This is a genomic window from Candidatus Nanopelagicales bacterium (assembly GCA_028687755.1).
Taxonomy (GTDB): Bacteria; Actinomycetota; Actinomycetes; order S36-B12; family S36-B12; genus UBA11398.
Window position 1 is genome coordinate 115,344 of record JAQTZL010000004.1, and the last position, 55,985, is coordinate 171,328.

Genomic DNA, 55,985 nt, shown 5'->3' on the forward strand with positions numbered 1-55,985 from the left:
GCTCCTCTTACTGCGTATGGCCGCACCAAGCTTGCTGGTGAAGTTGCTGTTCAAACTGCGCTTCCCGATTCGCACTACATCGTGCGTACCGCTTGGCTCTACGGCATTAACGGCAATAACTTTGCTAAGACCATGTTGAAACTCATGGCTGAGCGCGACACGGTTTCTGTTGTTACTGATCAAGTTGGTCAACCAACCTACGCGCGCGATCTCGCGCATCAACTCATCGCACTCATTGATGCGCGCCCAACTGCAGGCACTTTCCATGGCACCAACAGCGGTGTTGCCTCGTGGTTTGAGTTTGCGCAAGCGGTGTTCGCTGGCGCTGGTGCTGATCCGGCACGCGTGCTTGAAACAGATTCGGGTTCCTTTGTTCGCCCCGCACCGCGCCCTGCGTATTCGGTGCTTGGGCACGACGCCTGGACTGCTGCTGGCTTGAGCCCGATGCGGGATTGGCGTGAGGCGCTGGATGCGGCCTTTAAAGATGGGCTGAGTGCCTAGTAGTTTCTAGGTGCACGGCTTCTGTTTTAGTCGCTCGTGCTGCACGCATAGCGTTGCTGAAGAAAGTAAACACGAGCGTCGCGATTGCGAGAATGAAAACCGCAATTCCTACATTTTGGTCAAGGCCTAATTCTGTTTTCCAGAACCCGTTCATGCGAATGAAGTAACTGAACTGAAAAATTTCTAATAACGCTACGAACGGCAAGAATGCATAGACAAGGTACTTGCTTCTTCTATCTCCCTGAATAACGAGCGCAACAAGCACGATGATCCAAGCGAGGTAGTACTGCGCATGTCCAACTTTGTAGGCGATTAGGCAGGCGAATAGACCTGTTGCGCTGGCTTCGAGCCACGTGAATCGGAATTTGTACGCGACTAAAAACATTGCTACTCCAACCAAAACCACGATCAGAGTGTTGTTGTTTGTGAGAAATTCAACGATGCGCGGGGTAATCAGCTCAGGATGATTCTTCAATGCGAATATTGGTGAAAGGTACGTGGCTTCTCGCGAAGCCCCAAATGTAAGGGAAAACAGAAAGTCACTGCCCCAAATCACCCAAGCAATGAATCCACCCATTGCTGTTGTTATTGCAGCCGAAATTGCTGGGCGCCAGTCGAATCGACGATTATTGAGACAAAAGAAAGGAATCAGCAATGCCGGGTAGTACTTCAAGAGCACGGCAATTCCAAGCATGACCCCGGCAAGAATCATCTGATTCCTGAATCTTGCCAGGATCGCGAAAGCAACAAATGCTGCAACTAATGTGTCGTTGTCACCAAACACTGAGGTGACGCTGATGACGAGAAAATTCAATGGAATCAGAACGAGGTAGAGCAGTGATTGACTCAAATCCGGACGAGTGAAATACAACCGTTTAACGAGCAAGAAATTTGCGATGAGGAAAACAACAAGCATCCCAAGTTTCGGCAGGAGTTGATGAATGGGAGCAAGGTACGCGAGAGCGTTGTATGCAGGTCCGTAGGTATTCGGAGGGAAGGTGTTGTTATGGGTCCAAGGATTTGTGCCCTCACGAACTAGATCCCAATGCATAAGGTAGTAGCCGTAGTCGTGCTGAATTCCAACTTTAAAAGCCAATCCCAGCATCGCAATTGACCAGATGAGAATCAAAGCGATCATGAGCGACTTATTTGTTAGCCACCTCAGCGGATTGTTTGCCACGACTTAAGCGTATTTCTGGCTCTAGAGTCGGCGAGGTAGTTGACGCAGGATTCGAATAGGAAGTCTTCCGGACATCGTTGGGACATGCGTTCCGGGCGATTCGAGGAGGGATTCAACCGCAATCCTTACGTCGTTCGGGTCCACCTCTGCATGCTCGTCAGCTTGGTCAATCGAGCCATGATCAATCCCGCACGCGGAAGCGAGGTTCGCAAAGATTTCATTAATCACAGGAGCAAGTGGTGGCTTAATTTCAAGCACGGCTGCACCCTTTGGGAGCCAGACGATATTGGAAAGCCCTGCACCATGCTGGGCCACGAGCACATCAGTCTCACCAAAAAGTCGGACCTGATCACAAGGCGACATCGCTGCTGAATCCACAAGAGTCACTTTGCCCAGATGGCTTAGCGATTCCGCGATGCGCTCAGTGTTTGGCATCGAGCGCCAGTTAGAGCCCGAAGCGTGGACTTCGGACTTGTCCGCGAGAAAGAAGTCAGGGCTGGGTCTCCGGTCGAGCACCGTAATGCGTTTTTCACCCAGATTCTGTGCTCGCGAATTGATACCTACGCGATTGAGAATCGTTGTAGAGAAAAGCTCGAGAGACTTTTTATGAAATCGCAGAGGGTCATCCCAACCGTGCAAGATTTGCATGTCTTGACGATGCGTAAGAGCGCGCTGCAGCATTACTCCTGGTGGCATGAATTCAAGATCAGTTTCTTCGCGCAGAAGGTCGAACCAAGGATTCATCGGTCCGCAGTCGCGAACTGTGAATTCCTGGGAACCAGTCTTTTCCTGCCACAGCACGAGTGGCATGAAGTAGCCGAAAAAGAAGTGGTAGTAATGCTCAACTGATCCGTTCCATTGAGCTGGAACAACCATCGTTCGCTTAATGCGCCAGCGCTTGCGAACCATATTTCCCCCTGCTGGAGCCTTAATCCGTGAAGGATTGAACTATATCTATTTGCGCGTTCCTTTCGCGCGCACCAAGAAGGCGTTGGCCCATGGATTAGTTCGGCTCTTAATGATTTTCACGGTCTGGACTTTTTCAATAGTCACTAAGTACCTTTGAATCATGATTGACCCTATAAACCAACCCCGATCAACTGATTTCCATGAAAGTCCGACCACATGACTCAACTATTTGATGTTCGTGTTTATCCGGAGGCCGAGATGTTCCTGATAGATGTGGATGGAGTCGGAATTTCTCAGACAGATTCGCTACAAGACGTCGAAACAACGGCGCTAGACCTCATTGAAATCATGTTAGAAATAAAACCAGATGATGTGGCACTGAATGTAATGCATGTTGCTCAATCTGAAAATTTCGTCAAGGCTGAAGAGACGATTGCCTTACTCGAAGCGCTGCCTGGCATCAATGTAATTTAACCGCGTGTTCAGCGAGATGCGAGGTTATTTGCAGTAGCTGCCATTCACCAAAAAGTGAATCTAATTGATCAACCGTGCTCTTGGACAGCTTGAACAGCTCCCAGAGATAAGTCGGTGCGTTCTCGGTACGGAGATGATTGCAGGAGGCGCCTGTGGAGTGGGGAATAAACGCGCCTGAGCGACTTAGACTGGGAATAGTCGCACGTTAATTTTGGTAGGGGTTTTCCGAATGCGTTTCTTCCGTATGGGTTCATTTGCTGTGGTCGGTTCACTTGCTGCAGCTCTGATCGGGTTCGCGCCATTGAGCCCTGCATCCGCAACTACCCAAACCTTTTCTTACCTAGGTGCTCCCCAGATTTATGTCGTTCCCGCTGGCGTTACCTCGATCACAGCCACCCTGCAAGGTGCCGCTGGTGGCACCGGAACAGCAGCGGGCGGACTTGGCGCGACCGTAACGGTCGATCTCAGCGTGAATCCTGGTGAAGTGTTGCAACTCAATGTTGGTGGACAAGGTAAGTCCTTCAATGGTGCTGGTGGTGGTGTTCTTGGCGGCGGTGCAACTGATATTCGTCGCCCAGCGTTCAACCCGCCAAGTCAAAACGCCTGCGCTTATGAATTGTCGTGCGCGGCAAACCTGCGAGTTGTTGTTGCAGGTGCCGGCGGCGGCGGAGGTAGTTCAGGTGTGGCGGGAGCATCTGGAGCTATCGGTGGCAACGGTGGTCAAACACCAACTGCTGGCATTGCAATCAACTTAGGGTCAATCAGTGGTTTCCCTGCAGGAAATGCAACCGGCGGCGGAGCCGCGACAGGCAGCAGTGGCGGCGCAGCAGGCACGGGAACTAACGCAACTTCAAGTGGCGCGGCAGGCGCTGGTGGCAGTGCTGTTGGCGGTGTAGGCGGATGGGTTGCAAACGCAACAGGTGGCGGCGGTGGCGGCGGCTACTTCGGTGGCGGTGGCGGTGGCACTAGTGAAAATGACAATGCACCTAAAGGTGTTGCCGGCGGTGGTGGCGGCGTTTCATGGGCCGGTGGAACAGGCGCGTCAAATGCATCATTCACCGATGGAAACGTCGCAGGTGATGGATCAATCGTGATTGACCCACCAAGTGCAATTACAAACGCAACGATTGCTTACACCGGTGCGCCGCAGTTCTACACAACACCTGCAGGTGTGACTGAAGTCGCCGTCCGCCTGTACGCCGGCGCTAGCGGCGCTGCGGGCGATGTTGTGTATGGCCGTTTGCCCGTCACGGCAAGTCAAACGTTGCAGTTCAATATTGGTGGCCAAGGCACTTCGTACAGTCCGTTCGCTCCAACGGCCCCGCTTACTGGTGGGTGGAATGGCGGAGGCGACGGCACTCTTGGTGATTACGGAAAGCAGGGCAGTGGTGGCGGCGGAGCATCAGACATCCGCACGTGCGCAAATCCATCACTGGGCTCACCTTGTGCGTTGACTGATCGAGTTGTTGTTTCTGGCGGTGGCGGCGGCAGCAGTGAAATCGGCTGGGGTCTGGGTGGCGGAACGGGCGGAGCTGCGGTAAACGGTGATGGTGGCAACGGCACGACGAGCCCAAATGGTGGCGGCGGAGGAACCTCGATTGCTGGTGGAGCCGGTGGCGGACTCGGTACAAGTGGAGTGCTTGGCGTTGGTGGAAGTGCAGGCTCCGCTCACTGGGCTGGCAGTGGAGCCGGTGGTGGAGGCTTCTACGGTGGCGGCGGTGGAAATGATGCCGGTGGTGGTGGCGGTTCGTCATTTGCGTCCGTCACTGGTTCTTCCGGTGCGAACGTGCTGGGTGTTTCGGGCGCAGCCTTCGCACATAGCCGGGGTGGTTCACTTGGAACTGGTATGGCAGTGGTTACTGCGATGCCGATCGGCGTGACAACTGGATCCTCGAGCGTCACAACTTCTTCCGTGAGCATTGCGGGAAGCGTGAATCCGCAGTTCCTTGCGTCGGTGCCAACTGTTTTCTATAGCGCAACGCAAAGCACCGTTACCAACGGCGGCGGATCAACTGCAGCACTGACGTCATCGAGTGGTGCGAGCACGCTCGCGGGAAATTCGACATCAACGGTGTCAGGATCAATCACTGGATTGAGTGCTGGAACGACGTATTACTACCGCGTATGCGCAAAGAGTGTTGCTGGAAACGGTTGTGGAACAACTGAATCGTTCACAACATTGCCAAACGGAACTGTGTTGCCTGTTGTGACAACGCCTACGGGAACGGCTACGTCTTCAACAATTATTGCAACCGCAACAGTGACGCCTGGTTCAAGTTCCACGCCAGTGCTATTCGAATGCGCGACCGATGCTGCATTTACTAACGTGGTTTCGACGGTGACAGGATCACCATCGCCAATCACTGGTTCTGCTCAAAGTATTTCTGGAATGTGTACTGGATTATCAGTGTCGACAACCTATTACGTGCGAGTTGTTGCCTCGATGGTTATTTCAAGCACTACCTACACCTACCCATCATCCGCACTTACGCTTGCAACTACGGCATATGTGCCACCAAGTAATGGTGGCGGTGGTTCAAGTACTTCAACGACATCTCCAACAATTGCTCCGTCGGCACCAGCATTGCCACCAATTGTTCCTCTGGTGCTTCCACAGGCACCTGCCACAGGTGGATCTACGTTGTTGGTCAATGGAGTTCTACAAACGGTTCGAGTGCAACCGATTGTGAGTAATACGGCGCTTGAGGTTTCTGGCCCCGGTTTCACGATGGTGCTTGAAGGAGCAGGTAGCAATGGTCAGCCGCTTGGTCTCACGCCAGATGGAGCACTGATTCTGGAATCAGATCGCTACGCCAAGACCACAGGCACAGGATTCATGGCACAAACTCCGGTGAAGCTGTTCCTGTTCTCGAACTCGGTGTATCTGGGCGATGTACTTACCAATTCATCTGGTGCGTTCAATGGCGCCGTGCAAATTCCATTAGGAATTCCAGCAGGTCGTCACACGCTCCAAGCTAATGGCTACACCACAGACGGGCAGATTCGTTCACTTTCATTAGGTGTAGTTGTTCAAGAGGCCGTTGCGCCAACTCAGCCGCTGCGATCGAAGAAACTCGTCGTGAGTTTCGCGCCGTTTTCGTCGGTGCTTTCCACTCAAGCGAAAACGCAAATTCGGCTAGCGTTGCCAAAGAGTGCGAAAACGGTGGTTGCGGGAACTGCAATTGGTTATGTGCAGTCATCAAAGAGCAACGGTAATGACTTGGCTTTATCGACCGCGCGTGCGAAATCAGTGAGTGCATACCTTGCCAAGTTGGGTGTGGCTGGAGTGGTGACCTATAAGGGAACGACTCAACCGGCGGGCGCCTCTGCTGCTGCTCGAAAAGTAACGGTCACCCTGCGCCATCGCTAGATGGTTGGCACGTCTTGCCTAGCTGACGCGCTTGATGTGGCTAGTGAAGATGAGTTGAGGGATTCATTGCACAAAATGCGACTGGATCTTTCATGAAAATAGGATATCCACAGGCTTCTGGGATCATTACCCATAAATATGGGTGCGGGTTATCCTTAGGCTATGAAGACGACCATTGAGTTGCCAGATGCGCTTCTGATGGAAGCAAAAAAGCTTGCAGTTGAGCAGGGTTGCACGCTCAAATCCGTGCTGGAGGTAGCCCTCCAACGCGAAATTGCCCGCCATGCGCAAGCCCAGGTTTGGGAACCCGATTACAGCCTGTGTTTTTCTGGGTCAGGTATGTCCAAGGTCGCTCAGGGCATGAGTTGGACTGAAATTCGCGAAGAGGCAATGGACCGGTCCACATGATTGCGATTGACACGAATCTTTGGGTTTATGCGCACCGTGCGGATATGGATCAGCATCTTGCAGCCAGGGATGCCATTTCGCGTGCGCTTACTGGTGTTGAGCAGGTCGCAATGTGTTGGCCAGTTGTCCATGAATTTTTGTCGGTCGTCACAAACAAGAAATTCTTCCCTGAACCCACGCCAATGGAACTCGCGTTGCGACAGGTCCACGGCTGGCTTTCTAGTCCGATTGCGACAACACTGCATGAAACTTCTCAGCACTTGTTAGTGCTTGAGGACATGTCATCCCAAACTGATATTTCAGGTGGGAAAATTCACGATGCACGCATTGCTGCAATCTGTATTGAAAATGAAGTCCGGGAAATTTGGACTGCAGATCGTGGTTTCGAAAAATTTGATGGAATCAGAGTTCGAAATCCACTGCTGTAAGCGCTATTTCGCGTGGTTGGCAACCGCTTCAAGTACTTCAGCTACACCAACGCCAGGCTCTTCATGCGTGATCGCATTGGCGTACCTGCGCACTTCGTCGCTGGCCGTGCCCATTGCAACGCCAAGGCCGGCCCATTCGAGCATGCGAATGTCGTTGTCACCATCGCCAATCGCAATCGTGCGGGTTGGGTTGAGATCAAGACGCGTGCATAGTTGTTTGAGCATGTAGGCCTTATTGAGATCTTTCGGACCAATATCAAGCCAAGCCACCTTGGCAACACCGAACTGCACTTCATGCAGGCCAAGGGCTTCGACGATATGGCCAAGGCCTTCTTCCAGATGTTCTTCGCTACGCACCACTAAGCGCGCTGCATCAAGTTCACGAATCAGTTCAAGAGGCATTTCACGGACAGCCATGCCAAGCGGGCCACCGCGGAATGCCACGTTGGTGTTGAGCACACCCCAGGCATCTTCAACGGAATAGATCGCACCGGGAAGCAGCGGAAGCATTTGATCGATGAAGTCTTTTGGTTTGAACGTGACGGCTTCGATCACGGTTTCTGGTTCAACGGTTGCCAAGATTGCACCGTTGGAACAGACCAACCAACCATCAAGCCGAGCAGCTCGCGCGATCGGGCTCGTGGTGCTTAATGAACGCCCCGTTGCCAGCACCACTTCAACACCGCGCTCTTGAACAGCCTTGATTGCTTCAATCACTCGATGACGAATCACGCCATCTTGAGGAACCAAGGTGCCATCGATGTCCAGCGCAATGAGTTGCGGATACTCAATGGTGTCGAGCGCAGCCGGATCAAAGTGGGTCATGATGCTGAACTCTCCATCGGGTAGTTGAACGAGTTATGCAGGAGCGGTGAACACAGTCTTTCCACCAAGGAACGGTTGCAAGGCCTTAGGGATACGCACGGACCCGTCAGCCTGCTGATGATTTTCAAGAATCGCAACGATGATGCGCGGCATTGCGCACAAGGTGCCATTCAAGGTGGCTAAAGGCTGAGTCTTGTCACCATCGCGCATACGAATCTTCAAGCGACGAGCTTGGAACTCGGTGGTGTTCGAGGTGCTGGTGATTTCGCGGTAGGTGCCCTGCGTAGGGATCCAGGCCTCGATATCGAACTTGCGTGCAGCACTTGATCCAAGATCGCCAGTGGCAACATCGACCACGCGGTAAGGAAGTTCAAGAGCATCAACGAAATCGCGTTCCCATTGCAGCAAACGCGCATGTTCTGCTTCAGCTTCATCAGGTGTGGTGAACACAAACATTTCGACCTTGTCGAACTGGTGAACGCGGATGATGCCCTTGGTGTCTTTGCCGTAGCTTCCAGCTTCACGGCGGAAGCAGCTGCTCCAGCCTGCGTAGCGAATTGGCAACTGGTTCACGTCAAGAATTTCATCAGAGTGATAGGCGGCGAGTGGAACTTCACTGGTGCCCACGAGATACATGTCATCTTCTTCAAGGCGATAGACATTTTCGGCAGCCTGACCAAGGAAGCCGGTGCCTTTCATTGCGGACGGCAACACGATTGCTGGCGTAATCATCGGAATAAAGCCGTTGGCGCTTGCTTGCTGCATTGCAAGGTTCAGCAGCGCGATCTCGAGCTGCGCACCGATGCCCTTGAGATAGAAAAAGCGTGAGCCTGAAACCTTTGCGCCGCGCACTGTGTCAATCGCGTCGAGGATTTCACCGATCTCAATGTGATCGCGTGCTTCAAAACCTTCGGCGGAAAAATCGCGAGGCGTGCCAACTTCTTCAACGAGTTTGAAATCTTCTTCGCCACCCACTGGTGAATCAAGATTCACCAGGTTGCTGATTTGCAGCCACAACTGATCAGCCTTTTCGCTGATTTCATTTGCTCGTGCGTCTGCTGCCTTCACATCATCAGCAAGCTTGCTGGCCTGAGCCATGAGCGCATCGACTTCGCCTTGAGCCTTGGCCTTCTCGGCCTCATCAGTGGCCTTCTTCAACGCACCTTGCAACGGGCCAATCTGCTTGCCAAGCACCTTTTGCTGGTTACGCAGTTCATCAAATTCCTGCATCGCTGCGCGCTTGGCAACATCGGCCTCAATGAGTTGATCAACCACTTCAACACTCTCGCCACGACGACGCTGGGATTCGCGAATGCGGTCAGGGTCAGTGCGCAAAATATTGGGATCAATCACAGCAAAACCTTAGTGCGCCGGGCTCCTTGCTTAAGGAGTCACTCCCTGAGCCAAGAATTCCTCAGCCAAGGCTCGGTCTCCCTCGATTTCCAACTCCGCCAGCGGCTTGCGACCCCACAAGAGCAGCAGGAGATCGGCAGCTTGGCCACGAATGACGATTCTTGGTCCGTCATTTTGAATGTTGGTGGTGAGTTCAAAGGTCGTGGTTTGGCCGTTGGGAGCCAACACGAGTGTCTGCGGCAACGGCGTGACATTGCCACGCTTGACCCGCATGGGAAAGAAGACCTCAACAATTTCGGCAAGTCCGTCGAGCGCGAGATCTTCTGGGATCCCATATTCCTGACCTTGGGATGAGTACGCGTCCCAAAGATGAATGGTCACCTCATGGGCCTGGCGTCGCGTCCAAAATTGCGCGATGCGCGGCTCTGGGCCAAATGACCAGGTTGGCCGCTGCGGATCAATCGTGCGCGATGCTTCGAGCAATTCATCTGCACCTTCAGTGAAGTAGGCAAGCAATTCATCGCGTTGCGTTGGTGCTTGTTGAAATTCCCCGCGCTCACCAGTGATCAGTGCGTGAGTGGACCAGCGTTGCGTGCCACACATGTGCCCAGCAAGTTCGGTCAATGACCAGCCAGGGCAGGAAGGAACAGCAGCATCAAGATCACCTGTTGCGATGAGTTGTGCGAATAGATCGGAATTTGTGCGTAACGCAGATTGAAAGGCTTCGAACGTCAGCATGCTTTTATCGTGGCACAGATAAGTCACAGATATGTCACAAACGGGCCACGATCCGGTAACGCATCTAGGTGAACGAGCGTTTCACTCCTACCTTGATAACCATGAAAAGGTATGACGTATCTTCCCCCGTAGTTTTCACAAGCGCGAGCGCATCAAGCAGCACGCCCCACATCCGCTTCACGTTGAAGCGCAGTGTGCTCGTACTCCTTGCGTTAGTCATTGGTGTGGCAACAAGTCTGGTCTCAATTCCCCGGGCACATGCCGCAACCACAATTTCCTTCACGGCCCTAAACGGAACAGTCGGCACCGCACAAGCACTCAGGGCAACTGTCACTGAATCAAACAACGCGTTACTTGCCGGATCAATTTCTTACTACACAACTCCGGGCACCTTGATTGGCGCAGCACCGATCTCAGCTGCTGGTGTTACTGAAGCAGTGAATTGGACCCCACTCAGTGCAGGCACTGTCGGTGTCTATGCGGTGTACTCATCCGCTGATGCATCACAAACAGCAACCTCATCTTCATCAACCGTCACGATCGGGAAAGTGCCGACAACCACAACACTCACGGCGCCACAGAACGTGAAGTTGTCAACAGTTGTTGAGTTTGTTGCAACAGTGAAGAGTTCTGGTACCTACATTCCCAAGGGATCTGTTTCTTTCCTTAAAGGTGATGGCTCGTTAATTGAAACCAAGGTGCTCAATGCTGCTGGCACAGCAACCTCGAGTATTCAGATGCCGGCTACTGCTCAAAACTTCACGATCAAAGCAACGTACGTTCCAGATGAGAATGCTGTGGCATCAAGTAGTGAAGTGAAAACAACCGTCGTGAGCGCTACCGGCTCAAATGTGACGCTCACCATGGCGGCAACGGGAACACCAGGTGTTGCCATTCCAATCAAGGCTGATGTCACGCCAACAACATCAACAGGCACCATGACGCTGTATCTGGGCACGACGGTGCTTGATGTGAAAACTCTCGTGAATGGATCGGCGTCGTTTAGTTGGACGCCAACAGCGACCGGCAGTTATGTGATCAAGGTGAACTATTCAGGAAGTTCAACAACATTGGCAGACTCTGCATCGCAAACAGTCGTGGTTGCCGCATTAGCTCAGGCCGATCGAATCAGCCTGACTCCAACAACTTCAACGTTGGCGTGGGTACCTAATGCTGGTTACGTCCTACGCAATGGATCGTCGGTCACGTTCAATGCAAAATCGAATTCAGGATTAATGGTGTCTCTTGCCTCAACCGGCACCTGTGCCGTGAGCGGTTACACCATTTCCGCTAAAGCTGGAACCGGTGTGTGCGTGGTTAATGCAGCAACACAAGGAAATGCGAACTACCTTCCGGCAACACAAACCAACACGATTGCGCTCGCCGCTGGATATCAAACGGTTGCCCCAAAGGCACCGGTTTCAGGCAGTCGCCTCGTACGCAATCGCTGGTACCGCTTGGCAGATCCTGGTTTGCTCACCAATGTTGGACGGCCAGTCACGTGGGTCAAAACATACGGAGGGTCGCGTTGCACCCTGAGTGTGAATGCTGCAGGCGCAGTGGTGTTCAAAATGCGTCGTGCCGGAACGTGCAAGGTTGCTGCACGCGCAGCGTCACTGCCAGGGATGTGGCTTGCGCTCAATAAGAGCTACACCTATCGCGGATAACAACGGGAGTAGCGCTGGTCAGTTACAGGTATTGACCAGCGCTTGGTCCGCCTTGACCAGCAGGGCCTGGCGGCAACTGTCCTTGCATCATCGCTTGGCGGCGCATCTCTTCGAATTGCGCCTTGGCCGTCATTTGCTGCGCATAAAGAGCAGCCTGAATGCCATGGAACAGACCTTCAAGCCACCCCACTAACTGTGCTTGCGCGATGCGAAGTTCAGCCTCACTTGGTGCAGGGCCTTCAAAAGGCGCATTCAAGCGATTGAGTTCTTCAATCAGTTCAGGAGCAAGCGCGCCTTCAAGTTCTTCAATCGACTGGCGATGAATTTCACTTAAGCGAACACGCGCTGCTTCATCAAGCGGAGCGCTTTTCACTTCATCAAGAAGTTGCTTGACCATCGAACCAATGCGCATCACCTTGGCAGGGGAGGCGACCATCTCGACAACTTCGTCGGACTCCTCGCGCTCAGTTGGCTCGACTTCACCAATGGGCGCACCGTCGGGGCCCACGATCGTGACTTTGTGGGGGGCGTTCTCGGTGCCTTCGAGATCCTGGGGTGAAGAAGTCATGGGGCCATGGTTGCACTGGTCGTACGCACACGAACAACCAGGGACGGCTTTTTCAACCACGAGTTTGTGCCATAAACAGTCAGCGCGCCTCACATTTATGTCAAATATATTTGACATAAATTGGGGTGTTGGCGTAATTTTGCTTCATGAATTTGGTGGAAATTGGCAATGGCCTACGTGAGGCCCGCCTTTCTGCTGGACTCTCGCAAGCCGATATTGCATCGATGGCTGGGGTATCCAGAGCGACGCTGAACGCACTAGAAAACGGTCGCGGAGACATCAGTTCATTGACGTTACTCAAGGTTGCTGACCTCTTGTCGGTTTCCATCTCGCTCACTCCACAGAAACCAACAGTTCGATCCTGGGCTACCTCTGCAATTGAAATGGCAGCGGCCTCTGCTTCGGTGAGTTATGCATCAGTACTTCCAAGTAAGCAGTTGGCGACCGCATTACTCACGGGAACTATCGACAATCAGTGGATGCCACATATCGCGCACTTTGTCGATGAGCAGTCGAACCAGATGATTATTCGAGTAGTACGTGACGTTGCTGCTTCAGCAAACATAGAACCCAAAAAGGTTTGGCGAAATGCCCGCAAACTTGCAGATGGAGTTGAGTCAGCAAATCCGCGATGGAAAAAGTCAGCATGAAAACCTCTCTGGCAGTCGAACCTTGGGAGAAACTTTTCGATCTCGCCGTAAGTCTTATTGATCAGGTGAGTCTTAATGCGAAGTTTGAGTGGTCATTCGGGGGCGGAACTGTATTGATGTTCAAACTGAACCATCGACGAAGCAAAGACATTGACATTTTCATTGCCGATCAACAACTTCTTGGCATGTTTTCCCCACGATTACACGACTATGCGCAAGCTCTCACCTCCTCGTACTCAGAGGACGCGCAAGCGATAAAACTTCAATTCCCCATGGGCGAAATTGATTTCATCGTCGCGGAACCACTTGTGCAAACTCCATTTGAAAAATCCGAAGTACGCGGCAGGCTTGTGCTGCTGGAGACTCCTGCTGAAATCATTGCTAAGAAGTTATGGCATAGAGGACACATCGCTACTGGCCGAGACTTGTTTGACCTCGCTGCAGTTGCAACCCACAATCCTGGGTTACTCGAAGATGCCAAAATTTCAATGCGGAAGAATGCAGACACGTTCTTACATCAATGTCGTGTACGTGAGCGAGTGATTCGAGCACAGTACGAAGCCATTGACACTCTCGATTTCCATTTGACTTATAACGAGAGCATGGAGATCGCCGATTCCGTTCTTACCCCACTAATTTCTAGTCAGTAGGGCTTGGCTTTGGCGTTGCTGAACTAGGTGGGGTAGCCGTTGAGGCCGGTGTTTGGGCAGGTATTTGAGTCGCCGTCGCGCTTGGTGTTGGAGTTGGCAGGCTCGTTGCAATCTGCGCGAGGGCCTGGAGCAGGTAGAAGTCGCCCCACACGTAACTGCCATCGCGAGCAAGGGCTGGAACATTCAAACTCTGCTGCAACAGGATGCCTGGGTTACGGGTGTTGGTGTTGAGCCAACCAGGGGTAGCCAGCGTTCCTAAGGTCAGGCGCGCATACGTGTTGTAGGTCTTTGCCGCATCAGCACTTGGTTCATTTCGTGCAAGGGTGAGTAAGCCACTTGCTGCGATTGCTGCAGCACTTGAATCACGTGGCGCTTTGTTGTTACTGACATCGAGATCCCATGCTGGAATGCAGCCGGGTGGCACGCGAGACATCCAGTAGTTCGCTGTTGCTTCCGCAGCTTTTAAGAATGCTGGATTCTTGGTGAGTTCATAGGCTTGCGCAAAACCATTGATCGCCCACGCCTGCCCGCGCGACCACGTGCTTGAGGTTCCTTCAAGACCTTGACCTGCAATCGGCCCGATCAGCATGCCGTTCTTTGGATTGAATGCCATGCGATGAAACGTCGAACCATTAGGGCGAATGAAATTATTGGCCAGCGTGAGCATGTGTTGCTCACCTTCATTGGCAAGGTAATTACCTTCCGCACCGAGCCACTGGCCAACTTGAATCATCATGGGGGCGTTCATTGCTGAATCGATAATCACGCCCCACTTGCCGTTGTAGTTCGCGGACTTAATTGCGTGCACCACATTGCTATAGCGGCGAGCAAGTGATTTTGCTGCAGTGATTTCAGCATTTAGGTATTCGCGCTTGAGTGCACTCGTTGGTTCAAGTTCATGCGCAAGGCCCATCGGCAAACCGATCATGAATCCGAGATCGTGCGTGCCTTTGTCGTTAGCGACTTTGATCAGAGCCTTGCTGTATTGATTAGCCCGTTTAAGCCAGCGATCGTCTTTGGTCTGCTGATACATCAACCACAACTCACCTGGATAAAAACCAGAAGTCCATGCTGATGGTCCGGTCTTTACGTAAGTGACTTGATTGGCGAGCGCACCAAAGGGGTAGCGCTTTTTACTGCCCCTTGCCGCTGCGGCAAGTTTGGTTGAAGCGACTTGGTAGACCGCATCAGCTTGAGGCTTGGTGATTTCACTCGTGACTGCTGGGCAGACAACGCTGGTGCCTGTGGTTGGCGCTGAGGTTGCCACTGTTGGAGTGGCGGTTGCGCTCGCCGTTGCTATGGGTGTTGCCGTGGAACTTGGTGTTGCCGAACTAGTGGCCGTTGGTGTCGCAACTGGATCTGCGCCATCAGCCGCTTTGGCTGTCGCCGCAATGAATCCTGTTGTTGCAAGAGTGAAGGAAACAGCAGTGATGGCAGCAAGCTTGCGCTTATTGCGTTTCGTATTCCTCATGCTCACTACTTGATCTCGCCATTCACTATGAGCACAACCTTGCCGGTGATTTCTCCGGCTTCAATCATGCGATGAGCCTCACCTGCTTGTTGAATTGGCAATTCCAGGTCAATAGATGGCTGCACTAATCCGGCTTCGATCCATGGCCAGATCGTGCGCTCGACGGCACGACAAATCAGATCCTTTTCGCTCACCGGGCGACTACGAAGGGCCATTGCGTGAATCGTGCCGTTCTTTTGGAGCAGTGCTTGCAAGTTGATCTCACCTTTGATGCCACCGAGCATGCCGATGATCGCGATGCGACCGTTGCGATTGAGAGCGTCAATATTCTTTTCGAGGTATTTGGCGCCGACCATGTCAAGAATGACATCGACTCCACCGATTTCATTTTTGATTACCTCTACAAAATCTTGAGTGTTGTAGTTGATAAGTAATTCAGCACCGAGTGCAGCACAAGCGTCAAGCTTCTTTTGACTGCCTGCGGTTACTGCAATGCGCACACCAGCGGCTTTGGCTAGCTGAATGGCATGCGTGCCAATACCTGAGCCACCACCGTGAATGAGCAGCCATTCGCCTTGCTTCAAGTTCGCAGTCATGAAGACGTTGCTCCACACTGTGCACGCAACCTCGGGCAATGCTGCAGCTTCGATCAAGCTGAGATTTCCGGGAACTGGCATCACCTGTTCAACCGGAACCGCAACCTTTTCGGCATATCCGCCGCCAGCGAGCAGCGCACACACCCGATCGCCGATCTGAAAGCGGGTGACGCCAACGCCAACTTCACTGATGAGCCCCGCGCACTCCAAGCCGATGATCTCGGTGGATCCAGCAGGCGGATTGTATTTTCCAATGCGCTGTAAGGTGTCAGCACGATTGACTGCTGTCGCGGCAATGGTGATGACGACTTCACCTGGTGCTGCTACTGGATCGGGAGCCTTGCTCCACACGAGAGTCTCGTAGCTACCAAAGCCATGTGGTTGAGTGATTGCGTGCACGAAGTGACTATGCCACTTGGGAAGGCTCTTGCCCCTCGTTGGTCTCGTCTTTCGCGCGAAGTTCTTTCAGCATCAAGCCACCAACAATCACCACACCAGCGATTGCAATGATGCCGGCTATCAAACTGCTGACAATGCCAAGCAACTTCAATGCTGTTGCGGCCAGAATCACCATCAGTAAATAACGCAAGAGGTGACCGTCGTACTTGGTGGAAAGTTTTGCGCCCATGATCACGCCGGGAATCTGGCCGATCAACAATGACACCACAACTGCGATGTCAATGACACCAAATCCTGCGTGCGCAATCGCACCAGCAATCAACATCGGAACTGCTTGCACCAAGTCGGTTCCCACAAGAACACTCGGGCGAAGCAGTGGGTAGAGCAGAAGCAACACAGTGACGATCAACGAACCTGAACCAACGCTGGTCATACCAACGATTAAGCCAACGGATGCGCCAAGAATGACGGTCGGAATGGGCTTCACTGGCATTTTGGTGCCGAGTAGTTCTTGTTGACCGTGCTTGGCTTTCAACCGCTTGGAGATATACGCCTTAGCAACCATGGCTGCCAGGGCGACAAGGAGCACTGCACCGATCCACACCTTGATGGTGTTCGCGGCATCTTCGCTTTGCAGTACGGAATTAAAGATCCAGGTGCCGATCAGTACCCCGGGAATCGAACCAAGGGAGAGCCAGCGCACCAAACCCCAGTGCACAGTCTTATTTCGAATGTGTACCCAGGAACCAAACGGTTTCATGATCGCGGCGGCCACTACGTCACTTGAAACTGCGGTTGCCGGATTAATACCGAAGATGAGGACGAGCATCGGGGTCACCAGAGCTGCGCCGCCCATACCGGTCAACCCCACGACGATGCCAGCAATCAGGCCACCCAGGGTCAGGGCAAAGTCAATGTCAGTCAGGCTCACGGCCCAAACAATACCAAGTGAATTGGTATAGAATGAAATCGGACCTGATACCTGCTCAGTGGGCCCGTCTTTTTACCCAGCCTTTGCCTGTTGCGGACGGGATCCACAAGTCAGATGGCCAGAATTCACCTATGAGCACGCCACCTGTCGGAAATGCCCGACTCCTGCCCGTTGGCCCCTCAGGGCAAGCACTGGATCTGCGCTCACTGGCAGCCCATGAGGCCCACTTTGGTCGACTTCCCTTGGTCCAAGGACCTCGCATTGGTAAGCCTGGGCCGTTGGTCCACGAAATAGAAACCTCAGGCTTACGAGGCCGTGGCGGTGGCTGGTTTCCCACGGCCCGAAAGATCCATGCGGTGGTGGAAAGCGCAGGAGCTCGCCGAGCTTGGTCATCTGGCCGCAAGCCTGTTGTCGTGGCCAACGCAATGGAAGGTGAACCCGCATCCAGCAAAGACGCAGTTCTCCTTCGGCATTGCCCTCATCTAGTTCTTGATGGCGTGAGTGCACTGGCGGCAACCATCGGTGCAACATCGGCATATATCGCTGTGCACCGCGGTTCCGCAGTTGTTGACGTCGTTTTGCGTGCACTTGCCGAACGCAATGATGCAGTGACCATCGAACTGGTTACCCCACCAGCTCGCTATGTCTCCAGCGAAGAAAGTGCACTCGCACACTGGATCGGTGAAGGCATGGGTACGCCTGTTTATGGAAAACGAACCTTTCAACGCGGAGTGAACGATCGACCTACCGAAGTGCAGAACGCAGAAACGATGGCGCACATTGGCTTGATTGCACGATATGGCGGCCAATGGTTCGCATCTGTTGGCGAGACTTCTGCACCTGGCACGTGCTTAGTTTCGGTGGGTGGAGCAGTGAACTCACCGGGAGTTATTGAAGTAACAGTTGGCACCCCAGTTGCTGAAATTATTAAGCGCTGCAATGGTTTTTCCGCTGAAGTCTCCGGCTTCCTTACCGGTGGCTATGGCGGTGGTTGGGCTGGTTATGACGCACTGATGAACGCATCGTGGTCACCTGATTCTGTTGCGGCTGCGGGCGGCGTCATTGGTGCGGGCATTCTTTGGGCCTTTGATGCACATGACTGCCCTGTTACCGCAATGGCTCGTGTAGCTCGATGGATGGCTGGCGAAAGTGCTGGCCAATGCGGTCCATGTCGTTTCGGTTTGCCTTCCCTTGCTGATGATCTAGATGTACTTTCCGCGCGCTCAGCATCGTCTGCGGATCTCCATCGGTTGACTTCACGGCTTCCACTGGTGCAACAGCGCGGTGGATGTAAGCACCCAGATGGAGTTGCGCGATTTATTACTTCGGGCTTGCAGGTCTTTCAAACAGAAGTTGCACATCACATTCACGGGCGATGCAGCGCTGATACCCATCACTCATCAGTGGTGACACCATTGCCGATTGTTGATCAACGAATCACACCCGTGGGCTTCCCCGGAAAGGATTTCAAATGAGCGAACTTCATGAAATCCGCCTGGATCCAACGTTGTGCGATGCGCATGGGTTTTGCGTGGAGCTACTTCCGGAACTGTTCACCCTCGATGAGTGGGGGTATCCGCTCCTGAACTCAGGCACCCTGACGACCGCGGTGCCCCATCAGCTCTTAGGGGCAGCCAAGAAAGCCGTTGTCGCCTGCCCCGTTGCCGCGTTACGACTCGAACGCCTACAACAGTAATTCGCAGCTTCTTTACCGGCACTTAACCATTACTGAATCGTCCCTTGTTTGGCCATTGCCTACCTTGAGAAGACGAACAAGGGAGAAGGCAATGAGCACCAAGGTCTACGGTAAGCGATACACGAGCGCTGGGCAAAAGGCATTGGCCTTTGGGATGGCTTCAGCAACTTGCTTGGGCGTTGTTGGGTTGATCGCGGTTCGCAATGCTCAGGAGGCCACCGCCGCTGAAGGAACAGAGCAGGTAGTTCTCGCTGCGGCCACGACATCCACGGGTGTCACTCAAGGGCAACTCGATCAATACGCCTCGCAATTAATTGCTGAGCAGCAACGTCTGGAGGCCTACCGAGTGCAACTCATCGCCACGGCGAATGCTCTTGCAGCACAATCGCGTACCGGTGCCAGCGTTGCAGCGAAAATTTCGGTTCCGAAATCACCTACATCCACAACAAAGAATTCGAACAGTTCATCAACTGCCAACAGTGCCGCTACCTCTGCTACTCAACAGGAATCTGCACCAGCTGCACAGACACCAGCTGCGCAGGCACCGCCAGCTCGCAAGTTTGTGCCGGCCCCTGCTCAGCAGAGTGCATCGAATAACAATGGCGCAGCCAGCGCACCTGCACCAGCTGCACAAAGCACCACGAAAGCCAGTAAGGGCTAATCGCCGTGAATGAAGTCAGAGAGTTTCGGGCAATGGGTGCCGCGTGCATGATTTCGGTCTACGCGCCTGCCCATGCAGAAAAATTGACCGAGTTAGGTCGCATGCGTGTTGAAATCCTTGAACAATCATGGTCGCGTTTCCGCGAAAGCAGTGAACTCAATCGCGTGAATGCGTGCGCGGGCAGCGGACCAATGGTGGTGAGCGCGGACATGCTCACACTCGTGTGGCACATGAAGCACGCATGGGAAATTACTGGTGGCTTATTTGATCCAACAATGTTGAGTGAAATTAAAGCCGCTGGATACGACGCAGACTATGCGTCGGTCATCGCACGCGGAGCACTTGCCGGCATTGCTTCGTGGAATCAGGAAGCGGTTTCTGGTGCAGAAGGAACAAGTGCGATACCTACTACGCGCGTTAGTTTTATGAATGACGTGAACATTGATCTTAAAGCAAGCACCATTTCCTTGCCGGCAGGAGTTGGGCTAGATCCAGGTGCTATCGGCAAAGGCTTGGGCGCCGACATCGTGGCTCATGAGCTAATGGAAGCCGGTGCCAGTGGCGTGCTCGTTGATCTTGGTGGCGACATCGTGGTCGCGGGTAAACCTGGTGATGCTGACGCATGGGTGATTGCGATTGAGGATGAGCGAGATCCCAATAACGCAGCGCGTGAACCACAATTAGTGACATGTAATACCCGGAGTACGAATGACGAGCATGAAACATTTGGCATTGCCACGTCATCGACCCTGTATCGCCGTTGGGCTGGTGGTACACGCCATCATGTGATTGATCCGCGCACCGGCCAGATGGCTGATCCTGATTTGATTCAAGCAACGGTGTGGTGCGGTGCGGGATGGTTAGCTGAAGTGACAGCTACAGCGGCAATGTTGATGAAGCCAGATGCTGCGTGCGCTTGGCTTACAACACATGACGCGGGGTACACCGTGATGACTCCCACGCAAATGTGGTCATCGCTAGAGAAGGTGCAACATGGGTGAAACTGCATGGACCTGGTTAGCGATTCGCGCATCTGGGATCACTGCTTGGGGTTTACTGACCGCCGTAGTGGTCTGGGGAATCCTGTTGCGCACACGCATTCTGGGTCGGGCTGCTTCACCTACACGGCTACTTGACCTGCACCGCTGGCTTGGCGCGTTAGCTCTAAGTTTTCTCGCGATCCACATGGTTTTCTTGCTCTTTGACTCATATCTCACGTTCACGGTGGCGCAGATTTTGATTCCTGGGCTTTCATCGTGGAACACCTTTGCGGTGGCGCTGGGGGTTATCGCATTTTGGTTCATGATTCCGGTGTCAATCGTTGGACGGTTACGTCCTCGCTTGAAAAACTCAGGAGCAAAGCTCTTCCAGCAATCGCACTGGTTGGCCTATGCGGCTTGGCCAATCGCCACCATGCATTACATCCTGGCTGGTACCGATGCTCTCGCCTCGTGGTCACTCGCGCTACTGATTGCAGGTAGTGCACTGATTGTGTTGGGGCTGATGGCTCGCGGATTTATTCCATCACCTGGGCCCACGCGTGCTGCTGGTTCAGTGGTTGTTCGTTCGTAATGCGCAGTTAGAGCGAAATAATTGGAACGGATGTGCCGGCGTTCATCACGTCAGGCGCGATAAATGCGATCCCATCTGCATTCGCCCAGTCACTGATGTCGTTTAATGATCCAGATAGTTTTTTGGCAATGAGGTTTGATCCCGATCTACTCAGCGTGACGGGAACCAATCTGGTGTCATCTTGATAATCGCCAATTGGTGGTTCATCAACAAGCACTGCGTGGGAGAGCACGGGTGCAGGTGCACCACGCATACCCCGAATGAGGGGCGCAACAATCGTGAGCAAGCCAGCTAATGCTGATGCAGGTTCACCTGGTAGCCCCACAACAAAGCGACCATCAGGAAGTTTCGCTAACAACATTTGGGTACCGGGGGTGGAGGCAACGCCATCAATGAGCCAACGCGCACCAAGATCACTCATGACTTGACGCACATGATTGTCAGGTGTGGGAGCGGTGGAGCCAGTAGTGATCAAGATGTCAACGTTGGCGTCATCGATATGTTCAAGGAGGAGCTGCGCGGTATCGGGTGCGCGCAGTGGTGGATTGGAACGAGCACCTTGGGACCCCGCAAAATGCGCAACCGCATCGCCGAGGGCATCGCGAATGCGCCCATCGCGTGGCAGTCCTTGACTGAGCAACGTATGGCCGAGCACAACCGTGCCAACGACAGGCGGGCGGACGATCTCTACAAAATCGTGCCCACTTGAAGCAGCAAGTGCTAGCACTGCCGCAGTTACTTGGCGTCCTGCCGGCACAAGTTCACTGCCAAGTGTTGCTCTGGAAGCCTGGCGGGCGATGCCACTGCCAAGTTCTGGTCGCACAGACTCATCAATGACACCGGTGAGGGCATCGAGTGCGATCACAATGATTGAATCGTCATTGGCTTTGCGTGCTTCAACAGCAGCGACAGAAATAACCGCATCCGTGTGATCAGGAATAGGTTGCCCGGCATGCAAAAACATGCATTCCCCGGGTTGAAGGCGAGTATCAGCTACCGCAAGCCACGGACCTTCACCACAAATTGCATACCCGTCACTTTGGGCGCTGTCTGCTGCGGGCTCGTCGGTTAATCTCAGTAAGGGTTTGCCGAGAATACTTCCGCCTGCTTCATCAAGTCGGGCGGCAACAGTGGGAAGGGCCCTGCCAGAAGTGGTGGCAACATGAAAGGCCTGTTCCCAAGCAAGCACACCATCAAGCCCGTAAGTACTCATTAATCGAACAATACGACCATGGGTATGAATAGGTAGGTATCGATCAATAAGTGCGGGCGAGTCAGCTGTTAGTCGTCGTCATCATCATGGGAAGAGCTCGGACGCTTCGTGTCTTCTGACTTATGTTCAGACTCGTCATCATCATCATCGTCGTCATCATCTTTTTTCGTCGTGGTAACCGTCGCCGCTGGCGCTTTTGCGGGAGCCGCCGGCTGGGCAGCTGGTGCACCCACAGCATCCCAATCAAAAATCACACCAGTTGCCTTATGGACGTAGCCGGTGGCAGTGCCACCGTCGGTCAAGGCAACTTTCACTGCGAAGGCCTCGAAGCCATTGCGTGTTACTTCTGAAATGGACGTTACCGTGCCTTTGACTTCGCTGAGCACTGCAGTGCGTGCCTGCAAGCTGGTGATTTGAGTAGGTGAAGGAGTGGTGACAGGTGTTGGTGTGGCGGCGACAGGCGAAGTCTTGGAAATTTTTACGGATGGAATCGTGGCCGCGATTTGCGCACTTGTTTGATCTGGTGTGCGAGCAACACTTTGTTCAAAGGTCACAATCGGCGGCAATTCACCAGGCACAAACATTGGAGCGCCTGCAGTAGCTGTCTCATTGGCTAACAAGGTGATGGTCTCGGGCGCAGGGGTGGGGCTTGCGGAGTTGACCACCGCGAAACCAGCAACACCGGCTACAGCCACCATGCCTAAAGACATTGCTGTCACAGCGACGGTTTTGATTACGGACATGTGCACTCCTCTGGTTTCCCTCTGCGATCACGGTAGGTCAGTGGGCCCTAACTCAATCCCCAGAATTGGTTAAGTCCAGGTAAGGGATTCGCGTGTGGCTGTGTGCGGTGGGATCCCAATGAGTTTCATGCCACGATGGCGTCGTGCGCGTTCTCGTTGTTGAAGATGACCCGGCTGTGGCCCAGCCATTAATTGAGGGTCTCATTCGCAATGGGTTCGAAGTTGAGCACGTCGGGTATGCAGCGCATGTACTCCCAGCAATCACGACCATGGCTGGCATCGATGTTGTGCTCTTGGATCTGGGGCTTCCTGATGGCGATGGACTCGATGTATTGCGCGAAATTCGCCGCACGAGTGACGTCCCGGTGATTATTGCGACAGCTCGAGGAGATGAGACCGATCGCATTGTTGGCCTGGAACTGGGTTCAGATGATTATGTGGTCAAGCCGTTTAGTGTTCGTGAGTTAGCGGCCCGTATTCGCGCCGTTGCTCGCCGGCGTCGCATTGAACCGACATCTCAGGGTGGTCGAGTCGTGGTGAACCGCTCGCATCGAACGGTCATGGTTGATGGAGTTGAAGTTGACTTGACCACGAAAGAGTTTGACTTACTTGCAGTGCTTGCCGAAGAACCAGGCCGCGCAGTTCCTCGACAAGAACTGTTCTCACGCGTGTGGGATCCGGTGTGGGTGGGTACTGGAAAAACCCTTGATGTGCACATTGCTTCTCTACGAAAAAAATTGCACGATCCTGATTTGGTCGAGACCGTGCGCGGTGTCGGATATCGACTCGCGGATCACTCAGCGTGACGCGGCGCTTAGTACTTGTCATGACCCTGCTCGCTGCAGGCGTCGCTGTGGCATTAGCCGTGCCCTTGGGTTTCGTCATTTCTAATGACCGGCATGCATCGTTTATGAATGAATTGCAACGGGAAACTCTTGCAACATCAATCGCTCTATCGGCCCAACCGGTGAAAACCTGGCCAGCAACTGTGAAAGCAGTTTCCAAGGCCACGGGTGCTCGAGTCGTGATCGTGAACAGCAAATACTCACTCGTTGCGGACAGTCAAGAAAGTGCAGTTGACCGAGTCTTTGAACGTCCAGAAATTGCCACAGCATTAGCTGGAGTTTTGGCTTCAGGTGATCGACCGTCTGACACCTTGGGCACTGACTTGCATTATGTGTCCGCTCCGGTGATCAAGAACGAAAAAGCTGTTGCGGCAGTGAGGCTTTCACTTGTCGACTCAGATGTGGTTGCCGTGGTGCGCCAAGTACAAATCGTGCTGGCAATATTTGTGTTGGTTGTGATGGCATTTGCAGCGCTCATCGCGTGGCTGATTGCTCGTTCAATTGCTGCGCCACTTTCACGCGTTGCAACGATTGCTGAGCAATTGCCTGACGATCTTTCCTTGCGAGCGCAGGAGCATCAGGGGCCCGCGGAGGTTCAAGCGGTTGCCATTGCACTGAACACCACTGCTCAACGTCTCACTGGAATCTTGGAACGCACGCAGGCGGTTGCTGCGGATGCCTCGCATCACTTAAAAACTCCGTTAACGGGAGTGCGGTTGCGCCTTGAAGCGATCGAGGATATTTCTGAGCAAGAAGACGTGCGAGTTGAAGCACAAAAAGCCACTGCAGAAGTTGATCGGCTCACTCGGCGTATCGATCAGGTCCTCGCGCTTGCGCGAAGCGATGCCGGGGATACGTTGCGTGGGCGTTGTGATGCATCAGGTGTGATTGCTGAACGCATTGATCAGGCTTCGGTGACTGCCCAAGAATGTGATCTGCAGTTGGTTCAAGATCTTGCACCGCACATCATTGCGGCAGTGACCGCGCCGCCACTTGCTCGAGTGATCGACGAACTCTTAGGTAATGCTTTCGAATATGCCCGTACACAGGTACGGATAACTTTGGTGGAGCGAGACGGTTTCGCGGTGCTGACTGTCGAAGATGACGGCCTGGGTTTACCGACCATTGAACAAGAAGTGGTCTTCAACAGATTTGTTCGCGGCGCAACTGCTGTTGCTGGTGGGTCTGGACTTGGGCTTGCGCTTGTGCGCGAAACGGCTCGTGCTTGTGGCGGCGATGCAGTTACGTTCACTTCGGCTTTAGGTGGCTTGGCAGTGCGCACCACTTGGCCATTGGCCTAAGGGTTATTGACCAGCGGCGCTGGCGTTGCCCATGTTGTGAGCAATATTGAGTGCTGGTCGAACAGTGATGCCCGTATGTAAATCAATTTCCACATCGCGGGTTAGCGCAGCGCGCATCACCTGGATCGCCTGTTCGTGTAACTCGGCAAGTGGGCGGTTGCGGTGGGTGCGGACTCCGAGGTCGGATTGTGCAATTGATTCAACGCCGTAGGTGCGAGCGACATCGATGAGTAGGCCCATCTCTACGCCGTAATCAATTTCAAACGGAAGCGCTTTGGCAACGTCGCGACGAATAGCGTATTCACCCCCAAGTGGCTGACGAATATGCGCGAGTTCTGGGTAGAGCAACTTCAAGATTGGCCGAGCAGTGAGTTCTGTAACGCGACCGCCTTCATCACCTTCACCATGCAAGGTGCGCTGATAGTTCGCGCGTACTAATGCAATGGATTCGTCATTGAGCATTGGTTCAACTAGTGCGGTCACGTATTGGGCAGTGAAGGATGCAAGGTCAGCATCAAGCCATACCACAATCTCGCCGGTGGAAGCTTCAACCGAGCGCCACAACACGTCGCCCTTACCCAGTGCTGGGCCAAATTGCGCAAGAACATCATTTGCGGGAATAACGCTCGCGCCACATTCGCGAGCAACCTCAGCTGTTTGATCTGTTGATTCGTGATCCATCACGATGAGCTGATCGACAAGTGGATGCGCATCCATGAGTTCGCGTTTGATGCGCAACAAGATGGGCGCGATGGTCGCGGCTTCGTTGCGCGCCGGAATACACACGCTGATTGTGCGACCTTGCTTCTTGGCAACAAGGGCTTCGACGGAGAGTTCAGAGGTGAGGCGAAGTGGGCGAACGTGTGCCATCTGCTTCCTCCTCGTGGTTGATCAGGCGAATGCCTTGAGCAATAAGCGTCTCATATGGGGAAGAGGGCAGAAAACCGCGGGATGAACTGCCAATGAACGTTCATGCGCGAACGTTTGCCCCGGTGACGAGCTGCGAGTAGTTACTTACGCAGCAGGAATGATGCGGCCGTAACCAGAGATGTGATCGCCGTACCAAGGTCCGTTAATTGCTGCAGCTTGCACGCGCTGGCCTGGCTTTGGTGAGTGGACCATTTTGCCGGAACCGATGTAGACGCCCACGTGATGTGCGCCGCGCTTGAAGTAGAAGACAAGATCGCCCGGGCGAAGGCTCTTCCTCGTGATCCGCTTTGAAGCGCGGTACTGAGTAAAGGATGAGCGGGTGATGTCTTTACCCGCGGCAACCTTAAAGACGTAGCTGGTGAGGCCGGAGCAATCGAATGCATTGGGGCCGTCTTGGCCCGAAACGTAGCGGTCGCCGATTTGCTGACGGGCAACCTTGACGATCTTGCTGCGCAGGATCATTTCGCGGGCTCGAGCCAACATTTTTGGTGAGGATTTAGGGGCGAGCTTGCCGGAGCGAAGTGACATCTTCAGGGTGGTGACGCCATTGACTGCATTGGCAGCATTTGGAGCTGGATCGCCATTGGCAGCAAAAGCATCTGAACCAAAGCCCATGGTGGTGATCAGGAGAGTGCCGGTGACGGCGCCAGTGATCAGGCGTTGCGGGCGGCTAAAAGTCGTACGCACGGAAGTAGTACCCCTTTGGTCGGCAGGCCTTGCGGCCTTGTTCCTTCGGTGGTGGTGCTCCTTGGTTTGCGGGGGCAAACCAAGGTCTTACTTTCCCCAGAGCCCATGACGTTACGCAGCGGAACTGACATTCCGCCTCCCAAGAACCCGATTTTCGGACGCCTCTTGGGCGGCCAGGTGATGTGGATCACGGACTTTGGGCCTAAAAGTGGCAGATTTTCACCCCATGAGTCACATCCGTCACTTTGGTATGGGTTCACTTCCAAAGTCGTGAGGGTTTGCGTACCCTCAGCCCACGCCATGGTGGCGCCCTGAGGTGGAGGTAGGAATGGACGACGTCGTCCGTCAACACAAGTACTTGCTGAGCGAAGACCAGATGCCAACGACTTGGTACAACATCATGGCTGACCTCCCAACCCCGCCACCGCCGCCACTGCACCCAGGCACCATGCAGCCAGTTGGCCCAGAGGATCTGGCTCCGTTGTTCCCAATGGAACTGATCATGCAAGAGGTCTCCCAGGAGCGTTACATCGAAATCCCTGGCGGAGTGCTCGATGTGTACCGCCAGTGGCGACCATCCCCACTTTTCCGTGCGCACAATCTTGAAAAGGCGCTCGGCACACCTGCACGTATTTATTACAAGTACGAAGGCGTCTCACCTGCTGGCTCACATAAGACCAACACCTCAGTGCCGCAGGCGTACTACAACAAGAAGGAAGGCACGACCCGCCTGACCACCGAAACTGGTGCAGGTCAGTGGGGTACAGCCCTTTCCTTCGCATGTGCGTTGTACGACATGGAGTGCGAGGTGTGGCAGGTCGGCGCATCCTTCGACTCAAAGCCATACCGCAAGCTCATGATTGAAACCTTCGGTGCAAAAGTGCACCGTTCGCCATCAGAGCTCACCGATGTTGGTCGCGAATTCCTCAAGGATCCAAAGAACTACTCAGGTTCACTTGGTATAGCAATTTCGGAAGCAGTTGAAGTTGCTGCGAAGGATCCAAATACCCGTTACGCACTGGGCTCAGTGTTGAACCACGTGTTGTTGCACCAGACCATCATTGGTGAAGAAGCAATTCTTCAGCTGGAAATGGCTGGCGATACGCCAACACACATTGTTGGTTGCACCGGCGGCGGTTCAAACTTCGCTGGGCTCTCATTCCCATTCCTGCGCGAGAAGCTCGCGGGCAAGATTTCGCCACGCATCATCGCTGCTGAACCTGCTTCATGCCCATCGTTGACCAAGGGCACCTATGCCTACGACTTCGGTGACACCGCAGGTATGACGCCACTGATGAAGATGCACACCTTGGGTCACGACTTCATTCCTGACCCAATCCACGCAGGTGGCTTGCGCTATCACGGCATGGCTCCACTCATCTCTCATATCTATGAAGAGGGAATGATGGAAGCTGTCGCTGTTCCTCAGACCGAGTGCTTCCAGGCTGCAGTGTTGTTCGCTCGCACCGAAGGCATCGTGCCCGCACCAGAGCCAACTCACGCACTTGCACTTGCAATCCGTGAAGCACTCAAGGCAAAGGAAACTGGCGAAGAAACCGTCATTCTCACCGCACTGTGCGGCCACGGTCACTTCGACCTTGCTGCGTACGACTCATACCTTCGCGGTGCGATGGTTGATGAGAACTTCGACGAAGCTCGTTTGCAGGCGGCCCTTTCCACCATTCCGGTGGTTGCAGGTCAGTAATACGTCATGTGAATGTTGGGCCTCACCTAGCGGTGGGGCCCTTCATTCATTCGGTAGGAGTACTTGAACCATTAGGGTCGTTATGTGACTGAACCGCGCTCGGCGCTTGCCAAAGGCCTGATTTTCGTAGGCGTGGCAACGCTCGTGGGCAATGGCACTGCATATGCACTGTCGATGTTCGCAGCGCGAGTTCTTGACCCATCAGATTTTGGTGCCTTTGGTGCCTTGATGGGTGTGTTGATCATTGTCTCGACACTGTCCATCGCCTTGCAGACCATGACTGCTCGCCGTGTTGCGGTAGCGGGCGCTGATCGCATTGAAGTCGAGGGTCAGGCAGTTCGTCTTGCTACGTATCTCGCAGCAGCAATTGCCGTGATCGGCGCAATTGCCGCTTGGCCGCTCGGTGAAATTCTTGCGATCCCATACCTAGCACTGCTGTTTGGCATGTTGTCGCTGTCATTTGTGGTGCTTGGCACTGCATCCCTTGGCATCGGCCAAGGCCGCGAAGAACACATGCGCTTCAGTGCGGGCTTCATCGCCAACGGCATGGGCCGTGCGGTCGTCGGCATCATCTTCTTGGTTGCCTTTCAAACCATTGAAGCTGCAGCCCTTGGCATCTTGATTGGTTGCGCAGTTGGCGCATTCGTGAGTTACCGGATCATTTGCCCAGGAGCCTGGGCGAAGTCACTTTCGATCGGCACCTACCCAGAATTTGGTCACGTTGCGCACGCGCTCGTGGTGTTATTCACCTTGACGAACATCGATGTGCTTCTGGCTCGCGTGTTCTTATCAGAAGCTGACTCTGGTGAGTACTCCGTTGGAGTACTGCTGGCAAAGATCGCCTTCTTCTTACCAAACGCCATCATCATCGTGCTGTTCCCAAAGATGACCTCAGGCGACAATCGCCGCGCAGTGTTCATTGCAACAGGCCTGACTGCACTCATGGGCCTTGGAATCACGCTCTTCAGCTTGATCTTCGGTTCGCTCGTCATTCGCGTACTTGGCGGCGCGCAATACATTGATTTGGGTCTTGCTGATAGTGCTTGGCGCTTTGCGCTTGAAGGCTCCGCTTTCGCTTTAGTACAAGTGTTGCTCTACGCCCGACTTGCTGCGCAAGATCGCCGCGCAGTGGTGTTGGTGTGGGCAGGGTTAATTGCACTTGTGATTGCTGTGTCGGTTTGGTTCCACGAAACTGTGGAGCAAATTGTTACGACCGTCGTCGTTATCTCACTTGTACTGACATTGATTGGTTTGCTCCTTGATCGTCGTTCTTCAATCACCGGAACTGTGATCGAGCCAATCGAAATCGCTGAGTAGTTCGCGACTTTTCGTTTTTCACACCTTGGTCTTTGCTACAGCAAAAACTCTTTCACCCACAGCCCAAGCTGCTCTGAGCAGTAATCAACGGATTGCTTCCACGACATACTCGCGGGTTCATTAGCCGAGTCACTCACGCGTTTAACCAAGCGCACAGGTACTTGAGCAGCCATTGCAGCCTTGGCGACGGCATAGCCCTCCATGTCGACCAGATGTGCATGCTCTGCGAGCTGTGCGCGCTTCACGGGATCAGAAATAAATTGATCACCAGTGGTGAGCGTTAATCCGGCTCCGCCAAGATTGATGGGCTCTCCAAAGTGCAGACCGACCAGTTCAAAAATGGCGACGTCATCAAGATCATGTTGGGTCACGGTGCTGATCACATGCGTGCCGACAAAGTCATCATGCAGAGCACCTGCGGTGCCCAGGTTCACAATTTCCTTGGGGGAGTGCTCGCCCAGAATCGTCGCTACGGCTACAGCGGCATTCACCTTTCCCACGCCCGTCACCAGGATCGGGAGCTCGCTGACGTGCAGATGCACGGCCTCTTCTTCGAGGGCAACCACGAGGAGGGGCAGGTCAGGGGAAATGGTCCGATGCAAGCGCATGGCCGACACTCTAAAGTGAAGCCTTCACCACCTAAGGAGCACCATGCGATTGCCTGAACTGAGGATGACCTCAGCCACGCGCACCGTATTCGGCTTGCTCGGTGGCGTATTGATTCTGATCGCACTGGCGGTACTGGTGAGCAGCCTGCGATCCACACAACCAGATTCCCTTCCTGTTGGCGGTGCGGTTACACCAACGCCGACACCATCTGCATCTGCATCAGCGCCAACTGCACTAGATCCTGGGGTATCGGCAATTCAACAAGGTGATGTGCGATCACAAACCTTTGTTGCAGCATCGAATCTTTCGAATACAAAAACGACCGCGGTGGGTTATCGGGTTTTCTCCGGTGACGTGAAGCCTGCAGCGTTTGCATCAGTCGTTGCACAAACCTTTGGTGTTGCAGGCACTCCTGCTAAAGGAGATAACAATTCATATGTTGTGAGCAATGGTGCGAATACACCTGAAGTTACGGTCTATTCAGATCCGCTCGTTCGCTGGCATTACAGCGATCAACGTTTAATCGCGGGCAAACCTGTTGACGAAGATCAAGCCAAAAAAATCGCAAAGACCTTGCTCGCTCCGCTTGGTGTTCCTGTTGAGTCAGCTGAATGGGAATTTGGCCAAGATCAAAATCGTGTCGTTGTGCGCGCTTGGTTAATTCTCAAAGGACTTCGCACTGAACTTGGTTGGACGGTCGTGATCGCGCCTGACGGAGAAGTGGTGTGGGCCGATGGTTTCGCGGCATCCCTAGTGCCTGTTCCTGGATACCCGGTACTAGGTGCGGCCGATTCACTTAAGCGCGCATTGAAGCCAGGCTGGGAATTCGCTGGCCCAACAGCCTGGACTGGTTCGGGTTCAACAGCGGAGCTGGCAGTTCCAGGGCCAGTTCCAACAGTTGCGGGCCGCCCAGTGCTCGTTGCCGGTGTGCAAAAGCTTGTGGTGGGTAAAGCCGAACTAGGTTTGGCTCAGTTCTGGCAGCCAGATGGCAGTTTGTTGATCCTGCCTTCGTACATCGTGACCACCGAGGATGACCAAAAATGGAGTGTTTTAGGCGTCGGTAACGCTTATGTCAGCACCCGCGACCTCGTGCCTGCCGCAGATCAGGCCGGCCGCGCGACCACCCTTAGCTAAGAGCCGGTAACCTTCTCTACGCGTTCGAAATGAATGCAAGGCGAGGTGGCGGAGCGGCCGATCGCAGCCGCCTTGAAAGCGGCCGTGGGGAAACTCACCGGGGGTTCAAATCCCTCCCTCGCCGCAGTGAGCGGAGATGGCGATGAGCGACATGTTGTGGCTCATCGCCATCAATGTTTTGGTGATCGTTCTACTCTCGGTTCTTATAGGTGCCGCTGCGCCTCGATGGCCAAGCTTGTGGTTGGCATCAGATCGTTTCCCACTAACTGTTCTGCCTTTTGAGAAGCACCATCACTATCGAAAATTTCGTGTAGCAACCTTGCGTGAACGGCTTCCTGAACTTGGTCACATTTTTGGAGGTGAATCAAAAAGCGCGCTTACTGGAACAGATCTCGAAAGTATCAATCGCTATCTCATTGAAGTACGTCGGGCTGAATGGGTGCACATACTTTCGTGCCTTACCCCAGTGCCATTGTTTTTCTATAACCCTCGGTGGCTGGCGCTGGCGTTTTTACTCGCCGTGTTGTTCGTCAATGGATTGTTCCTCATTGTGTTACGCCACAATCGTTTACGACTTCTGCAGGTGGTAAAGATTCGCCAGCGCAAAAAACGTTAGCAACGAGAAGAAAACATGAAAATTCGGAATGTTGAATTATGGAGTTCGCTTGAGCAAGCGTTGGTGAATAATATTTTGCAAATCTTGAGCAAGGTAGTTGAAAAGATTGAGACGATGAACAACAAATTTGACTTCCTCTTGAATGACTTTCACATCATCGCGATTACCCAGTGACTCACGTACGCGGCTTCGTACGCGTACAATTTCAAGCTCCGCGACAACAGCACGCTCAGGAATTTGATCGGCTAGCTCTGCAAGTTCTGGCGCGACAGAAGCGAACCTTCTACTAAAGTCGCGCACGTTGCAAAAAATCAATTCCTCACGCACAGCATCTAAACATTTAGCAAGTTGAGTCCACCAACCTGCTGAGCCAACATAGTCCTTAGGGCCCTTGGTGAGATCCTCCAACGGAGTGACATCCACGACTGGATAATCAATTACATGAGCCCTTTGATCATTTCTATGCACGAGATCCTCCATTTTTTGGGGAAGTAACTTTCAATGAAACAGTGCCACATAAGTTGAAACCACAAGAAACCAAAAGGGCGAAATCGATGTCACAATCATGTCGCAATTGCCGTTGAAGGCTTTGTGAGCCATTTCTCTAAGAGGAAATGCACTTTAATTGTCTTGTGGCTCACATAGTGATGGTTATTGAAGATGATGATGATATTCGCTTCATCTTGTGCGCGAATTTACTGAATGCTGGCTATGAGGTATTGGAATTTGATACTGCGGAAAAAGCACTAGCCAAGTTTCAAGACGTTCAGCCGGATGTGATGCTCGTAGACATTCGACTGCCAGGAATATCTGGACTAGACCTCATACGAAGTGTTCGAGGCACGAGCCAAGTCCCGATTATTGCCGTTACCGCGCAGACAGATAGCGCAGATATTATTGCTGGGCTAGAAGCTGGAGCCGATGACTACGTAACAAAGCCTTTTGTAGCCAGCGAACTTATAGCTCGAATAAAAACGCAAATAAGGCGAATTGAAAAAATCCCTAGCTCAATAGATCCAAAAGTACTTCGATGTGGAGATCTCGTACTTAGGGAGGATTCAGCATCACTTTATCGCGCAAACATTCCTGTGAGCATTTCTCGTATTGAGTATTTTGTTTTGCGTGAACTTTTGCTAGCCAAAGGATCAGTTCTTAGCCGTGAGTATTTATTACGCAATGTTTGGGGATACAAAAACGCGGGCGACGGAAGAATTGTAGATAATCTAATTTATCGGCTGCGAAGTAAGATTGAGAAAGATTCAAGTAATCCTGAACTTTTAACCACTGTTCGCGGTTTCGGATATCGAATGCAGGAGCCGTATGCAGAGGCTGAGTAGATAATCTTATGAAGATTGGATTGCGCACGCGCGTTGCGATAGCGATAGCTACGCTCTCTTTTGTTTTGGCGTCCGTCGTTGCTGGCAGTACGTATGCATTTGCTCGCTGGTATTTATTGGAACAACGCCAGTCAGTTGCCTTGACACGGGCGGTACTAGATGCGCGAGCCGTTGATGCAGCGCTCATAAGTGAAGTGGCTGTCGATCAAGTGTTGGCTCAAGTTCCTTCAGTAGGAACTTCTCAACCCATGCTTAACATTGGGAATTCTTGGTACACAAGTTCGATAACCATCTCCCCAGATGAACTTCCAGATGAGTTACTTGTGGTTGCTGGACAGCAGGGTGCGCAACAGCGCCTGGAAATTTCAGGTGACCCTTATTACGTTGCAGCTGTTCCTGTAAGCGGAGGCATATTTGTTGAGGTCTTCCCATTGAAAGAGCTTGATCAAACTTTCACATATGGGGGATGGGCACTATCGATACTCACAATTATCGTCACTGGACTTGGTGCCATTGTTGGGGTTTCGGCGGCCAAGCGAGTTCTGGTGCCGCTACAGAATCTTGGTCACATTGCGCAACGGATCACAGATGGCGAACTTTCGGCTCGCATCCCTCTGGAAAATGATCCAGACCTTGACCCCCTCGCGCGGTCATTTAACAAAATGGCGGATGCGGTGCAGCTGAGAATTGCGCGAGAGCGAAGATTCGCGGCAAATGTCAGCCATGAACTGAGATCACCATTGACTTCAATATTAGGAACGACAGAACTTCTTGATTCGAATAAAAGTGAATTAAGTGAACAAGATAAAAACCTCACAAGGATATTGCGTCAACAAGTACAGAGACTTTCACGCATGTTGGTAGATCTACTCGAAATCAGCAAAATGGCATCTGATGATGCAGTTCAATGGGAAAATGCGAATCTACAAACGTTATGTAGAGACATCGTGGTAAGCAGAGGGATGGCCGAACAGGTTGTTGTGGGTGATGCTCCTGCGTTTTCAACAGATTTGCGCAGATTCGAAAGAATCGTTGGAAACCTTGTTGAAAATGCGGTGTTGCATGGAGGAGGGTTAGACCGAATTTTGATCGTCAGTGAACCTGCCTATGTACGCATATTTGTTGAAAATATGGCTGGTGGCATACCGGAGGAATCTCGGGAGCGGATCTTTGAGCCTTTTGTCCGCGGGCATGGCGAAGGGACTCGGAGTAGTGGGGCAGGTCTTGGTCTAGCGATTGCTCATGAACAATCTGCGGTGTTGGGTGGACAGTTAGAAATATCCGAAACCGATGACGGTCGCGGGCGATTCATCTTGACGCTCCCGAGGGTGATGTAGAAATGACGAAACACCTACTAGGAAAGGAACGTTTCGTATTGATTGGTGCTCTGATAGTCGCGTCAGCCTTTGTGACGAGCTGCGGCGTTCCGGTGGAAACATTGGCTCGACCAATTCCTGACGGTGCAATCACACCTCATCCGACTTTTCAAAGTTCTTCGCCCAAACCAGCAAAACAATCATTGTGGTTCGTCAAGGATGATGGTTTAGTAAAAGTGCAGACGGATTTTCAGGGCCCAGTATCACCGGATGCGCTTCTGAATATCTTGGTTGCAGGACCAGCACCCGGCAGTGGGCTACGAACAGTTGCAGCAGACCCTATTTCGGGAGCTGCCATGCTCAGTTACGCGCCCCCGGCAGCAACGACAGAAAAAAATGGCACGCCCTTGAGCGATGTGATAGTCATCAAAGCCTCTCCAGCGTTCAGTGTGTTACCCCCAACCGAACAGATCCTGTTGTTGGGGCAAGTGGTGCTCACGCTGACATCAGCTGGATGGCAGGCGGTTGCTATCACCGACGAGGCTGGATCAGCGGTTGCTGTCCCACTTCCAAACGGGCGGTTACTTGATCGCCCCGCAGTTGCAGGTGATTACTTGAGCCTCGAACGTAAATAGGCATCCTCCTGTCGCCTGTTGTGGCTCCAGCGATCGCCCAGCCGCCACTGCTGAGTGAGGTCGAGGGTGATACTAACAATGCCTACTTGTTGAGTGATGCAATATCAATCACGAAGCGGAACTTCACATCACTTGCAACCACGCGATCCCAAGCTTCGTTCACATCTTGAATGTCGATGATTTCAATGTCAGCACCCAGGTTGTGCTTGGCGCAAAAGTCCAGCATCTCTTGGGTTTCAGTGATGCTGCCGATGCTTGAGCCGGTCAGGCTCTTTTGGCTGGCCACCAAGGAACCGGTTTGCACTGACAGTGGGTCAGATGGAATACCGACCATGCACATCACTCCGCGCATACCGAGCAGGCTCATGTATCGATCAACATTGATATTGACGGAAACAGTGTTGAGAATGAAGTCGAAGCTGTAGCGGGCTGCCTTCCACGCATCTTTGTCAGTGGAGAGCAAGAAGTGGTCAGCACCAAGGCGCTTTGCGTCCTCTTCTTTATGTGGTGAGTGACTGATGAGCGTCACTTCAGCGCCCATGGCCTTAGCAATTTTCAAGCCCATGTGGCCAAGTCCGCCAAGACCAACAATGGCAACTTTCTTACCTGGGCCTACGTTCCATTGGCTGAGCGGTGAGTACGTGGTGATGCCAGCGCACAGCAGTGGTGCTGCTTGCGCAAGATCAAGACCTGCAGGAATGTGCAGTGCATAGTTTTCATCCATCACGATGTGTGAGGAGTAACCACCGTATGTCGGAGTGGACTTGTCTTTTTCAACACCGTTGTACGTCACCACACTGTGACCAAGGCAGTAGTTGTTATCGCCAGCTTTGCAGTTCACGCATTCGCGACAGGTATCAACGAAGCAGCCCACGCCTGCATGATCGCCAACCTTGAACTTGGTGACGTTTGCGCCAACTTCAGTGACTACTCCAGCAATTTCGTGGCCAGGCACCATTGGAAAGATTCCTTGGCCCCATTCCTCACGGCCTTGGTGAATGTCTGAGTGACAGATGCCTGCGTATTTGATTTCAATGAGGATGTCATCGGGGCCAAGATCGCGACGCTGGATGGTGGTGAGTTCGAGTGGTGCGCTTGGTGCTGGCGCCGCGTAGGCCTTGACGTCCATGTGGATTCCTCACGAAGTTGGGGTAAGTGCACCCTAACCAACTTCAGCCCTACGCATTACCGAGATTCCAAAAGCCAAATACGTGAGCCGCCGATAAGTGCTGCGCCGTTAGGAACAATCACTGTTTCATCACCAAGTCGTGCAACAGATGTTGGCGTGAGGTGCCTTGAGTTGCCGCCGCCAACATAGAGACGATCCCAAAGAAACACCGGGCGAAAACTGTCAACGAGACGAACCACGCGTCGAGACCACAATGCATCACCAAGGCGACGCCGTTCTGGTTCACCGATGTAGTTGTCGAAGACCACGTCGGGCTTTACGGGAATTTGCGAGAGTTCAAGATGTGGCGCCAAGTGACCACCGTCAAATAATGCGAAACCAAGACCCGTACCAAGGGTGAGAACCACTTCAAGACCTTGACCAGTGATCACGCCAGCAGCGTGCACTTCCGCATCGTTGAGAACCTTGCATGGGATGCCGAGTGCTTCGGTGAGTGCAGCGCGAGCATCGAAGCCTTCCCAGGCCTCAACAAGTTCGGGCAGCACCTTGCTGCGCGGGCCCGACTTGGTGATGTAGTGCGGGGTCTTGATGACCACGCCGTGGCGGATCATCCCGGGCAGGCCAATCGTGGCTCGGTCGGCCTTTGGGAGCTGCTTGGCCAGAGCGACCAGTGTCTCCACAAACAAGGCAGGGGAAAGCGGGTAGGGGGTTGGCACGCGCACGGGTTGGGCCCGCATAGTGCCGGTGTCATCAAGGACGCTGCCCTTGATTCCGCCGCCTCCGCAGTCAATTGCCAATGTGGTGGTCATAGCACCAAGTGTGCCCGATAAGATTCATGCGCTCGTACGTTGGAGACGTCGCATAGCCCGGTCGAGTGCGCCTCACTGCTAATGAGGTAAGGAGTCAAATCCTTCGGAGGTTCAAATCCTCTCGTCTCCGCGAAAAGACCCCAATTTCGGTTGGGGTCTTCGCTTTTCCCGAGACAAATTGACCCAAGTTTGAGCATTGCCCTCGGCAGGCTAGACTTTGCCCTCGTTATAAAGCAGGCGCCCGTAGCTCAACGGATAGAGCATTTGACTACGGATCAAAAGGTTGCACGTTCGAATCGTGCCGGGCGCACGAGAGTGTTGAGACTCTGCGCAAAGACCCCTAGATATTTCTGGGGGTCTTTTCATTTCTCTTCCTTGAGCTGATGTCGGTTTCAGTTCCTCGCCACCAGCTACGTTGTTCGCGGGTGCGAATTAGGTGGCAGTTTGCGCATCTCACATCACATTTACTGACCTCCCTTTGAACCGCATCCAGGGAGTAACCAGTGGTCACCAGCACTGACACGTGTGCCGTCTTATCAAGGCGATCTCGATGATCGAATTCAAGTACTCGAATATCGCAATTCCCGCAGTCAACACAGGGGTGATTTTTCAAGTATTCCAAGATCCAGTCTTTGACTGCCAGGGATGTTTTACGATTGCGAACGCGAGCCTTTGCCAGGTAATACTCGCGATTATTCGCGTAATGCTGCCGCCCTCGAGCTCGTCTGCACTCCAGGCACAGGTGTTCTTTGCCCGGAAAAATTGTGTCAGCCGACGATGCTGCGCAGGCACGACACGTTCGAATCGGTATTAATTCATCCACCCGTCAATGTTCTTATTGACGTCTGACAATCAAGAGTGTCTATGCACAAGGTGAATCTTTGGATTGCTAACAAGATCATTCAGAGTACAAACCTCGTCAAGACATGGGAACAAATGAGAGCCTGCCTAATTGATTGCTCCCTAGGCCTTGCGTGGTGGCAAGAGGAAAGCCCGCACGCTGAACTGCTTGGCGGATTGATGCGATGCTTTTGAGCACGCACATCTCAAGATTCTCTCCTGTGGCATTAATAGAAATCTCAATGCAGCGTTTTCTGAGGTCTATACCTACAGCACAGTCATGAACATCTGGGTCATTTTCTTCGACAAATAGAAGCGCATCCATGACACCTGAAATTTCTGATGATTCAAATGCTGCGATGCAAGGATCAATAGGCAAGACCCATTCACAGTGTGTGCGCACGCTCGGTCTCCTTTGATTTCAAAACCTTCCAATCCAAGCAGGGTAAAGCGAGTTGCGGGAATTGGCTAGGAATAGGCGTATGGTCGAAGTATCGCCGTCGTTCAGACCGCGCAAAGAAGGGAAACGCCATGGGCGAGAAGACCTCAAAGAAGAACGTGAAGAAGCCATCGAAATCGATCAAGGAAAAGCGCGCCGAAAAGCGCGGAGCAGCAGCAGCCGCTGATTCGATTGTGATCCCAAAGAAGTAACGCTCTTCCCAGCCGGCCCTGAGTGATCGGGGCCGGTTTTCCATTTCCGTGCGTTCTATTTCGCTGCGATCGGAACGGTCACGATTATTGCAAGGCCACCAAGGGCACTTGGCTTGAGTTCAATCGCTCCGCCTGATGCATCAACGATGCCGCGCATGATGCTCATGCCCAGACCTGAACCCCCTGATTCACGTGAACGTGATTGATCAAAACGTTGAAAGAATTGGATTCCTGATGAGTAAGCCTCATGAGGTAAACCAGGGCCGCCGTCTTCAATCACTAATACTGCATTGGATTTAGCGGTGGTGAGCGAAACATTGATAGGTGCATCGATTGGGGTGTGATGTCGAATATTTGAAAAAATGTTGGCGAGTAATCGCACCATCAGATCGGGTGCGCAAGTAATGGAAACATCCGCCTCGATGGTGTGAGTGACTGGACGTTGTGATTCCAACTGTTCTAAGTCAGTTATTTGGTGCTGCACGGCAGTGGAAAGATTGAAAGATTCCTGAATGCGTAAGTGATGTTCCGATAATTCAGCAATCAGGAGTAAATCTCGGATAAGCGATTCCATTCGGTCAATTTCGGTGCCCATGCGCGCGTAATAGCGTTCAAGCTGCGCTGGATCCGAAACGTTATTCGTTGAAAGTAGTTCGACATAACCCTTGATCACAGTGAGAGGTGTGCGGAGTTCATGCGAGGCATCCCCGAGAAACTCCTGCATGTGTTTTTGGCGCTGTTCGAGCGCGGTGACAAGATTCGCTAATTGGCGATCGCCACGGAAGAACACAAACGTCACTAAGAATCCGACAACCATCATGGCGAGTGTAAAAAGTGAAAGCAGCCTGATTTGGTCAGCACGATTTGAGATCACTGGGTCAAGAGATGTTGATACCAATAGGTAATCATCATCGCCAAGTTCCGCAGCACTCATGCGAACCGGATTAGGTGCATCCAAGGAAATGGGGCGGGTGAGCGATTCTGACAGCTGTTCTGACGATGGAACTTCCTGTAAGCCATGAGTACTGTCAGAAAGTTGAATGACATCGCCATCGGGGGTGAGGTAAGTCATCGTGATGGGAAACGGGCTGTCTTCGACTAAGAACTGAGAAAGCATCAGTGGATCATCTTGCGTAGTTGCGAGCTGCGTTGAGTAGTCAACGAGCACGCTGTCAATGCGATTCAATTCCACGGATTCAGAACGCAGGATTGCAAACCCGCCGATTGCGATGGCAATAAAAGCGATGATGAGCGTCACCGTGATGGTGAGTCGGGTTTGGAGCTTCATTACTTGGCCATGAGTTGGAATCCTGCGCCACGAATCGTACGAATACCTTCGTAGTCATCTTTATGCAGTTTCTTGCGTAAGTAGGAAATGTAGGTATCAACGACGCTGGTATTACTTTCAAAATCAATATCCCACACAGCTCGCAGCAGTGCTTCTTTGCTGACAACAAAGCCAGCCCGCAGCATGAGCTCTTCAAGGAGTCGGAATTCCGTTTGGGTGAGGTCGATGGTTTCTGATTCGTACTTCACTAAGTGCCGGCTTTGGTCAAGAGTGATCGGTCCGCACTGCAACACCGCATCAACTTGTTGCGCTGGCATCGTGCGCCTCAATACTGCGGCCACCCGTAAAACAAGTTCTTCCAATCCAAATGGTTTGGTGACGTAATCATCCGCACCGATTTTGAGACCGGTGGTGATGTCATTGCGATCGCCACGTGCGCTCAACATGATTGCTGGCGTTTGGTGGCCGTCTTTGCGGTGACGCTCAAGAAGTTCAAAGCCATCCATTTTGGGCATATTGATGTCGATCAACATGAGGTCCACGGGTTGCTTCAACAAAATATTGAGGGCTTCGACCCCATCTGGAGCGCTCAAGGTGCGATAGCCAGACATCCCCAGGGCATCGCTGAGAAGTTCGCGCACGCCTGGCTCGTCGTCAACGATGAGAATCGTTGCTTGAGTCATGGGCCAACCTCCTGCGGGAAATCTATCTGGAGTGCGCGACGGTACGTCCATGACTGGTCCGAACTGCCAGATTTGGGGGTTTGGCAAGGAACTCACAGGAATTTCACAGAAACGGGGTGGATGCTTCTGGTGGGTTATTAGACGTAAAAGGAGGGTCGACGATGAATCGGAGCGCGGCTCTGGCTGCATCGGTTTTAGCAGGAGTAATCCTGTTCACCAGTGCACCTGCGGCTTTCGCAGATTCGCGTCCAACCCCGACTCCGCGTCAACAAGGGGCTATGCCAGCCCGGCCACTTCCTGCGGGGGCAGTGCGGCCGGTTGCTGATGTGCGGGTAGCCCCTCGCGATGCTCAGGCAGCGGCACGCCGTGTTGTTAATGATGCATTCAAGGCAGCCATTGAGGCGGCCACCGCGAAGTTTGACGTTGCGATGGCTGCAGCAACAACAGCTGCTGCAAAAGCTGCAGCACACGCCGCACGTCGATTGGATGTCGCGGCTGCAATCGCTACACGCCAGAGCGCATTGGCGGCAATTCCAAAACCGGCGCCTAAGGCACCAAAGCCAAAGCCCAGGTTTTCGCCATGACTTTCCAAGCTATTGATATGCCTGTGTCAATAGTGATTCCTCCGCGGAGACTAAACGCCTGAGTCTCCACATGATGGTGAAAGTCCCCCTGACCAACCTGAGGCCAGGGGGACTTTCATGTGTCTAGGTTTTACAGAGCGTCGGGTCCACGTTCGCCAGTGCGCACGCGAATCACTGATTCGACGTTAACCATCCACACTTTGCCGTCACCAATTTTTTCGGTACGTGCGGCATTCACGATTGCATCCATCGTCGCATTTGCTTCAGCATCATCAACGATGACCTCAATGCGAATCTTTGGCACAAGATCGATTTGGTATTCAGCGCCGCGATAGACCTCAACGTGTCCGCGTTGGCGCCCGTGACCGCTTGCTTCAGAAACGGTCATGCCATGGATGCCAACTGCGTGCAGGGCTTCCTTCACATCATCAAGTCGAAATGGCTTGATGATTGCCGTAATCAGCTTCACTGATCTTCCTCTCGACTGCGTGCAATGAGGTCACGCAAAGGGTGGTGACTGCTGGCAATACTTCCACCACCGGCTACACCAGCAAAGTCATAGGCGCTTTCGGCGTGAATCGTGGTGTCTAGGCCTGAGATTTCATCATCAGCATCAGCGCGGAAGCCCATGGTCTTGGCGATGACGGCGGCAAATAAACCAATGCCGATCATGCCTACGAACCCACCAACACCATGTACGCCAACAACATCGAGTGAATCATCAAAACCGAATCGGAATTTTTGACTGACTGCCCAAGCGCAGATCGCACCAGCAGCAAGCCCAATCACCAACGCACCAAGAGGTGTCACGAAACCACATGCAGGAGTGATCGCAACTGCGCCCGCAACTGCGCCCGATGCTGCGCCGAGTGTTGTCGGGTGACCATCACGGAATTTTTCAACAGCAATCCAGGTGAGTGCACCGCACGCAGTGGCAATTTGAGTGTTGATGAGTGCGGTAGCTGCAAGACTTCCAGCGCTGAGAGCTGAACCAGCGTTGAATCCAAGCCAACCAAACCACAACAAGCCTGCACCGAGAAGAACGAGCGGCAAATTATGTGGACGCATCGAATCGTGCTTAAAACCAATTCGCTTTCCAACAACGAGTGCGAGCGCCAAGGCAGATGCACCAGAGTTGATTTCAACTGCTGTGCCACCGGCGAAGTCGAGTGCGCCAAGGCGATCACTAATCCACCCACCTGTACCGCCTTGCAGTGCGAATGCCCAGTGTGCGATTGGTACGTAAACCAGCAACGCCCAAGCGATCATGAACACAATCCAAGAGCTGAACTTCGCACGATCTGCGATCGCTCCCGAAAGTAACGCAGTAGTGACGATCGCGAACGTTAATTGGAATATCACGAATGCAAGCAATGGAATCTGGTGACCCTCAGGGCCTACTGGCTGATTGAGGGCGTTGGAAAGACCAAAGTGTTCGAAGTTTCCGATAAAGCCGCCACCTGAATCGGTGTCGAATGCAAGTGAGAAACCAACAATGACCCACACCACAGTGATGACACCCATGGCGGAGAAACTCATCATGATCATGTTCAGCACGCTCTTGGAGCGGACCATGCCGCCGTAGAAAAGCGCAAGGCCTGGGGTCATCAGCAGCACGAGGGCCGCACAAGTCATCACCCAAGCGGTGTCGGCACCATTAATTGCATCCATGAAGGGCTCCTTCGACGCGGGTTAGACCAGTCCAGACCGCGGCGGAGTCTTACCCAGTTGTGATACAGACAGATTTCGTAAACGGGCGCTGACGAGTGGATTCGTGAGGCGATCAACGCTGGCGAATCACAATTGGGTCGGCATCGCGGAAGCGCGAGTTGGCGTAGAGCTGGTTGCCATCTTGGGTAGTGAAGCCAGTGAGGCTTGGTTTGACCCCATCAAAGACCGCGGTGCACGGCGATTCCATCAGCAGTGCCCATTCCCGTTTCAACAGGTTCTCTTGCAGCATGCCTTCGACATATCGGTTGTGAGTGCCCACAGCAAGGAAGCGAACTTTTTGAGCGATGAGTTCCAAATTCGGCAGAATCACATCCAGTTCGCGCCCTTGTAAGTCGATATGGAGCAAGTCAGTTGGTTCATCACCAGCGAGCAAGGTTTCCAAGGTCACTGTTGGAACAGCTATGTGATCAAAAAAGGCACCGCGGTAATCCATGTGTGCGTTGTCGTCAGTACTGACAGCGCCGCCCATGTCATCGTCAGTTAATTTGGGAAATTGCAACGTGGTTTCCTCGAACCAGCACGCTGCCTGCACCACGGTCATATCCGTTGGATGAATGCTGAGTTGTTCGCGAATTGATTGACTGTCTCCGGCTACGCGGCGTACTTCAATGTTGTTGTCCTGTGCATGCTGAACTGCCCACCCTGCACGCATTTCATCGGCTTCTACTGCAATACCGGTGACACTCTTGCCTTCGCGCCTGGCGATTGCTGCACCCATCACAACCCAAGGTGCCCAACCGGCGCCTACTTCAACAATGCGATACGAATCGCGATCGTTCATGAGCGAAAGTCCAAGGCCGACATACTCTTCGGCCTCTGAACGGTATCCGTCTGTTGGCACCGGCAATCGGTCTGTTGAGGTTCCGGCAAGTTCTTGCGGCGCCCACGGCAGCATGCCGATGCGAGTACGAATACCTGCCCAATCAACACGGAAATGTGACTCGGCGTCAGGTGTTATCTGAGCGCGCAACCGCTGCAGGATGGGAACGATCGCGTGAGGCAAAACGGGAACATGAAGCCCATTGCCGTACATCGCCACGACAGTTGAGTCCCCCAACTCAGGTGCCGTGGCCTCTTTAACCCCCCTGGAAAGGGGCCAACGCATCCGCGGAATGTAGCCGATCAATGTGCGCCGTGTCGCACATTTGAGCACTTTGCGAGGATGGCGTCGTGGCCCCCAAGAATCTCGTCAATATTGAAGCTGTCTCAAAGTCCTTCGGCAAGCGCCCACTCCTTGAGGGAGTTTCCCTAGGGGTGAGCGCTGGTGAGCGGATCGCTGTGGTGGGTCGTAATGGCGCCGGCAAGAGCACTTTGCTCAAGGTTTTCACAGGAGCAGAGAGCGTTGATTCTGGTCGAGTGACCGTGGGTTCTGATGTGCACGTTGAAATGGTTTCCCAGGTGGACAGCCCCGATGCTGATGCCACCGTGGCCAGCGTGGTCGTTCCCGGACGCCCCATTCATGAATGGGCCGGCGATGCCCGGGTCCGCGATGTACTCACCGGATTACTTGGAGGGTTCAACGAAGAACTCCTGAATGCTCGCGTTGCGTCGATGTCGGGAGGCGAACGTCGACGGGTGCAGTTAGCAAAAGCGCTTATTAATGACTGTGACCTGCTGTTGCTCGATGAACCAACGAACCATCTTGATGTTGATGTCATCTCATGGCTCGTTGACCATCTGAAGTCACGCCCGAAATTAGCGATCGTGGTCGTCACGCACGATCGCTGGTTCTTGGACGCATTATGTGATCGCACCTGGGAAGTAGTGCTCGGCCAAGTCGAAGAATATGACGGTGGCTATTCCGCGTATGTACTTGCGAAAGCAGAACGAGACCGCCAAGCATCGTCTTCAGAAGCGCGTCGGCAAAACTTGTTACGTAAAGAACTCGCATGGTTGCGCCGCGGAGCGCCTGCACGCACATCGAAGCCCAAGTTCCGCATTGATGCTGCAAATGAACTCATTGAAAATGAGCCACCACCACGTAACACCACAGAACTTCTTGCGTTTGCGGGTGCTCGGCTAGGCAAATCGGTATTTGAACTGCAAGACGCTTCGATGGATATCGCCGGACGCCGACTTCTTGATCGAGTCAATTTGAATTTTGGCCCTGGTGATCGTATTGGCCTGCTTGGTGCAAATGGTGCAGGTAAAACCTCGCTCATCCGCATGCTGCTTGGTGAACTTCCACCAGCGCAAGGAAAGCTCGTCACAGGTGTGACCGTGAAGCCGGCCTATCTTTCACAGCACCTTGAAGAGCTTGATCCAAAGTGGCGCGTACTTGAAGCAGTTGAAAAAGTCGCATCACGAGTTGAGTTGGGTAAAGGACGCGAGCTTTCAGCATCACAACTATGTGAACGTCTTGGCTTTAACGCCGACGGTCAGTGGACACCAGTTGGAGATCTCTCTGGTGGTGAACGTCGACGCTTGCAATTGACCCGACTTCTCATGGGTGGGCCAAATGTTCTTGTACTCGACGAACCAACGAACGACTTCGATGTTGAGACACTCACAGCACTCGAAGATCTTCTTGACAGCTTCGCTGGCACGTTGATTGTGATTTCTCACGACCGCTATTTCCTTGAGCGGGTATGCGATGACAACTATGCGCTCTTTGGCGATGGCACGGTCACGCATCTCACCGGTGGAATTGATGAATTCATTGAGCGTCGTCGGTCAATGCGTGGTCACACTGTTGCCTCGTCGCGAACGACGACGTCAGATGTGTCAGAGGCAAAGGCTCAAGCACCGGGCCTGAGTGCTGGCGAACGACGCATTATTGAAAAGGATCTGGCGCGCATTGAACGCACGTTGGCCAAGTTGGAAGAAGAAGAGGCCACCATTCACGGCAAGATGGCGGAAGCTGCCACTGATCATGAACGCTTGGGCGAAATGAATCGGCGTTTGCAGGAAATCGGTCAAAAGCGCGACGGTCTAGACGCCGAATGGCTTGTTGTAGCTGAATCCCTCACCTGATAATCGCCGCTAGACTCTGATAATGACTCTGCCACAGCGCCGTATTGGTGATCTTCAGGTTTCTTCCGTTGGTATCGGTTGCATGCCAATGTCATTTCCCGTCAAACTAGAAAACCGCGAAGGCATGATTGCGACGATTCATCGCGCACTTGATCTTGGCGTGACCTTCTTTGATACCGCAAATATCTACGCACCATCATCATCAACGATGGGCCACAACGAATTGCTCGTTGCTGAAGCGATGCGCAGTTACACCGGATCAGCAAACATGGCTGACGTGCTGGTGACCACGAAGGGCGGCATTACCCGTGAATCAGGTGGCGTGTACGGCCAAGATTCACGCCCAGAAGCATTGCGCGCTGCATGTGAAAAGAGTTTGAAAAATTTGGGAGTCTCACAAATTGAGCTCTACCAGCATCACCGCCCAGATCTCACAATTCCTTACATTGATCAGATGAAGGCCCTATTGGCACTCAAGAATGACGGACTCATCAAGCGAGTTGGCATTTCAAATGCCGATGATGTTCAGATCAACATTGCCATAGACATTCTTGGTGGCCCAGCTGATGGTGGCTTGGTATCAGTACAGAACCAATACTCACCTAAGTACCGCGCTAACACTGTTGCGCTTCATCGTTGCACCGAACTTGGTTTGGCTTACTTGCCATGGTCACCACTTGGTGGAGCATCACAGCACGCAGAAGTGGGATCACGTTATGTGGACTTTGCTGAAGTTGGCGTTGAAGTGAACGCGACTGCTCAGGAAGTTGCGCTTGCGTGGCTCTCACAGCTTTCGCCGGTCGTGATCAATATTCCAGGTGCGACTCGCCCTGAGACGGTTGATTCCATCGTTCGTTCGGCAACGGTGAAGTTGTCAGCAGAGCAAATGACTCGGTTGAACAACACAGTTCCTGAAACTGCGTAAGCGATCTGCATTATTAACTTTAGGTAGCGGCTATGAATGAAGCTCGTGAAAGCGATCGTAAGGTCTTAATCATCGGCGCGGGATTTGGTGGGCTCCGTGCTGCTCGTGAAATGAGCAAGACCGATGGAATTCATGTCACGTTGATTGATCGCAACCCGTATCAACTCTTTGCGCCATTGCTTTATCAGGTTGCAACAGGTGGCTTGTCGGAGGACGACATCGCATATTCAGTGCGGGGAGCTATCCCAGGTGTTGATTTCCGCCGTGGAGATGTTGTACGCATCGATACTGAGCGCAAGAACATCCGCCTTGAAGACGGCGCAGTACTGCCATTCGACGATTTGGTTCTCGCAACAGGGAGCACGGGGACAACTTTTGGTGTGCCAGGTGTTGCTGAACATGCGTTGCAAATGAAGACCATGGGGCAAGCGCGGGAGATCCGCAATAGCTTGCTCAACACTTATGAAGAGATTGAAAACGGGCATCGTCCAAAAGAGCATTTGCGCGTGGTTGTTGTTGGTGGCGGGCCAACGGGGGTTGAAGTAACAGGTGCAGTTGCTGAACTTCAGCGTTCAATGAAGCGTGAATTCCCTGACTTGGCCGAGTTCGCATCGGTAACTTTGGTTGAGGCTGGCCCGCGTTTGTTGCCGATGTTCAGTGAGAAGTCGAGTGCACATGCAAAGAGTGAACTCGAAGATCTTGGCGCAAGAGTTTTAGTAGATGCATCCGTTGACCGCATGTATCCAACTGACGTTCATTTGAAGTCAGGCGAAGTGCTGAACGCGGGAACGATTGTCTGGGCCGCTGGTGTCGCTGCTCATGAACAGTGGGCGACCCTTGGTTTAGCGGACCGTTCCTACCGACTTCGTGTTGATAAGAACTTGGAGCTGACCGACGGCGTGTGGATCATTGGTGATGCGGCGTCCTTAGAAGGTCCAGATGGTCGGCCACTTCCCATGATTGCCCCTGTTGCGATGCAAATGGGTATTCACGTTGGCAAGCAGATTAAGGCCAAGCATCAAGGCAAGACGCTGACCGAATTTGTCTACAAGGACAAAGGCCAAATGGCCACGATTGGGCGCCGTCGTGCAGTCGTTGAGGCCAAGGGCATCCGCCTACATGGCACGCCAGCGTGGTTGGCGTGGCTTGGATTGCATGTGTTCTATTTGACTGGTGGCCGTAACCGGGTAAGCGTCGTAGCCAACTGGATGTGGAATTACTTGGTCTGGGGAGTGGGCTCGCGCCCCGTTGTCATTGACTAACTGATCCATTGCCAAGATGCCAGATACCCCCAGTGGGTACTAGACTGTCGTTTTGGAGGTAGCCATGTCAGAGGTTTCAGCGAGCAACGCCGCAGTTCTCGTGCGCTTGCGCCGCATTGAAGGTCAAATCCGTGGGTTGCATCGGATGGTTGAAGAAGACACGCAATGCATGGATGTACTGACTCAAGTGTCAGCCGTAACAAAGGCGCTGCAGTCAGTGGCAATCCTCATGCTTGAAGGTCACTTGGCTGAATGTGTCACCAACGCAATGAACGATGACACTGTTGACATGGACGAAAAATTGACTGAAGTCACCGCTGCAATTGCACGTTTGGTGCGTAGTTAGTTACAGCGAGTTTCACCTTTGCTATTCCTACCTAAATTGTGCTGGCAATCTGCGTGATTTCCACGGTTACACCCAAGCTGCCGCTCTTCCCTCCGGCGTAAATACCTTTAAGTGGCGGCACATCGCCGTAGTCGCGCCCCCGCGCGACCACGACGTGCGCCGCACCAACCGCACGATTATTTGTTGGATCAATTGCGTGCCAACCGTGATCCCAGTACTCCACCCAGGCGTGTGATTCACCAGTCACGGTCATCCCCATCGCCTCTTCTTCACAATGCAGATAACCACTGACGTATCGCGATGGAATGCGCAATGCGCGCAGGATCGACAACATCGCATGAGTGAAGTCTTGGCATACACCAACGCCACTTGCCCATGCTTGACCCGCGGTTGTCGAGACATTGGTTGCGCCAGGTGTGTAGGTAATTTGATTGCGCACTGCTTCCATCGCTGCGTGCACGGCGATCGCAGGGCTGCCGGTATGTCGCAAGTCGCGTACGACGGACATGCGTGAGACATCTGTATCGGGCGCATCAACGTATGAGGTGCTTGTGAGAAATTCCACCCAGCGATCTTGGGTTTCATCACTATGCACGCTATGCCAAGAGCCACCGAGTGCTTCAGCTTTCATCGGCGGAATATCGACGGTGCTGACAGAGGTAACTTCAAGCACTCGATGCGGAGTATGTACATCGAAGGATTCAACGAGTGCGCCCCAATAATCTGTATAGCTTTGAATAGCTGCATATGGCTCAATGCGAAGTTCGTGACTCAGTAGCACCTGACCATCGCCATTGAGTGGACTCATCCGCACTTCATTGAATGAGGCTTCAACAGATGCTGCGTACTGGTAGCCGGTGTGATGTGAAATGCGCAATCGACGGCCGGTATGTATCGCGGTGCTCATTAGTGGCTCCAAACGATTGTGCCGTGTTGGCGGAAGAAAGCCTTATTTGCTTGATTTGATGCACGGATAGCTGCTTGGCGCGCATCGGCAATCAAACGATTAATTTCCACCGGATCATCACTTGTGGTGTATTCCAGTGAGGAGCGAAGCATGCCGACTTCACGCAACAACATGCCGCCATCGCCAACACCCAAACTCTCTAGGGCACGAACGGCCAACTCAGCATCTGCTGCACACATGCGCATTGAACGTGGGAATGTTTCATCTAGTACAAGGAACTTGCGCACATCTGCACCTTGAAAAGGTCCGCTCTTACGCAAGAAGGCTGAGAGCGCACCAGCTGCACGGAGCACTGCAACTGGTCCCGAGTTTGGCCACAACTGCTCATGTCGCATGGCGAGCAATCTGCCCATCATGTCGATGCGTTCGATATTGCGACCGAGTTTCATGAAGTAGTACGCCTCATCGCGCGGCATGGTCCAGTCGATTACACCGTTGACCACAAGCAAGCGTTCCAAGATGCGGTGAAGTCCAACACCGGGGCTTGATGAATGGGTAAGCCCGCGTGAGAGAAACAGGTGAGCCGCGTTCAGTGCTTCGAACGTGTCAGTGGAAAGTGAATCTCGAACCGCGCGTGCGTTGTCACGCCCAGCGCCAACTGCGCCCGTGATTGTTGCCGGCAATCCAGATTCGCCAACAACGCTTCGCACCAACAACAAACCATCTTCAACACCAATGTGCGGCAAGGAGAGTGCATCAAGGAGTACCGCGCAAGCCATTGGCTCTGAGATCGACTGATCTTCAACGATGAGCTGATAGTGCTCACCCAAGATACGAGTCGTTGCTTCAGCGCGTTCGATATAGCGCCCAAGCCAAAAGAAGGATTCTGCAATGCGACTCAACATGACATGCCCCCTTGCTGCTGCTGACGTTCCTGTTGCAACATCCGGTCGTCGTGAGCAGATGGCGCATCCAGGCGCTCGGGAACATCCATGTCGATCGTGACCGCGCGAGGAACCTCAAGAGGGATCGGTCGCTCGATCGTCATGGAGTCTTCAAGTACCCACGTATCTTTTGAGCCTCCGCCTTGACTTGAATTCACAACGAGACTGCCTTCTGGCAAAGCCACCCGGCTCAAACCACCGGGAAGCACATAGACGTTCTTGCCGTCGTTAACGGCAAATGGCCGTAAGTCCACATGGCGCGGACTAATGGATCCGTCATCAACAATTGTGGGGTAGGTAGAAAAACGCACCACTGGCTGAGCGATCCAGCCGCGTGGGTCTTCCTTCACCGCCTTAATCGCTCCAAGGATTTCTTTTTCAGTCGCGGTCGGGCCCATGACCAGGCCGTAACCGCCGGAACCATCAGCGGGCTTGACGACCATGCTTTCAATATTTGCAATCACATGTTCGCGCTGCTCTGGATCGCTGAGGTCGTAGGTATCAACATTTGGAAGGATTGGTTCTTCACCGAGGTAATAACGAATCAACGCTGGTACATAGGGATAGACAGCCTTGTCATCGGCAACACCGTTGCCAATGGCGTTAGCGATACCCACATTGCCTGCGCGCGCAACGTTAATGAGCCCTGGAACTCCCAGCACACTGTCTGCATTGAGGTGCACAGGATCCAGGAAGTCGTCATCAATGCGCCGATAAATCACATCAACGACACGTGGCCCTGAAGTCGTGCGCATCCAAACACGACCTTCACGGCAATAAAGATCGCGGCCTTCCACGAGCTCTACGCCCATATAGCGCGCAAGAAATGCATGTTCATAGTGGGCAGAGTTGTGAACACCAGGAGTGAGCACAACAACGTTTGGATCGTTCACAGATTCATTTGCTGATGCGCGCAGAGCTTCCAGTAAGCGTTCTGGATATTCAGTGATGGGGCGAACTCGGTGCTTGGCAAAGACTTCAGGAAGAACGTGAGCGAGCGTGCGTCGGTTTTCTAAGACATAAGAGACGCCTGATGGATTGCGCAGGTTGTCTTCAAGGACGCGAAACACACCCTGTTCATCGCGAATGAGGTCGATCCCGGAAACGTGAATGCGCACATTGTTCGACGGCTTTAATCCCCACGCTTGGCGATGAAAGTGAGTGGAACTTGTGACTAGTGAGCGAGGAATGATTTGATCGTTGAGAACTTCCATATCGCCATAGACATCGGCAAGGAACATTTCCAGCGCATGTAGGCGCTGAATTACTCCTGCTTCTACATCAGACCATTCTGATGGCGTGATGATTCGCGGAACCAGATCCATGGGTAATGGACGCTCACGCTCACCGAGGGTGAAGGTGATGCCATGTCGGTCAAGGTAGGAGTCGCGCTGACGAGCACGTTCGGCCAGACCTTCTGGACCGAGTTCATCCAGCGTGGCAGCAAGGGCACGGTGAGTTGAGCGCGGTTCGCCATCTACGAGCATTTCGTCGTATGGACCTGACCTCGTCGCCACTGACACCACGCACCTCCCGAACCACTGGTCTTGCAAATTGCCGCGGCCCAGAGGTTCTGAGCACAGTTGTGACGGTAGGGCGCCGGTGTTTCCGCGATGTTGTGCCGTAATTCCAAAATGTTTCGGTTTCAAGGCGGGTATTGCGCCAATGTTTCGTTAGCGTGAACCCGTGATGCTTTCGATGTTCGTTCTGTGGATTTTGGTCTTTTTCGGGATATTCAAAAAATGGCGCTGGACCCCAGGCTTGGCGCTATTAACCCTGATCGTCACGGTGATCCTGCTCAAGGCTCATATGACCGATCCCATCCCATTGAACTTCTAAGGCTGGCGTGATGACAAGACTTTCAGTGGAACGCCAGGTAAGCCTGGCTCGCATCATCAATGTATTGGCGCTCGTTGGGCTGCTCGGTGTGCTTGCCGGGTCACTTCACTTGCAATTAGGAATTGGTGAACAGCCTTGTCCGCTGTGTCTGGTGCAGCGTTCGGGAATGATCGGCCTTGCTGTTGGGCCGGTGATGAATTTGCTGTGGGGTATGAAGGCGCAGCATTACGCGATCAGTATTTTGGCTGCGTGTGCTGGTGCTGCGGGAAGTATTCGACAGATTCTCTTGCATGTAGCAAGCCCAACTGATCCAGGTTACGGGCCGGAGTTTCTTGGTTGGCATCTCTACACCTGGGCATTCGTCACCTTTGCTGTTGGCGTCATTGGTTGTGCAATCTTGTTGTTCTGGAACACGCCATTAATCTGTGACGATCAAGGCATCAGTAAGCAGGCTGGGGTGCTGCGCGCTATTACGTATGCAGTCATCACTGCAGTGTTCTTAGATCTTCTAGTGATTGCCATCAGTGTGATTCCTGAATGTGGCCTCGGTATGTGCCCAGATGATCCAGCGAATATTTCTGGGCTCGGCGATCTTGGTGGCTGGCTGTTCATCGCTGGATTGAGTGTTGTGTCAGTTGCGGTTGGGATTTTATTAAATCGCCGCAAGGCAGCTGTTGAGCATTAAGCAATGAATGCACAACGGGTAGCCGGAATTGCAGTAGCGATGCTAGGCGTTGTGGTTATCTTTCAACTGCTCGTGATGTTCGGTGCACCTTGGGGCGAGTACACACAAGGTGGTGGCACGAGCGGGTCCTTAACTACGAGTGGGCGTGCGATTGCAGCATTGTCAGTAGTGGTGCTTTGCGCGATGGCGCTCGGCATACTTGCGCGTGCAGGTCGTGGACCTATGAGGAATTACAACCCAAGAATCGTCACCGTCATTGCTTGGTTTGCCACGGTCTATTCCGGCTTAGCAATCGTGGTGAACCTAGCAACGCCTTCTCAGGTCGAACGCATGATCTGGGCACCATTTTCCATCGTGATGTTTGTGCTGATCGTGATCGTGATGAAGATGACACACAAAGGAAAAAACTCCTAGGGCCTATCCTCAAGGAGTGGATCACGTGCACAACGCCTACCTCGCAGCTATGCAACAAGCCATTGAAGTGGCACAGGTGGGTCCTATTACGGGCGATTTGCCGATCGCGGCCCTAGTGCTTGATGAGCAAGGTGTCGTGATTGCAGGTGCCGTCAATCAACGCGAAGCCCTCCAGGATCCAACGGCTCATGCTGAAGTACTCGTGCTTCGTGAAGCCGCAGCGATTCGAGGGGATTGGCATCTCACTGGATGCACGCTCGTGGTCACGCTTGAGCCTTGCCCCATGTGCGCGGGTGCTGCGGTGCTGTCGCGAATTGATCGAATTGTGTTTGGTGCATGGAATGAGGAATATGGGGCTTGCGGGTCGCATTGGGATCTGCCACGTGATAAGCGCATGAATCATCGACCTGAAGTGATCGCTGGGATCCTCGCAGAGGAGTGTGGCAATCTGGTGCGAGATTTCATGGCAGGGCAACGAGCACAGGAGGACTTATGAGCGGGATGCGTGAAGGTGCAGTGCGAATCGCACCGCGTCGCTATCGACGTCGTCGTCCGACATGGCACGTCGTTGTTGCCATTGCAGCAGCAGTTCTTGTCGTTGCTGGATTAATTTTTGGCATCGTAAAGATGTTCAGTGGTAGCGGCGAACCAGAAGCCGTAACTGCGACACCGAATCCCTCGCCATGTGTCACCGTGATGGTTTCTGCAGCTCAGTCACTTCCGGCAATTGAACGTGTGCGTGTCAATGTGTACAACGGCACGAAAACACCTGGGCTTGCGGGCACTACTGCGCAAACTTTGCGAGCTCGTGGTTTCACCATCAAGGATGTTGGCAATGCTGTTGGTAATCGCGACATCACCGGTGTTGGTGAACTTCGTTACGGACCTAAAGGCAAAACTTCTGCGCAACTGTTGGAGTACTACTTCCCAGGTGCGGTGTTGATTCCTGATGGCCGCAGTAAGCGTGTTGTCGATGTGATCATCGGCAGTGGGTTCACCGCTGTTGTTGATGACGCAACCGTTGCAGCGAAGAAGGCGTCACCAACACCGAGCCCGTCGGGCCCTGGTTGCCCAACTCCAGCGGCAACGCTCGGTGCTACGCCAGTTGCTTCTGTGGTACCGGCCGCTTAGTTTTCTTCAAGAACAACACCAGTACTGGCACCGCATATGCCCACCACACAACAACTTCTAGCCAGGTGGTTACCGGGCGGAAGCTAAAGATGCCCTTGAGAAGTGAGCCGTACCAGCTCTCAGGTGGAATGGTTGAGCTGATGTCGAATGCGACGGTATCTTCGCCAGGAAGTAACCCAGCTTCTTGATACTCATGAACGGCATATGCAAGAAGGCCTGCCGCAACGATGATGAGTGCGAAGCCGGTCCAACGGAAAAGTTTTGCGAGATCCAAACTCACTGCACCGCGATAAATGATGATGCCGATGATCACCGCAGTGACTAATCCCAGAAGCGCACCAATCACTGGCTCACTGGTGCCTCCGCTCGCGGAAATTCCTGCATAGAGAAATAGTGCGGTTTCCAATCCCTCGCGGATCACTGCGACGAACGCGATGATCGCCAGTGCCCAGCTACCTTTTTCGAGAGCCTGATCAACTTCACCTTGGAGTTGGCCCTTAATGAAGCGTGCTCGCTTGGCCATCCAAAAAATCATCCAAGTAATCAGGGCGACAGCGGCGATGCTGGTAGTTCCGGCAAAAATTTGCTCGGCACGCTCTGAGAGTTCATTACTGGTGACGGCAAGCAAGACCGCGAATCCCACGGAAAGTGCGATTGCCAATCCCACGCCAGCCCAAAGACGAGGAAGGAGATGTTGCTGACCGAGTTTGACGATGTAGGCCACCAAAATCGACACAATCAGAGCGGCTTCAATGCCTTCGCGCAACCCGATCAGAAAATTGGCGAACATTCGCACTCCTTAACTTAGGTAACCCTTACTTGGATCAATGTGCACAAGTTAGGGTTACCTAAGTTATATGTCAAGCCGATGCGGTCAATAGGGACCAAAGTCCTGACTACGAATCATGGATCCGAACATGATTCATGGGCACCCAGAAAATCTGGATACCCATGAATTGGCGGTGGCGGTGGGAGCCGTCGCCCTTCGGGCTCCTCCCAAATCCTTGGGCACACATGATTCATGGGCACCCAGAACAATCTGGATACCCATGAATTGGCGGTGGCGGTGGGATTTGAACCCACGGTGAGGTTGCCCCCACACGCGCTTTCGAGGCGCGCTCCTTTGGCCGCTCGGACACGCCACCGTGGAAGAGGGTACAAGTAAGAAACGAGGGCACCGTTTGGTGCCCTCGTTTACTTCACGCGGAGGGTAGGGGATTCGAACCCCTGAGGGGTTTCCCCCAACCCGCTTTCCAAGCGAGCGCCATAGGCCACTAGGCGAATCCTCCGTGGGGGAGCCTACCGTTCGCCCGAGTTGGCCTCAATCTTCCCTGCCCTTACAGTTATCTCGACCCCTCGTGCGGCGTTATCTCGCTGAACCTCCCCAGGGCCGGAAGGCAGCAAGGACA

The 55,985-nt window shown here is 53.2% G+C and carries 59 protein-coding genes, 5 tRNA genes and 1 other RNA gene (2 of these 65 cut by a window edge); 36 read left to right on the forward strand and 29 right to left on the reverse strand.

All coding sequences use genetic code 11. The features are described from left to right. A protein-coding gene (gene rfbD / locus PHN51_07090; GenBank protein ID MDD2818547.1) for a dTDP-4-dehydrorhamnose reductase crosses the window boundary here: on the forward strand, window positions 1–501 show its 3' portion. 357 nt of this gene lie to the left of the window's left edge; the window shows 501 of its 858 coding nt (coding positions 358–858); its start codon lies off the left edge, out of view; the stop codon is at window positions 499–501. On the opposite strand, the gene PHN51_07095 is transcribed toward rfbD, so the two are convergent. Both PHN51_07095 and PHN51_07100 read right to left on the reverse strand, forming a co-directional pair. Continuing rightward, window positions 479–1,681: a glycosyltransferase family 87 protein gene (locus PHN51_07095; protein MDD2818548.1), complete on the reverse strand. Its 1,203-nt coding sequence runs from the start codon at window positions 1,679–1,681 to the stop codon at window positions 479–481. The genes rfbD and PHN51_07095 overlap by 23 nt on opposite strands. Window positions 1,682–1,702: 21 nt before the next feature. Then, window positions 1,703–2,590 carry a glycosyltransferase family 61 protein gene (locus PHN51_07100; protein MDD2818549.1) on the reverse strand — a complete coding sequence of 296 codons (888 nt, stop codon included), beginning with the start codon at window positions 2,588–2,590 and terminating at the stop codon, window positions 1,703–1,705. 216 nt (window positions 2,591–2,806) lie between these two features. Between PHN51_07100 and PHN51_07105 the strand changes: the two genes are divergently transcribed. From PHN51_07105 to PHN51_07120, 4 genes are all read left to right on the forward strand, one after another. Continuing rightward, window positions 2,807–3,064, forward strand: coding sequence for a hypothetical protein (locus PHN51_07105; GenBank protein ID MDD2818550.1), 258 nt, complete (start codon window positions 2,807–2,809; stop codon window positions 3,062–3,064). Window positions 3,065–3,293: 229 nt separating this feature from the next. After that, on the forward strand, window positions 3,294–6,434 hold the full coding sequence (locus tag PHN51_07110; protein MDD2818551.1) for a glycine-rich protein: 3,141 nt from the start codon (window positions 3,294–3,296) through the stop codon (window positions 6,432–6,434). A gap of 162 nt (window positions 6,435–6,596) precedes the next feature. Further along, window positions 6,597–6,842, forward strand: coding sequence for a hypothetical protein (locus tag PHN51_07115; protein ID MDD2818552.1), 246 nt, complete (start codon window positions 6,597–6,599; stop codon window positions 6,840–6,842). Then, a complete protein-coding gene (locus PHN51_07120; GenBank protein ID MDD2818553.1) occupies window positions 6,839–7,270 on the forward strand; it encodes a PIN domain-containing protein in 432 nt (143 codons plus the stop codon). Before PHN51_07115 ends, PHN51_07120 begins: the two co-directional genes overlap by 4 nt. A 3-nt stretch (window positions 7,271–7,273) precedes the next feature. On the opposite strand, the gene PHN51_07125 is transcribed toward PHN51_07120, so the two are convergent. From PHN51_07125 to PHN51_07135, 3 genes are read right to left on the reverse strand one after another with little or no spacing between them, the layout of a single operon-like run. After that, window positions 7,274–8,095 carry an HAD-IIB family hydrolase gene (locus PHN51_07125; protein ID MDD2818554.1) on the reverse strand — a complete coding sequence of 274 codons (822 nt, stop codon included), beginning with the start codon at window positions 8,093–8,095 and terminating at the stop codon, window positions 7,274–7,276. 33 nt (window positions 8,096–8,128) lie between these two features. Next, window positions 8,129–9,448 carry a serine--tRNA ligase gene (serS, locus tag PHN51_07130; GenBank protein MDD2818555.1) on the reverse strand — a complete coding sequence of 440 codons (1,320 nt, stop codon included), beginning with the start codon at window positions 9,446–9,448 and terminating at the stop codon, window positions 8,129–8,131. Window positions 9,449–9,478: 30 nt separating this feature from the next. Then, entirely contained in the window at window positions 9,479–10,186 is a 708-nt protein-coding gene (locus tag PHN51_07135) for a maleylpyruvate isomerase family mycothiol-dependent enzyme (GenBank protein ID MDD2818556.1), read from the reverse strand. Between the two features lie 101 nt (window positions 10,187–10,287). Here PHN51_07135 and PHN51_07140 point away from each other — a divergent pair, with 101 nt between their 5' ends. After that, a complete protein-coding gene (locus PHN51_07140) occupies window positions 10,288–11,853 on the forward strand; it encodes an Ig-like domain-containing protein (protein MDD2818557.1) in 1,566 nt (521 codons plus the stop codon). A gap of 22 nt (window positions 11,854–11,875) precedes the next feature. Here PHN51_07140 and PHN51_07145 read toward each other — a convergent pair whose 3' ends face one another. Further along, on the reverse strand, window positions 11,876–12,421 hold the full coding sequence (locus tag PHN51_07145) for a bacterial proteasome activator family protein (GenBank protein ID MDD2818558.1): 546 nt from the start codon (window positions 12,419–12,421) through the stop codon (window positions 11,876–11,878). 146 nt (window positions 12,422–12,567) lie between these two features. Between PHN51_07145 and PHN51_07150 the strand changes: the two genes are divergently transcribed. Beyond that, window positions 12,568–13,071, forward strand: a complete 504-nt coding sequence (locus PHN51_07150; GenBank protein ID MDD2818559.1) for a helix-turn-helix transcriptional regulator — start codon at window positions 12,568–12,570, stop codon at window positions 13,069–13,071. Then, on the forward strand, window positions 13,068–13,721 hold the full coding sequence (locus tag PHN51_07155; protein MDD2818560.1) for a nucleotidyl transferase AbiEii/AbiGii toxin family protein: 654 nt from the start codon (window positions 13,068–13,070) through the stop codon (window positions 13,719–13,721). Before PHN51_07150 ends, PHN51_07155 begins: the two co-directional genes overlap by 4 nt. Here the strand turns inward: PHN51_07155 and PHN51_07160 are convergent. From PHN51_07160 to PHN51_07170, 3 genes are read right to left on the reverse strand one after another with little or no spacing between them, the layout of a single operon-like run. Continuing rightward, a complete protein-coding gene (locus PHN51_07160) occupies window positions 13,711–15,192 on the reverse strand; it encodes a glycoside hydrolase family 88 protein (GenBank protein MDD2818561.1) in 1,482 nt (493 codons plus the stop codon). The two genes, PHN51_07155 and PHN51_07160, sit on opposite strands and share 11 nt — an antisense overlap. A gap of 5 nt (window positions 15,193–15,197) precedes the next feature. Beyond that, entirely contained in the window at window positions 15,198–16,187 is a 990-nt protein-coding gene (locus PHN51_07165) for an NAD(P)H-quinone oxidoreductase (GenBank protein MDD2818562.1), read from the reverse strand. Between the two features lie 7 nt (window positions 16,188–16,194). Beyond that, entirely contained in the window at window positions 16,195–17,118 is a 924-nt protein-coding gene (locus PHN51_07170) for a sulfite exporter TauE/SafE family protein (protein ID MDD2818563.1), read from the reverse strand. 131 nt (window positions 17,119–17,249) lie between these two features. Between PHN51_07170 and PHN51_07175 the strand changes: the two genes are divergently transcribed. The 5 genes from PHN51_07175 to PHN51_07195 all read left to right on the forward strand — a co-directional run bounded on the left by PHN51_07175 (window position 17,250) and on the right by PHN51_07195 (window position 21,047). Next, entirely contained in the window at window positions 17,250–18,593 is a 1,344-nt protein-coding gene (locus PHN51_07175; GenBank protein MDD2818564.1) for an NADH-ubiquinone oxidoreductase-F iron-sulfur binding region domain-containing protein, read from the forward strand. Then, window positions 18,590–18,814 (forward strand): ferredoxin, encoded by a 225-nt coding sequence (locus tag PHN51_07180; GenBank protein MDD2818565.1) that lies wholly within the window; start codon window positions 18,590–18,592, stop codon window positions 18,812–18,814. The genes PHN51_07175 and PHN51_07180 overlap by 4 nt, the downstream gene beginning before the upstream one ends. Window positions 18,815–18,905: 91 nt before the next feature. Beyond that, complete coding sequence (locus tag PHN51_07185; GenBank protein MDD2818566.1) at window positions 18,906–19,475, forward strand: hypothetical protein; 570 nt, start codon at window positions 18,906–18,908, stop codon at window positions 19,473–19,475. Between the two features lie 5 nt (window positions 19,476–19,480). Next, entirely contained in the window at window positions 19,481–20,476 is a 996-nt protein-coding gene (locus PHN51_07190) for an FAD:protein FMN transferase (protein MDD2818567.1), read from the forward strand. Beyond that, window positions 20,469–21,047: a ferric reductase-like transmembrane domain-containing protein gene (locus PHN51_07195; GenBank protein ID MDD2818568.1), complete on the forward strand. Its 579-nt coding sequence runs from the start codon at window positions 20,469–20,471 to the stop codon at window positions 21,045–21,047. Before PHN51_07190 ends, PHN51_07195 begins: the two co-directional genes overlap by 8 nt. 7 nt (window positions 21,048–21,054) lie before the next feature. On the opposite strand, the gene PHN51_07200 is transcribed toward PHN51_07195, so the two are convergent. Together PHN51_07200 and PHN51_07205 are read right to left on the reverse strand one after the other, a co-directional pair. Continuing rightward, a complete protein-coding gene (locus PHN51_07200; protein ID MDD2818569.1) occupies window positions 21,055–22,260 on the reverse strand; it encodes a molybdopterin-binding protein in 1,206 nt (401 codons plus the stop codon). Between the two features lie 68 nt (window positions 22,261–22,328). Beyond that, the gene (locus PHN51_07205; GenBank protein ID MDD2818570.1) at window positions 22,329–23,003 is read right to left on the reverse strand and encodes a hypothetical protein; all 675 of its coding nucleotides are present in this window, start codon (window positions 23,001–23,003) and stop codon (window positions 22,329–22,331) included. Between the two features lie 143 nt (window positions 23,004–23,146). Here PHN51_07205 and PHN51_07210 point away from each other — a divergent pair, with 143 nt between their 5' ends. After that, on the forward strand, window positions 23,147–23,809 hold the full coding sequence (locus tag PHN51_07210; GenBank protein MDD2818571.1) for a response regulator transcription factor: 663 nt from the start codon (window positions 23,147–23,149) through the stop codon (window positions 23,807–23,809). Next, on the forward strand, window positions 23,806–25,149 hold the full coding sequence (locus tag PHN51_07215) for an ATP-binding protein (GenBank protein ID MDD2818572.1): 1,344 nt from the start codon (window positions 23,806–23,808) through the stop codon (window positions 25,147–25,149). Before PHN51_07210 ends, PHN51_07215 begins: the two co-directional genes overlap by 4 nt. 3 nt (window positions 25,150–25,152) lie before the next feature. Here PHN51_07215 and PHN51_07220 read toward each other — a convergent pair whose 3' ends face one another. Together PHN51_07220 and PHN51_07225 are read right to left on the reverse strand one after the other, a co-directional pair. Further along, window positions 25,153–26,019 (reverse strand): glucosyl-3-phosphoglycerate synthase, encoded by an 867-nt coding sequence (locus PHN51_07220; GenBank protein ID MDD2818573.1) that lies wholly within the window; start codon window positions 26,017–26,019, stop codon window positions 25,153–25,155. A gap of 144 nt (window positions 26,020–26,163) precedes the next feature. After that, window positions 26,164–26,766, reverse strand: a complete 603-nt coding sequence (locus tag PHN51_07225; GenBank protein ID MDD2818574.1) for an NlpC/P60 family protein — start codon at window positions 26,764–26,766, stop codon at window positions 26,164–26,166. A gap of 328 nt (window positions 26,767–27,094) precedes the next feature. On the opposite strand from PHN51_07225, the gene PHN51_07230 reads away from it, so the two are divergent. Together PHN51_07230 and PHN51_07235 are read left to right on the forward strand one after the other, a co-directional pair. Further along, window positions 27,095–28,471 (forward strand): TrpB-like pyridoxal phosphate-dependent enzyme, encoded by a 1,377-nt coding sequence (locus tag PHN51_07230; GenBank protein MDD2818575.1) that lies wholly within the window; start codon window positions 27,095–27,097, stop codon window positions 28,469–28,471. 84 nt (window positions 28,472–28,555) lie between these two features. Continuing rightward, a complete protein-coding gene (locus PHN51_07235) occupies window positions 28,556–29,788 on the forward strand; it encodes a hypothetical protein (protein ID MDD2818576.1) in 1,233 nt (410 codons plus the stop codon). 35 nt (window positions 29,789–29,823) lie between these two features. Here the strand turns inward: PHN51_07235 and PHN51_07240 are convergent, their stop codons facing one another. Beyond that, a complete protein-coding gene (locus PHN51_07240; protein MDD2818577.1) occupies window positions 29,824–30,396 on the reverse strand; it encodes a nucleosidase in 573 nt (190 codons plus the stop codon). A gap of 43 nt (window positions 30,397–30,439) precedes the next feature. On the opposite strand from PHN51_07240, the gene PHN51_07245 reads away from it, so the two are divergent. The 3 genes from PHN51_07245 to PHN51_07255 all read left to right on the forward strand — a co-directional run bounded on the left by PHN51_07245 (window position 30,440) and on the right by PHN51_07255 (window position 32,147). Beyond that, entirely contained in the window at window positions 30,440–31,531 is a 1,092-nt protein-coding gene (locus PHN51_07245) for a hypothetical protein (protein ID MDD2818578.1), read from the forward strand. A gap of 39 nt (window positions 31,532–31,570) precedes the next feature. Continuing rightward, a tRNA-Ser gene (locus PHN51_07250) sits at window positions 31,571–31,655 on the forward strand. Between the two features lie 18 nt (window positions 31,656–31,673). Then, window positions 31,674–32,147: a hypothetical protein gene (locus tag PHN51_07255; GenBank protein ID MDD2818579.1), complete on the forward strand. Its 474-nt coding sequence runs from the start codon at window positions 31,674–31,676 to the stop codon at window positions 32,145–32,147. Between the two features lie 36 nt (window positions 32,148–32,183). Here the strand turns inward: PHN51_07255 and PHN51_07260 are convergent, their stop codons facing one another. Beyond that, the gene (locus tag PHN51_07260) at window positions 32,184–32,615 is read right to left on the reverse strand and encodes a hypothetical protein (protein MDD2818580.1); all 432 of its coding nucleotides are present in this window, start codon (window positions 32,613–32,615) and stop codon (window positions 32,184–32,186) included. A gap of 179 nt (window positions 32,616–32,794) precedes the next feature. On the opposite strand from PHN51_07260, the gene PHN51_07265 reads away from it, so the two are divergent. The 3 genes from PHN51_07265 to PHN51_07275 are packed head-to-tail and all read left to right on the forward strand — an operon-like array spanning window position 32,795 to window position 35,435. Beyond that, a complete protein-coding gene (locus tag PHN51_07265; protein MDD2818581.1) occupies window positions 32,795–33,484 on the forward strand; it encodes a response regulator transcription factor in 690 nt (229 codons plus the stop codon). 8 nt (window positions 33,485–33,492) lie between these two features. Beyond that, window positions 33,493–34,821: a HAMP domain-containing sensor histidine kinase gene (locus PHN51_07270; GenBank protein MDD2818582.1), complete on the forward strand. Its 1,329-nt coding sequence runs from the start codon at window positions 33,493–33,495 to the stop codon at window positions 34,819–34,821. 2 nt (window positions 34,822–34,823) lie between these two features. Beyond that, complete coding sequence (locus PHN51_07275) at window positions 34,824–35,435, forward strand: hypothetical protein (GenBank protein MDD2818583.1); 612 nt, start codon at window positions 34,824–34,826, stop codon at window positions 35,433–35,435. A gap of 82 nt (window positions 35,436–35,517) precedes the next feature. Here PHN51_07275 and PHN51_07280 read toward each other — a convergent pair whose 3' ends face one another. Continuing rightward, window positions 35,518–36,564, reverse strand: coding sequence for an NAD(P)-dependent alcohol dehydrogenase (locus tag PHN51_07280; GenBank protein ID MDD2818584.1), 1,047 nt, complete (start codon window positions 36,562–36,564; stop codon window positions 35,518–35,520). 56 nt (window positions 36,565–36,620) lie between these two features. Further along, window positions 36,621–37,373, reverse strand: coding sequence for an ROK family protein (locus PHN51_07285; GenBank protein ID MDD2818585.1), 753 nt, complete (start codon window positions 37,371–37,373; stop codon window positions 36,621–36,623). 41 nt (window positions 37,374–37,414) lie between these two features. Here PHN51_07285 and PHN51_07290 point away from each other — a divergent pair. Continuing rightward, a tRNA-Ser gene (locus PHN51_07290) sits at window positions 37,415–37,503 on the forward strand. Window positions 37,504–37,610: 107 nt separating this feature from the next. After that, window positions 37,611–37,683, forward strand: a tRNA-Arg gene (locus tag PHN51_07295). A gap of 609 nt (window positions 37,684–38,292) precedes the next feature. Here the strand turns inward: PHN51_07295 and PHN51_07300 are convergent. The 3 genes from PHN51_07300 to PHN51_07310 all read right to left on the reverse strand — a co-directional run bounded on the left by PHN51_07300 (window position 38,293) and on the right by PHN51_07310 (window position 40,835). Beyond that, complete coding sequence (locus PHN51_07300) at window positions 38,293–38,616, reverse strand: hypothetical protein (protein MDD2818586.1); 324 nt, start codon at window positions 38,614–38,616, stop codon at window positions 38,293–38,295. Window positions 38,617–38,919: 303 nt separating this feature from the next. Then, window positions 38,920–40,152 (reverse strand): histidine kinase dimerization/phospho-acceptor domain-containing protein, encoded by a 1,233-nt coding sequence (locus PHN51_07305; GenBank protein ID MDD2818587.1) that lies wholly within the window; start codon window positions 40,150–40,152, stop codon window positions 38,920–38,922. Continuing rightward, window positions 40,152–40,835: a response regulator transcription factor gene (locus PHN51_07310; GenBank protein MDD2818588.1), complete on the reverse strand. Its 684-nt coding sequence runs from the start codon at window positions 40,833–40,835 to the stop codon at window positions 40,152–40,154. The genes PHN51_07305 and PHN51_07310 overlap by 1 nt, the downstream gene beginning before the upstream one ends. Before the next feature lie 161 nt (window positions 40,836–40,996). Between PHN51_07310 and PHN51_07315 the strand changes: the two genes are divergently transcribed. Beyond that, window positions 40,997–41,419 carry a hypothetical protein gene (locus PHN51_07315; GenBank protein ID MDD2818589.1) on the forward strand — a complete coding sequence of 141 codons (423 nt, stop codon included), beginning with the start codon at window positions 40,997–40,999 and terminating at the stop codon, window positions 41,417–41,419. Between the two features lie 130 nt (window positions 41,420–41,549). Here PHN51_07315 and PHN51_07320 read toward each other — a convergent pair whose 3' ends face one another. The 3 genes from PHN51_07320 to PHN51_07330 all read right to left on the reverse strand — a co-directional run bounded on the left by PHN51_07320 (window position 41,550) and on the right by PHN51_07330 (window position 44,255). Continuing rightward, window positions 41,550–41,888 carry a P-II family nitrogen regulator gene (locus tag PHN51_07320; GenBank protein MDD2818590.1) on the reverse strand — a complete coding sequence of 113 codons (339 nt, stop codon included), beginning with the start codon at window positions 41,886–41,888 and terminating at the stop codon, window positions 41,550–41,552. Next, a complete protein-coding gene (locus PHN51_07325; GenBank protein ID MDD2818591.1) occupies window positions 41,885–43,090 on the reverse strand; it encodes an ammonium transporter in 1,206 nt (401 codons plus the stop codon). Before PHN51_07325 ends, PHN51_07320 begins: the two co-directional genes overlap by 4 nt. 112 nt (window positions 43,091–43,202) lie before the next feature. Continuing rightward, the gene (locus tag PHN51_07330; GenBank protein MDD2818592.1) at window positions 43,203–44,255 is read right to left on the reverse strand and encodes a hypothetical protein; all 1,053 of its coding nucleotides are present in this window, start codon (window positions 44,253–44,255) and stop codon (window positions 43,203–43,205) included. A 65-nt stretch (window positions 44,256–44,320) separates the two neighbouring features. On the opposite strand from PHN51_07330, the gene PHN51_07335 reads away from it, so the two are divergent. The 4 genes from PHN51_07335 (at window position 44,321) to PHN51_07350 (ending at window position 48,656) form a co-directional block, all read left to right on the forward strand. Further along, the gene (locus tag PHN51_07335; GenBank protein MDD2818593.1) at window positions 44,321–46,123 is read left to right on the forward strand and encodes an ABC-F family ATP-binding cassette domain-containing protein; all 1,803 of its coding nucleotides are present in this window, start codon (window positions 44,321–44,323) and stop codon (window positions 46,121–46,123) included. A 22-nt stretch (window positions 46,124–46,145) separates the two neighbouring features. Beyond that, on the forward strand, window positions 46,146–47,048 hold the full coding sequence (locus tag PHN51_07340) for an aldo/keto reductase (GenBank protein ID MDD2818594.1): 903 nt from the start codon (window positions 46,146–46,148) through the stop codon (window positions 47,046–47,048). Between the two features lie 32 nt (window positions 47,049–47,080). Continuing rightward, complete coding sequence (locus PHN51_07345) at window positions 47,081–48,310, forward strand: NAD(P)/FAD-dependent oxidoreductase (protein ID MDD2818595.1); 1,230 nt, start codon at window positions 47,081–47,083, stop codon at window positions 48,308–48,310. Between the two features lie 64 nt (window positions 48,311–48,374). Then, window positions 48,375–48,656, forward strand: coding sequence for a metal-sensitive transcriptional regulator (locus PHN51_07350; protein ID MDD2818596.1), 282 nt, complete (start codon window positions 48,375–48,377; stop codon window positions 48,654–48,656). Between the two features lie 31 nt (window positions 48,657–48,687). On the opposite strand, the gene PHN51_07355 is transcribed toward PHN51_07350, so the two are convergent. Genes PHN51_07355 through PHN51_07365 form a run of 3 tightly spaced genes read right to left on the reverse strand, consistent with a single transcriptional unit; the run spans window position 48,688 to window position 52,024 of the window. Continuing rightward, window positions 48,688–49,563 carry a transglutaminase family protein gene (locus PHN51_07355; protein MDD2818597.1) on the reverse strand — a complete coding sequence of 292 codons (876 nt, stop codon included), beginning with the start codon at window positions 49,561–49,563 and terminating at the stop codon, window positions 48,688–48,690. Beyond that, complete coding sequence (locus PHN51_07360) at window positions 49,563–50,468, reverse strand: alpha-E domain-containing protein (protein ID MDD2818598.1); 906 nt, start codon at window positions 50,466–50,468, stop codon at window positions 49,563–49,565. Before PHN51_07360 ends, PHN51_07355 begins: the two co-directional genes overlap by 1 nt. Beyond that, entirely contained in the window at window positions 50,462–52,024 is a 1,563-nt protein-coding gene (locus PHN51_07365) for a circularly permuted type 2 ATP-grasp protein (protein MDD2818599.1), read from the reverse strand. The genes PHN51_07360 and PHN51_07365 overlap by 7 nt, the downstream gene beginning before the upstream one ends. 172 nt (window positions 52,025–52,196) lie before the next feature. Between PHN51_07365 and PHN51_07370 the strand changes: the two genes are divergently transcribed. The 5 genes from PHN51_07370 to PHN51_07390 are packed head-to-tail and all read left to right on the forward strand — an operon-like array spanning window position 52,197 to window position 54,576. Further along, window positions 52,197–52,346 carry a DUF5993 family protein gene (locus PHN51_07370; protein MDD2818600.1) on the forward strand — a complete coding sequence of 50 codons (150 nt, stop codon included), beginning with the start codon at window positions 52,197–52,199 and terminating at the stop codon, window positions 52,344–52,346. Window positions 52,347–52,356: 10 nt separating this feature from the next. Then, entirely contained in the window at window positions 52,357–53,031 is a 675-nt protein-coding gene (locus tag PHN51_07375) for a disulfide bond formation protein B (protein MDD2818601.1), read from the forward strand. Between the two features lie 3 nt (window positions 53,032–53,034). Continuing rightward, a complete protein-coding gene (locus PHN51_07380; GenBank protein MDD2818602.1) occupies window positions 53,035–53,445 on the forward strand; it encodes a hypothetical protein in 411 nt (136 codons plus the stop codon). 16 nt (window positions 53,446–53,461) lie between these two features. Beyond that, window positions 53,462–53,941: a nucleoside deaminase gene (locus tag PHN51_07385; GenBank protein MDD2818603.1), complete on the forward strand. Its 480-nt coding sequence runs from the start codon at window positions 53,462–53,464 to the stop codon at window positions 53,939–53,941. Then, a complete protein-coding gene (locus PHN51_07390) occupies window positions 53,938–54,576 on the forward strand; it encodes a LytR C-terminal domain-containing protein (protein ID MDD2818604.1) in 639 nt (212 codons plus the stop codon). Before PHN51_07385 ends, PHN51_07390 begins: the two co-directional genes overlap by 4 nt. On the opposite strand, the gene PHN51_07395 is transcribed toward PHN51_07390, so the two are convergent. From PHN51_07395 to PHN51_07405, 3 genes are all read right to left on the reverse strand, one after another. Further along, window positions 54,542–55,366 carry an FTR1 family protein gene (locus PHN51_07395; protein ID MDD2818605.1) on the reverse strand — a complete coding sequence of 275 codons (825 nt, stop codon included), beginning with the start codon at window positions 55,364–55,366 and terminating at the stop codon, window positions 54,542–54,544. The genes PHN51_07390 and PHN51_07395 overlap by 35 nt on opposite strands. A gap of 265 nt (window positions 55,367–55,631) precedes the next feature. Continuing rightward, a tRNA-Ser gene (locus tag PHN51_07400) sits at window positions 55,632–55,721 on the reverse strand. A gap of 59 nt (window positions 55,722–55,780) precedes the next feature. Further along, window positions 55,781–55,865: transfer RNA gene (locus tag PHN51_07405), tRNA-Ser, on the reverse strand. A 58-nt stretch (window positions 55,866–55,923) separates the two neighbouring features. Here PHN51_07405 and ffs point away from each other — a divergent pair. After that, an RNA gene (ffs, locus tag PHN51_07410) (signal recognition particle sRNA small type) lies at window positions 55,924–55,985 on the forward strand; it runs 35 nt beyond the window's last position.

What these genes read in the sequence shown, in the direction of transcription:
- PHN51_07100 (MDD2818549.1), bottom strand. Translation starts at nt 2,590, where the DNA reads ATGGTTCGCAAGCGCTGGCGCATTAAGCGAACGATGGTTGTTCCAGCT.
- PHN51_07105 (MDD2818550.1), top strand. Translation starts at nt 2,807, where the DNA reads ATGACTCAACTATTTGATGTTCGTGTTTATCCGGAGGCCGAGATGTTC.
- PHN51_07110 (MDD2818551.1), top strand. Translation starts at nt 3,294, where the DNA reads ATGCGTTTCTTCCGTATGGGTTCATTTGCTGTGGTCGGTTCACTTGCT.
- PHN51_07115 (MDD2818552.1), top strand. Translation starts at nt 6,597, where the DNA reads ATGAAGACGACCATTGAGTTGCCAGATGCGCTTCTGATGGAAGCAAAA.
- PHN51_07120 (MDD2818553.1), top strand. Translation starts at nt 6,839, where the DNA reads ATGATTGCGATTGACACGAATCTTTGGGTTTATGCGCACCGTGCGGAT.
- PHN51_07125 (MDD2818554.1), bottom strand. Translation starts at nt 8,095, where the DNA reads ATGACCCACTTTGATCCGGCTGCGCTCGACACCATTGAGTATCCGCAA.
- PHN51_07135 (MDD2818556.1), bottom strand. Translation starts at nt 10,186, where the DNA reads ATGCTGACGTTCGAAGCCTTTCAATCTGCGTTACGCACAAATTCCGAT.
- PHN51_07140 (MDD2818557.1), top strand. Translation starts at nt 10,288, where the DNA reads ATGAAAAGGTATGACGTATCTTCCCCCGTAGTTTTCACAAGCGCGAGC.
- PHN51_07145 (MDD2818558.1), bottom strand. Translation starts at nt 12,421, where the DNA reads ATGACTTCTTCACCCCAGGATCTCGAAGGCACCGAGAACGCCCCCCAC.
- PHN51_07150 (MDD2818559.1), top strand. Translation starts at nt 12,568, where the DNA reads ATGAATTTGGTGGAAATTGGCAATGGCCTACGTGAGGCCCGCCTTTCT.
- PHN51_07155 (MDD2818560.1), top strand. Translation starts at nt 13,068, where the DNA reads ATGAAAACCTCTCTGGCAGTCGAACCTTGGGAGAAACTTTTCGATCTC.
- PHN51_07160 (MDD2818561.1), bottom strand. Translation starts at nt 15,192, where the DNA reads ATGAGGAATACGAAACGCAATAAGCGCAAGCTTGCTGCCATCACTGCT.
- PHN51_07175 (MDD2818564.1), top strand. Translation starts at nt 17,250, where the DNA reads ATGAGCACGCCACCTGTCGGAAATGCCCGACTCCTGCCCGTTGGCCCC.
- PHN51_07180 (MDD2818565.1), top strand. Translation starts at nt 18,590, where the DNA reads ATGAGCGAACTTCATGAAATCCGCCTGGATCCAACGTTGTGCGATGCG.
- PHN51_07185 (MDD2818566.1), top strand. Translation starts at nt 18,906, where the DNA reads ATGAGCACCAAGGTCTACGGTAAGCGATACACGAGCGCTGGGCAAAAG.
- PHN51_07195 (MDD2818568.1), top strand. Translation starts at nt 20,469, where the DNA reads ATGGGTGAAACTGCATGGACCTGGTTAGCGATTCGCGCATCTGGGATC.
- PHN51_07200 (MDD2818569.1), bottom strand. Translation starts at nt 22,260, where the DNA reads ATGAGTACTTACGGGCTTGATGGTGTGCTTGCTTGGGAACAGGCCTTT.
- PHN51_07205 (MDD2818570.1), bottom strand. Translation starts at nt 23,003, where the DNA reads ATGTCCGTAATCAAAACCGTCGCTGTGACAGCAATGTCTTTAGGCATG.
- PHN51_07220 (MDD2818573.1), bottom strand. Translation starts at nt 26,019, where the DNA reads ATGGCACACGTTCGCCCACTTCGCCTCACCTCTGAACTCTCCGTCGAA.
- PHN51_07230 (MDD2818575.1), top strand. Translation starts at nt 27,095, where the DNA reads ATGGACGACGTCGTCCGTCAACACAAGTACTTGCTGAGCGAAGACCAG.
- PHN51_07240 (MDD2818577.1), bottom strand. Translation starts at nt 30,396, where the DNA reads ATGCGCTTGCATCGGACCATTTCCCCTGACCTGCCCCTCCTCGTGGTT.
- PHN51_07245 (MDD2818578.1), top strand. Translation starts at nt 30,440, where the DNA reads ATGCGATTGCCTGAACTGAGGATGACCTCAGCCACGCGCACCGTATTC.
- PHN51_07255 (MDD2818579.1), top strand. Translation starts at nt 31,674, where the DNA reads ATGAGCGACATGTTGTGGCTCATCGCCATCAATGTTTTGGTGATCGTT.
- PHN51_07265 (MDD2818581.1), top strand. Translation starts at nt 32,795, where the DNA reads ATGGTTATTGAAGATGATGATGATATTCGCTTCATCTTGTGCGCGAAT.
- PHN51_07270 (MDD2818582.1), top strand. Translation starts at nt 33,493, where the DNA reads ATGAAGATTGGATTGCGCACGCGCGTTGCGATAGCGATAGCTACGCTC.
- PHN51_07275 (MDD2818583.1), top strand. Translation starts at nt 34,824, where the DNA reads ATGACGAAACACCTACTAGGAAAGGAACGTTTCGTATTGATTGGTGCT.
- PHN51_07280 (MDD2818584.1), bottom strand. Translation starts at nt 36,564, where the DNA reads ATGGACGTCAAGGCCTACGCGGCGCCAGCACCAAGCGCACCACTCGAA.
- PHN51_07285 (MDD2818585.1), bottom strand. Translation starts at nt 37,373, where the DNA reads ATGACCACCACATTGGCAATTGACTGCGGAGGCGGCGGAATCAAGGGC.
- PHN51_07305 (MDD2818587.1), bottom strand. Translation starts at nt 40,152, where the DNA reads ATGAAGCTCCAAACCCGACTCACCATCACGGTGACGCTCATCATCGCT.
- PHN51_07310 (MDD2818588.1), bottom strand. Translation starts at nt 40,835, where the DNA reads ATGACTCAAGCAACGATTCTCATCGTTGACGACGAGCCAGGCGTGCGC.
- PHN51_07315 (MDD2818589.1), top strand. Translation starts at nt 40,997, where the DNA reads ATGAATCGGAGCGCGGCTCTGGCTGCATCGGTTTTAGCAGGAGTAATC.
- PHN51_07325 (MDD2818591.1), bottom strand. Translation starts at nt 43,090, where the DNA reads ATGGATGCAATTAATGGTGCCGACACCGCTTGGGTGATGACTTGTGCG.
- PHN51_07330 (MDD2818592.1), bottom strand. Translation starts at nt 44,255, where the DNA reads ATGCGTTGGCCCCTTTCCAGGGGGGTTAAAGAGGCCACGGCACCTGAG.
- PHN51_07340 (MDD2818594.1), top strand. Translation starts at nt 46,146, where the DNA reads ATGACTCTGCCACAGCGCCGTATTGGTGATCTTCAGGTTTCTTCCGTT.
- PHN51_07345 (MDD2818595.1), top strand. Translation starts at nt 47,081, where the DNA reads ATGAATGAAGCTCGTGAAAGCGATCGTAAGGTCTTAATCATCGGCGCG.
- PHN51_07350 (MDD2818596.1), top strand. Translation starts at nt 48,375, where the DNA reads ATGTCAGAGGTTTCAGCGAGCAACGCCGCAGTTCTCGTGCGCTTGCGC.
- PHN51_07355 (MDD2818597.1), bottom strand. Translation starts at nt 49,563, where the DNA reads ATGAGCACCGCGATACATACCGGCCGTCGATTGCGCATTTCACATCAC.
- PHN51_07360 (MDD2818598.1), bottom strand. Translation starts at nt 50,468, where the DNA reads ATGTTGAGTCGCATTGCAGAATCCTTCTTTTGGCTTGGGCGCTATATC.
- PHN51_07370 (MDD2818600.1), top strand. Translation starts at nt 52,197, where the DNA reads ATGCTTTCGATGTTCGTTCTGTGGATTTTGGTCTTTTTCGGGATATTC.
- PHN51_07375 (MDD2818601.1), top strand. Translation starts at nt 52,357, where the DNA reads ATGACAAGACTTTCAGTGGAACGCCAGGTAAGCCTGGCTCGCATCATC.
- PHN51_07380 (MDD2818602.1), top strand. Translation starts at nt 53,035, where the DNA reads ATGAATGCACAACGGGTAGCCGGAATTGCAGTAGCGATGCTAGGCGTT.
- PHN51_07390 (MDD2818604.1), top strand. Translation starts at nt 53,938, where the DNA reads ATGAGCGGGATGCGTGAAGGTGCAGTGCGAATCGCACCGCGTCGCTAT.
- PHN51_07395 (MDD2818605.1), bottom strand. Translation starts at nt 55,366, where the DNA reads ATGTTCGCCAATTTTCTGATCGGGTTGCGCGAAGGCATTGAAGCCGCT.